Origin of the sequence: Paenibacillus tianmuensis (genome assembly GCF_900100345.1) — a bacterium.
In the GTDB taxonomy this organism is placed as follows: Bacteria; Bacillota; Bacilli; order Paenibacillales; family NBRC-103111; genus Paenibacillus_G; species Paenibacillus_G tianmuensis.
This window is the reverse complement of the sequence record NZ_FMTT01000015.1, coordinates 1-57,671: the sequence shown is the minus strand read 5'-3', so window position 1 is coordinate 57,671 and position 57,671 is coordinate 1. Positions and strand designations below refer to the sequence as shown.

Here is a 57,671-nt window from a genome sequence, read left to right as displayed (position 1 = left end):
CGAGGATTTATCGAACGAGGACAACTTGAGACAGGCTGTGCAGCCGGATTCCGCGTTCTATAAGCTGCTCAAGGAACAGCTTCGGATCACGGAGAAATATTTGTACTTCTACATTTGGCCCGAATCCGATCTGGACGGCGCATCAGGGGCAGAGGCAGGGGGGACAGAGGCTTATCTGGCCTACGATTACACCGCTTATATCTCGTCCAATAATACCGCTTATGTGCAAGGGAGAGAACTCGGGGAAGGGCTAGGCTATAAGGTGGTATGGGATGCCGGGACGAAAACGATGACTATCGCCAGCTCCCAGACGGAGATCGTATTGAAAGCGGGCAGCGCGACGGCCCGGGTGAACGGCACAGACAAAAGCATGGGCGAACCTGCCGCGATGAAACACGGCGCGCTCTACGTTCCGGTCCGCTTCGTGGCCGAGCAATTGGGCGCAAAGGTGAAAACCGAGGGAGAGGAAAGCGTGTACTCCATCGAAATATATAAACCGTAGTACAGGACTCAAAGAGAAAAAAACAAAACGCCTGATTCTTCATCCTTCGCGGAAAAAGAATCAGGCGTTTGTCGTTTTTTTATGAAGCGGGTCATGATTTTGGCTTCGTAACAGGCACGGCGTTCTTAACGTATTCTTCCAGCGTCACGCCTTGCTTGGCGATCGTTTTGGCGGTGTCTACGCCGACATAGCGGAGGTGCCAAGGCTCGTATTGGTAACCGGTAATGTTTTCTTTACCTTCCGGATACCGGATGATGAACCCGTAGTCAGCCGCATGCTCGGCAAGCCACTTGGCTTCCTTGGTCGCGCCGAAGCAATCCTGCGCCGCGCATTTGCCCGAGCTGCCGGCCACGTCGATGGCCAGCCCTGTCTCATGCTCGCTGTGTCCCGGTTTGGCGCTGTATTTGTTCGCCGCGGCTTCGCCGTCTTTTTGCACGTAACGGTTATACACCGTTTTCTGCGTTTCATGGGAGCGGTAAGCGGAGACGCCGGCCAGCGGAAGGTTGTCCTTTTTGGCCGCTTGAAACAGCTTTTCGAGCGCCGCGGCCGCTTCCTTGCGTATTTTGCGCTTTTCAAGCTTTTCTTTGAACGTAAAAGGAACATTCGGGTCAACCAAGTCCTGCGGCTTGTAATTGTCCGGCAGCTTGTATGTTTTGTTGACGAGAACCGCAATGTCCGCCGGGCTTGCGACAACCTGAACATCACCTGTTTTCTTACCGGATTTGGTATCCGTTTGAGCCGTCTGCTTTACCCCCGGGGTATCAGAAGCTTGAACCTGTCCGTTCGTCGAAGCAGCAGGTATCTCGGACGGTTTTGACTTGGATGCATCTGCGCTAGTGCCAGTCGAGCCGGTATTCGATGAGGCGGGAGCCGCCGAGGTTCCGGCTGCGGTGTCGGCCTGCGTTTTGCCGCCGCCGTCTCCGCATGCGGCGGATACGAGCATGATGGCGGCCAGCAGCAGTGCTGCGGCGGTCGTTCGACGAGAGTTCAATAGAGCCAAATCCTTTCTGTACTTAAATGCACACGCGTTATAGCGGTCTTATTACATAGACGACGTACGGATACGAAAAGTTCCGTATTTTTCTCCCTAAGGTGAGAGATTGGATTCCGGTTCGTCGTCTATACAGTATAGAGCGCTAGGAGGACCGAGTGGTGGAAGAACGCGAGATTCGGCAGGAGTCGGAACGAGAGCTTATTCATCGGATTGTGGCAGGGAGCAAGCAAGAATTTTGCTTTTTGGTCGATCGCTATAAACAGAAAGTTTACGGCCTCCTTCGGGGAATGGGGGCGAGTCCTATGGATGCTGCGGCTTGTTACAGCCGGTAGTGATCCGCCCGCCAAGTCCGGATCGCTTTCTTGATGTCATCCGGCCGCATGTTTTCTTCCGCCGCTTTACGGCACAGCTCCGGGTATTCCAGATCGTCAGCGAACCGCAAAGCGACGATTTGCCGCAGCGATAGTCGGGAATCCATAGGCTTTCCGGTCAGGATAAAGTGCCGAAGCTGCTCTTCCGCCCGGATGGCCCGATCTTGAGCCTTAAGCGCGTACGTCCGCACCAGCATGACCAAGATGGCAGCGATGACGCTCAGCCCGAGCAGAAGCAGCGCAACGGAAACGCCTTCTCCAGCTATCAGGGAACGGACGGCATAAACCAATGCGCCGACGAGAACGATCAAAGTCAGCCAAAGAAGCACGAAATGGAACAGCGGATCAAATTTACGATGGTTGGCGTACTGTTGGGTTTCCAAACGATTTTCCTCCCATAGTCAGGTTAGTTTTATTCGGCTGGGCGCTCCGGGAATATTCCAAGACAGACGAAGCGGCGGTCCGCAGGTTCGTCTCCGAAACCGCGCTATCGCCGCTCAGTATCCGTGAAGCGCTCAAATATGTGGATCGACGGAAGCCGCAATAGCGCTATTCCAGCTTAAAGCCCCGGGCTTCCAAGAAGCTGCGCATATGTGCACGTACCGGCTGCCGGAATTTGTCCGCCATCCCTCTGGACCACGCGGTCACCGTTTTGCCTCCGGTTCTCTCCCGGTAATACTCCTGCATTGTCTCGTCGTACGTTTCGATCTGCTGCCGTACATCGTCTACTTGATAGCTGTTATAGTGCAGGACGGCCTGCTGCGGCAGCCGCGGCCGGGACGAGGGCTCTTGATCAGGCACACCGATACACATGCCGAACACCGGATAGACGAGCTCGGGCAGTTGGAGCAGCCGGCTGACGTCCTCTGGCGCGTTGCGGATTCCGCCAATGTACACGATGCCGAATCCGAGCGATTCGGCGGCCACGGCGGCATTTTGCGCGGCAAGCGTCGCATCGACGGTGGCGACGATGAAGCTTTCCGTATTTTGATGGAACGTTTCACCGTTCAGCTCAGTCGCTTCGTGGAGCCGGTACAAATCTGCACAAAATACCAGGAACAGACCGGAATGCTCGACATAGGCCTGTTTCCCGGCGAGCCGGGCCAGCTCCTGCTTTTTCTCCGGGTCGGTCACGGCTATGATGCTGTAGGCTTGGACGCTGCTTGAAGTCGAGGCCATTTGAGCGGAAGCGACGATGGCGTTGATGTGCTCCGGCTGCAGCGGAACGTCCTTGAATTTGCGGATGGAGCGGTGGCTTTGGAGCAGATCAATTACGGCGTTCATGAAATGGTTACACCTCCGAATGGAATGGAATGCGAATAGGAAAGACCCCCTGTCGGGGGCCTCCAGTAGACTGGTTGACATGCCTACCTTAAATTGTAAATGTTTAGATTCATATCGTCAAACCGGGCGGGAAAATGTGCGACTATTCTCGCGCTGACGCTTAGTTTCAGAGACAAGCGGACGAATTTTTCGCGCTATCAATGCCGGATCTGATTGACGATCACATCATACATGCTGCCTTGAATTTTGACCGGCACATCGTCGGTCTGAACCAATCCGTTGCTCCAATACACGCGGAAACGGAACGTGTAGGTTTGGCCGCTGCGCAGCGATTGGGCATGATCCGGATTGACCAGTTGCCCGCTGAATCGAATGCGGTCGGAAGAGTCAAGCTCGACCTGTTCTCCGGTATCCAAGAGCGTCGCGTCGACCGACTGCGGCTTGGTTGCGCTGGTGCCGGTATCGGTCACCGTCGCCGATAGCTCGAACGCTTCCCCGGCCCAAAAGACGTCGGCTTCCCGAGGCGCACCCGGGTGCTTCTCGTTCCACAGCAGCCGGTAGCTTTCCCACTCCGGCGTATGCGTGACATAGCCCTTAATCGACAAAGGCAGTACGACGAACGAATAGGTCTGGTTAAACGTTCCGCCCTTGCCGTCGCTGAGGGATAGCCGCAAGGTGTAATTTCCTTGAGGCAGCGGCCCGTAGGTGAACGCCTTGCTTTGGCCGGACGGAACGCCGCTCCATTGCTGAATGATTCCGAACGCGCCACCGTTCAAGCTGCTTTCCACCATGACGTCGATCGCATCGCCATCCGGATCGGAGACAGATACGGTGAATACGGGCGTGTCATGCTCGTAAATCGGCGTGACAAACGTAATATTTCCCGTCGGAGGGCGGTTGGTCAGCAGCCAAGTTGGAGCAGACCATGTCGACCATACGAAACCGTCAAAAGCACGCGCCCGAACCTGAACTTTGGCTCCTGCAGGAAGTGGACGGTCCTTAGGAACGGAGACGCTTTGTACGGACACTTGCCCTTGAAGGTGCTGCCCTTGTTCTCCCGTATCATAGAGCACGGTATTTCCCGCTTCATTGATGAATTGGACCTGATATTTTGTGAACGTCGTATTCGGGTCAGGGTCACTTTGCGTGAACGAAACGGTCGGCGTCGGGCTCATCGGCGTCGGATTCGCTTGCGTTCCGGAAGGAACGTTCATCGTCACGGTCGGCGTCATGTTGATGTAGAACCATACAGTGTTGCTCCATGCGGACCATAGGTTCGGATCGTCGTCGGTGACCTTCATCCGCGCCTGTAAAGGAACGCCTGTCGGCAGGTCTGTCGGTACTTGGAAGCTGTTTGTTGTTGCCGTGGTGTTCTGATACGCATTCCATCCGGTGTTATAGACCATGCCGCCGGTCTCGTTCAAAATTTCGATGTACATTTTCGCGTAATAGTTCTTCTGGCCGTCTGATTGAACCCAAGCAATCGACGGTCGCTTGTTATCCAGAATAAGCGTTGGATTATAGGCGTCGGGTCCACTCGGATTCGTAATGATAACCTTTGGCGCCGAATTGATGACCATCCACCCGATATTGGACCATTCCGTCCAATAGTACGGATTCTGCGCGCGTACCCGTACTTGATACAGCTCGCCGCGGATCAAATCCGTCGTTACCTGCCATGAAGCTGTGCTATGGGGCGGCGCATTCTGGTTTGCTTCCCCGCTGCTGATGACGAGACTTCCGCGCGAATCCATGATTTGAACCTCGTACCCTGTAAACGTATGGCCCGCCGGGTCCTCTTGCCTCCAATGGATCGTCGGTCTTGTTCCGTGTTCCAGTGTCGGATTGTCCCGCGTTCCGGTCGGATACGTTAGCTGGATCGTCGGTTTTGGAATTTCAGGGACGTTGCCTTTGAGCTGGATCGAAGCGTTGGCGGGGTAAGACCTCGCTCCGTACTCGTCAATAACCTGCAAATACACGGTATATGTCCCCGCCTTTTTCGGCCTGGTCAGCTTCTCCCCGATAAACGTACCGTCCGGATCGACATAGCCGTACTCCCGGGAGACGATCCCGCGCATGCTGCAATAATCGTAGCCCGTCACATCGGGCGGACTGCAGCGTGCCGGGTCCCCTGCCGCCCGGTTCGGATCGAACCGGTCCGGATCGAAGGACGTATCGTTCCAAGCGACCGTGCCGTCCCCGTTCTCCGTGAGCGTGAACTGCGCGATCGGCCTGCGGTGAACCGTCAATTTTTTCTGGAACGTATTGGACCATTTGCGGTATTGATCAAACACCATGCTCGCCCATAAGTAGTTCCGGTTCGGATCGTCTTGTGCCCGCAGCGTGAGCAGATAGACGCCGACCGCGTCAAAGGTTTGCTGTGGAGAATCGAACGTCTTCCCGTTCAGCGCCGACAGCCCCTGATTATTTAGGAACTTCGGCGTGTGCGTTACTCCCCAGCGGAAGTTGCCGGCCATCGGGTCGTTTTCCGGATCTTCGAACAAAATATTTTTATACCGGACGTTGGCCGATGCCGATCCATTTTCCCAAATCGCGTAGTCAGACATCCAATCCCGGCTGTCCTGGTTCTGCTTGACGGAAATGCCCGTGAACGTGACAAACGATTTGTCGGTGAACGGCCCCATTTTTCCATCGGTGAACGTGGTGTCCTGTACTTCAAAGACCGGAACACCGTTCATAAACACTTGAATCGTATCGCCCGACAGGCTGATCTTGAATAAATTATCCGTGTTATCGAACGGCCACGCCTGGCTGCGCAGCACGGTTCGGCTGCCGCCGACGTAACGGCTTAGATAGAGCGTGGAGCCGTCCGTTTCCAGACTGTACCGGTTCGTCGGGTCGAGCATCCGGAACGAAAAGCCGCTTAGGCTTGTATCCTCGTTCGGGCTTGTCATCTTCATTCGGAACGTAATGTCCGTGTCGCGATAGCGGTCAGGAGAAACGAACTGGCCGAGAACAAACCCTTTCCGTAGCTCCGGATCTTGATCTAAAGGACCGCTTTCGAGATACATGTACATATCCGTTTGCGTGAAGTAATAGCCATTGCCAGATTGTCTTTTCACCGTATTGTACATGCCTAAAAACAGGCCGTCCCCTACATAAAATCCGGATAGGTAGTTATCTCCCCGTTCTTGCTCTCCTGGCGATTCGAGCAATAATTCGTTCACATGCACATTGAAGCTGCTGCATTTTCCATCCGTTGACCAGGAGCAGCCTCCCATCCCATCGAATCCGCCACCAGGAGTTACGCCAACGGTGTATGGATGGTTGGACGGATAAGGTCCTTCTGATACCGCGCCGGTGTCCATATTGACGTATTGTCCATATTCATGATGCTCGCCATTGCCGTTCATAAGATCCTTATTGGTATGGCTCCGGGTCAACAAGGTCCGGTTGTATGGATTCACGACCAGCGCCGTAAAATTGTTGTATTGCATATCTCCACCCATCATCATGCTAGAAGGGTACCACCAATCCATACCCGCCAATCTGGCGGTCCACCCCATGCTCAAGTCGTTATTGATCCGCAGCAGATAAACGCCGATCGGGGCATCTTCGTTGTACCTTCTGTCGATTTTAATGTACCCGTCGTCCCGGTCGCAGGAACGCTTGATGTAGGTGTAAAACTCCCCGTCAGGCCCTTTCCATAACCCGTTTAGATCGCTGTATCTACATTGGTAATCTTCGACATACTGCTCCGGAACCGCGCGCCCCTCCATCGTATTATAATATTTTCTTTGATATTTAATCGTGCTGTCCGGGAACGATTGTCCGCCTCTTCTGACTTCCTGGAGCTGCGGATTCATCTCGATGAATCCAATTTCACGCGGCCGATTAGGGTCTCTTTGGTATACAATAACCAGGCTTTCGCCTTTGGTTAACAGCGAGAATGTTTTCCGCCCTGCTGCATACTCCTTTTCATCAACTGATATCCCGAGCTCTTCCCAGCCGGTCTTGAGCGGATTGTCCTTATTGCTTGAAATCAGCTTACCGGTATACGCGTCGTATGCCTCGATCACAAAGGAGTTATTCCTCTTGCCGACGCCGCACGTCGTTTGGCCTTCGCACTTGGTGAAGTAATCGTACATCATGTAGTTGGAAACTCGGTAGATTATTCCGCCTGCGACCTCATACTTTTGAGAACCTTGGTACTCGCTGGGTAAGTAAACTTCTTTGGTATAGGTTGGGCCGTTCTTCGAATCACGGAACGGGACGGGAACGCTATACGTGTCTGGCGTAAGGGTAAAATCATACGGGTCCCGATCCCAAACATGCGTCAAGTTGTTAGATGCATTGTTCCATTTTCTGCTGTACTGCGGCAGCTTCTTTTTATTCAAGGCATACAGCTTGGAACCCTCGTCAAAATATAGATACGTTTTGTTCGTGCGGACGAGCGAATTGAATTTCGCCGGAGCATACCCGGTTATATATGTCCTCGTATCTGGATCCCACAGGTTAGAAGGGACTAAGATAGGCGTACTGGTGAGCGAGGAACTGCCGTTCATCCACTTGTATACGGTCCCTTTGTACGAGCTGATAAAATTCGCTCCGAACCCGAGATCCGGCCATAGGAACGTGCCGAAGACGCTGGTGGGTCCCTGCATTGGATTATCTCGCTTGATGATGCTTTCCTGGCGCTCCATTTCTCTTCCCAAGCCAGCCCGCAGGACAGCGTTGCCTTGGGCCGCCCACTGATAAACATAGTTGTTGAGCCGGTTATTCGTGTTCGTATCGAACAGAGCCCACGAATTTACGATCGAATTGGCATTAAACATAATTGGCGGGTTCATGCCCGGCTGATCGTTCTGCCCTTCGATGGCAAAGGAAACGTGCGGCGCATTATTGACAATATCCAGCGTTCGCGGCGCTTCCGGCTGCGTATCGGATGCCATGGCGCTTTTCCCGTAGTCCTCCGTCACTTGGACATCGAACAGATACTTACCGATCATGTCGGCCTTAAATACAAGCGTGTTGTTATCAAAGGATACGACTCTGCCGTCTGTCCCAAGAACATCTAGCCACGGATCGTCCTGAAAACCGTTGTTAGCCGCGTCGTATTTAAGCCGCCATTTGACGGAGACGATCTGATCGCCGTCCGGCGAGTACGATTGGTTCCGGATGGTGACCTGCTGATTCCGGATACCGAGCGGCGGTACGACGATTTTGCCGATGGGAGGCAAGTCCGGATGCACGGTAATGTCGCAGGTGCTGGGGCTGGTCGATTCCAAGCCAGAGTAATCTACGACTTTGGCGAGCGTAACAGTCGCTGTAACGTCCTGCAGGGTGCCGTTATAGTACTTATTGAGCTTGTTAAACCATAAGTCCTTTGAGTGGTCGATAGACTTCCTTGCTGGGCTCCAGCTCTTATCTGCGTGAATCGCTCCAGGAGGGACGGGACGATTTTCTTTAATCTCCTTGGGTGCTGTGCAGACCGCAATAGGGTTTGGCTCCATCACAGTCAAGTAAGCGTTTTCCGTTCGCGTCCCGCCGCGCCCGTCATCCGCCGTAACTTTCACGGAGAAGGTTCCCGGCGTATCCGCTTTGATATGATAATAGCCTTCCGCGTCGAGCGTCTTGCCCCAATCTTCGTGCAGTTGCTTCGCTATCTTTTGAACCCAAGGGTGTATACCTGAATCGAAGTCCCATTTCCACTGGATCGGATCGTTGTCCGGGTCCGAAGGCGATTTCGGGTCTGTGTACTGGTTATGAATAACACGGACATTCACCATGTCGCCTACCAAAAAGTATTCCGGCGGATAGATCCCGTTCCGATCTTGATCGTAAAACCAGCCTGCCTGAAAATAAGGTGGTTTATTGTTCGGATCGGGGAGAACCGTTAACGGTTTTTCCTTAATCCAGTCCGTTTCGCCACAAGAAGTTTGAATTTTCAGACTTATGTAGTTGCTGCCTTCTCCAAAATAAAACGGTCTCCCGTTCGGATAGGGGAATGCGCTGTTCTGCGATTGCCCTTTCACCCGATTCGTCGACCATGTCTGGCCGTTATAGTTGAACCGATATTGATGACCGAAATAGGTACAGCCTTTCGGAATTTTAAAATCAACAGGCTCCAGCTCGAAATTGTCCCGGATTTTGATCGTCGGTCCGGGCCTAATTCGAAAATCGCCGTCGATGCCGATATCGACTGGAAAATCAAACGGCTTATAGTTGTTGTCTTCCCCGCCTGTCGTACCTTCATCGATCGTATTGTCCGAATCGACATAAAATCCGGTCAATAGCTTCCCGGGGTCCATCACCGTATACTGAAACGTACCCGTAATATCCACGTTCTGCTCGGCGTTTGTAAACGATGCCTTGTGAATCGTTTTGCCGTTGGAACGGTTTTGGATCAAGATCGCGAAGGTTTTGTTTTTGATCGGCTCTCCGACGTTACGGAACGTGTAAGTGAACGTCGTTGGTTCGCCGATTTTGACTGGCCCGTTCGATTTGAGATCGACAGGGATCAGGTCGGGAAAGGTCGGTGCTTTGTAGAACACTTCAACGCGGCCTTCGAACTTGTACGTTGTTGCGGTCCAGTACGTGTCCGCATCCATAACATAATTTCGACCTTGTTGGTGGGGTTTGATGTATTCTGGATCTTCAACATCCGGCCAAAGGAGATAGTCCGTAACCTCTTTATTATATGATGATGTAAGAGGCTTCGAGACTTTAAGGTATCCATAACCGTCTACTTTCCTACCAAAATCCTCAACCTTTAATCCATTATCAGGTACAGCAGCAATAGCATCTATGATCGTAATACTTTTAGGATCAATACGACTAGGATCGATACTCTCACCTTTCCGATCTTCATCAAAAAAGAATTTTGTTGGGGTTTCAATTTTATAGGCTGTCGTTACGGCTGAGCCGTCCCATTTCCGTAAATCCGGTTCGTTAAAAGGAACATAGTTGCTCGATGGATAGATCATCGCATCGCTTGGGAACAACCCCGGACATGGGGAAGGAACCTGATCGACGCTACCGCTGCAATGTCCGGGAAACTGGTAATGCTTCGTCCTTTCGCCCTGCGTATCCCAGTACCTGCCGCTCGGATCACGCCAAATAATGTGGCCCGGATTGGTATACTTGTAACCATATAACTTAACCGGTACGCCGTCCGTTAGGTTTTTGAACACGATCCGTTCATTTGACACTTCATACCTTCTTGCATCGATCTTTCTTTCTGCACCACTGGCATCTCGCATATACACATCGACTCGATCAATAATTTGAGTGCCTGAATTTAGAGGAACGGAATAGTTGGTCAAGGTTGACGTGGATTCGAACGTCTTAAAATTGGTGGCAGCCATGATGAAGTCTGGTCGTAGAAATGCGAACACGGAGAACCCTAAAATAAAAATTACGGCTGCTACAATGATTTTCTTCCATTTATTTTTATTACCCATAGCAGCCTCCCAGCATATTATCCTTTTTTGCCCAGCTCAATCATAGCTCCATTGTTTTCATTGAGTCTAAGATATACAAAACCAAATTTTTTCAAATCACTCTCTACTGCTTCTTTATTAAGTACAAAAAGGAACCACCCTGCAGAAGAATCCAATCTCGGCATTAAAAATTTTTTATCCACTTCGCGATTTGTACCCAGTATATTTACACGCTTAGCTCCTAAATCCGGTGAAAGCTGTCCCCACAATGAGTATTCCAGTGGGTTACCAGTTTCGTTTTTCATGTCAATTTTCAATGCGACTAAATAGTCATCGCCAATCGGTTTACGGTCAACTCTCTCCACTTGACCATCGAACATCGACCTAAAGGCCCCATCCTTTTCCTTTAAATCCATAATCAAAATCTGATGTATTTTCACCGTTGCTTTTGTATTCAGCAAAGGCATCTTATATGGCAGCTCAACCACACGGCTCCCCCACATGGTTTGCACGTTGCTGCCGGTCAGCTCCACTTCCGCATAGCTTGCCGCACGCTTGTCCACTTCGAGCTTCTTACCTTGGCTCACGTCCAAAATCCGCTGAATGATCTTCACAGATTGCGCCCTCGTGGCCGATTCTTCTTTACCCAGTTCGCCGCCGGCCAGCCCCGTAATCAATCCCTTCTGCGTCGCCAAAAACATAAACTTCTTCGCATCGGTGCTATCCTCAGTAGTCTGCAGCGATTTATCCGATGCCCGGACGGCGAGGCGGGCCATTTCCATCCGGGTAATCGGCGTATTCCAGTCACCGGAAGAAAAGTCCTTGTATTGGTGGATTCCGGTTTGCACAAGCGCTGCGACGTAAGGAGCATACCACTCCTTGTTATCGTTACCTGGTACCGGCTTCAAACCGGCTGCTTTTGCCGTCATGGTGATAAATTCCGCTCTCGTAACGGTGTGGTCCGGTTTGAACGATCCGTCGGGATAACCGTCGACGTACCCTGCTGCCACGATAGCCTTAATATCGGATTCCGCCCAATGCCCGGAAATATCGTTCAAAGACACATCTGCTTTTGGCTCCGCAGCCGCTTTCGGCTGCTCTGCGGCAACCAGCATATTGGCATTGGGGCTGCAGGCACTCATTAACATCATGGATACGACTAAAGGGACAACTCGCTTCATCAAAAATCTTCCTTTCGAGTGAATTCAAAGTTATGTATTTCCAGATCCAAAAGAACTAGGTCTATTGTACCATGACTGTGCTTTGTTTACAGATTTTTCTTCCGCCAAAACACAAAAACCGCCCTACCCACTAAAGCATGGATAAGGCGGTTCTTCCGCTCATCATTCGTTGTTATATTACCATCTTATGCCGAAACCTTCAAGAGGTTTTGCAATTTTTGTCGTAATTTCTATCTTGCGAAAACGGTGATTATACTTCCTTTTTTTTACAAAATTTTACCTTTTGCCCTTGGATCGGCTATAATAATAGTTAGGAAAAGAAAGGAGCCAAGCACACCATGGCAGGAAGAAAAGAAGGCGAGCTCGACTTGACGCTGCTCGGCAACCAGCAAACGAAATATCCGATGAACTATGCGCCGGAGATGCTCGAATCGTTCGATAACAAGCATCCGTACCGCGATTATTTTGTCAAATTTAATTGCCCGGAATTTACCAGCCTGTGCCCGATTACCGGCCAGCCGGACTTCGCGACGATTTATATCAGCTACATTCCGGACCTCAAAATGGTCGAGAGCAAGTCGCTCAAGCTGTATTTGTTCAGCTTTCGCAATCATGGCGATTTCCACGAGGATTGCATGAACATCATCATGAACGATTTGATAAAGCTAATGGACCCCAAGTACATTGAAGTGTGGGGGAAGTTTACCCCGCGCGGAGGCATTTCCATCGATCCTTACTGCAACTACGGACGTCCAGGGACGAAATACGAACAGATGGCCGAGCACCGGCTCTTGAATCATGATCTATACCCGGAGAAGGTCGACAATCGTTAAGTCGAGTGCCTTAAAACCCGGCATCATCTAACAGCAAAAACGAAGCCGCACCCCCTGGCAGCAGGGGAGATGCGGCTTTTTGGCATCCGACGGCGCCGAAACGCCTATACATCTCGTTCTTGTTCGTCGCTCTTCACCGTCAATTCCAGTCCGTAGAACGCTCCACTGGCAGAAGCGCGGGCGTCAGCAGCTATTTTTGTGAAAGCTACGTTGAGTGTCTTTTTCTGCCTGGGAGGCATGGTCAAGGTTTGATCCCCAAGGATGTCAAGGGATTCCAGAAACGAGCCGATGTGTAAGTCGCGATTGCGGATAGAAGAGGTGAACAAGATGTCTTGACCGCTATGATTAACGAAGGTCAGCGAGCATGTCCCTGTGACCCGATCCTCTTCTTTTTTGTAGTTGCAACGGCTTCCTTCCTTGACGTATTCCAAGGCATAGATTCCTTTAGCCCACACGCTTTGGTAGGCTACGATCAGTTGGGAGGGCAGCCAGAAGGACAATATTAAAGCGAGCAGGGTGATCTTTCTTGCGTGGCGCTGCAGCGCGGTTCTGAGGGTGAACAGACCGGCTAACAGCAGCAGTATCGAGGTGATGCCGACGTAGTTCAAGCCGCTGGAGCCTTGTGACCACACGGGCAGCCCTATCCATTGAAAAAGCCGCACGCCGAGCGCTTTGGCATCCGGATAGGACCAATTTAAAATAATGGTGCTTGTGATGAGCATAAAAGCGATAGCAAACCGTTGGCGCCTGCTCATTTCGCGTTCCCTCCTTCGATCGAGCATAGAAACCTTCCGACCGCTTTTGATATTAAATTAGACGAAAAATCTATGGGAAATGTTTCTTCCTGCAACCCATTTATGGCTTAGATCGTGAAGGAGGAGGGCAGCAACAGCAGTAACAGCAGCAACAAAAAAGGACCCCTCTAAAACGAAGGAGTCCTGAAAAATCTTATATGTAGCAAACGGCGGTTCCCCGTTCTACTTGGCAGCCGCAACAAGCTCCCGCGCTTCGGAGCGTCTGGCGACAGGGGAGGCGGTAGCGACCTGAACCGGCCGGCTGTGGCCCGCCAACTCGTACGGAATGCACAACGGAACGCCAGTGCGGGGGTCTGGCACAATATCCGCTTCGATGCCGAAGACGTTTTGCAGCATCTCCGGTGTCATCACTTCCGCCGGACTGCCTACCGCCGCTACCGTTCCGCGTTTAATCGCCACCATATTATGCGCATAGCGGGTCGCATGGTTCAAATCGTGGACGACCATCACGATGGTGCGCCGCTCTTCGAGGTTCAGCTTTTCCAGCAGCTTAAGCACTTCAAGCTGGTGAGCCATGTCGAGGAACGTTGTCGGCTCGTCAAGGAATAGAATGTCGGTTCCTTGCGCAAGCGCCATGGCAATCCATGCGCGCTGACGCTGTCCGCCGGATAATTGATCGACGGGACGGTCGTAAAATTCCTCCATTCCGGTCATGTCAATCGACCAGCGTACGATCTCGCGATCCTCTTTGGTCATCGAGCCGAATCCTTTCTGATGGGGGAAGCGGCCGTAGGTGACGAGTTCGGAGACGGTCAAGCCGTCCGGGGCCGTCGGGTTTTGCGGCAAAATGGCGAGCTGCTTGGCTACTTCCTTGGTCGATTGCTGATGAATCGACTTACCGTCCAGGAAGACGCTGCCCTGCTTCGGCTTCATCATGCGGGCCATCGCTTTCAGGATCGTCGATTTACCCGATCCGTTCGCGCCGACCAGCGCCGTAATTTTTCCCGAGGGAATGCTGATATTCAAATTTTGTACAATGGACCGTTCCCCGTAGGCAATATCCAACCGTTCCGTATATAACCGTTCCAATCCAACCACTCCCTTAAAATTTAGCTGAACTCCGAGGCAGGAGATCTTATTCAACAAGTGCCAGCAAGAGCACAATGACAATAACGATGATAATGAGAATCTTTATCAATTGAATTGTATAACAGAACATGCTGGGATTTCAACCCTTTTTGGGAATTTTCCTTGTCCGTTTTCCTACAAGTTGCGGATACCAGATCGAAAGAGGGAAGCGTGGAACGGTAAAAGTGCGCAACCGGGCTTCTAGGCGTATAATGAACGGAGAAACAAGTGGCATCCTCCGGCTTCATGAACGCGTCCGAACGTCATAAGAGGAGGGGAATGGAGGATTCGAATGTTAAAGCTGGGCGTATTGGATCAATCGCCGATTATTCCGGGAGAAACGGCGCCAGACGCGATGAGGCGCACGTTAGAGCTGGCCAAGACGGTTGAACGGCTCGGTTATACGCGATATTGGGTATCGGAGCATCATGACACGCCGGGTCTCGCCGGCTCTTCTCCGGAGATTCTAATTGCAGCCATTGCCGCGCATACGTCGCGGATTCGGGTCGGTTCGGCCGGCGTGCTGCTGCCTCACTACAGCCCGTATAAAGTCGCGGAAAATTTCCGGGTGCTCGAAGCTCTGTATCCAGGAAGAATCGATCTTGGCATCGGAAGGGCGCCCGGCGGCATGCCGATCGCTTCGGAGGCGCTGCGGTACGGCCGGCCGAAGGACAGGGAAGAGCATTTCGCCGTGATGCTCCGCGATCTCGGAGGCTTTCTATCCGACTGGATGGAGCCGGGACACCGCTTCGAAGGCGTGCGGGCGACGCCACTCGTCGATACGGCACCGGAGCTTTGGCTGCTCGGGTCCAGCGGCTTCAGCGCGGATCGGGCCTCGGAGCTGGGCGGGGCGTTCTCGTTCGCGCATTTCATTAATGGGGACGGCGGACACGAAGCGGTTCGGCGGTATTTTGCCAATTACCGGCCCGGCCCGCTCGGCGCGTCTCCTCAGGCGAACGTATGCGTGATCGTCATCTGCGCTGACACGGACGAGGAAGCGGAACGGCTGGCGGCATCGACCGATTTGCGCCTGTTGCTGCTGGAGCAGGGGCAGTTCCGCTGGCCCTTCCCGACGCCGGAGGAAGCGGCCAATTACCCGTATACCGACTGGGATCGCATGCGGGTTCGGGCGAACCGGAGACGGATGATCGTCGGCGGCCCGGAGAAAGTGAGAACGCAGATGCTCGAGTTCAGCAAGAGCTACGGGGTGGAAGAACTGATCGTGCTAACCTACACGTACGACTTCCAAGCCCGGCTGCGCTCGTACGAACTGCTTGCAGATGTATTCGGGCTCGGCCGATAACACGAAAACGGGACTCCGTTCAGACCTGACAGGTCTTCAAGGAGTCCCGTATCGCGTAATGGCGAGCTCTTAGGGAAAAGGCTTGACGCTTTGGACGCGCAGCATGATCTGCTTGTCCAGCAGCTCGGGCCGGATCGCCGGATTGCCTGCGTTGACTCGCGGAATTTCCAGCTTCGGATTGGCGCGGGTCGCCATCTCGTTCACAATGGTAAAGGCGTACCGAAAGCCCGCTTGCGTAAGAAGGTCTTGCGCCGTCTTGGAATGAATGCCGAACGGGTAAGCGAAGCTGTCTGCCGCATGATCGCTGCCGTACAGCTCATTTAGCTGCTGCGCGCAGGCTTTGGTGTCCGCCGCCACCCGGGCGACGGCCTGCTCGGGCGTTTCCAGCGCGCCATCGTCCCGAGTAAGCGGTCCGGTAATCGCCGCCGTCTTCCCTTGTTTGAAATGCAGATTGTTTGAGTGGCATTGAAAATCGTAACGTCCGGGGCGCTCGCTCAGCATTTGCCGGATCTGGTCGCGGGACAGCGTCGGAATCGACGGGGCGAGCGGGTCGTCCAAATCTTTGGTGATGACAAAATTGACGGCCGGCACGTCAAGCTCTTTCAAGACCGGATACGCGTAATCGTAGAAGCTTTTGTAGCCGTCGTCAAAGGTCACGAGCACCGCTTTGTCCGGTACGGCTCCGCCGTCGTAAAATTGCTTGAATTCGCCCAGCGAAATGAAATGATAGCCTTTCGATTTCAAATAATTGAGCTGATCGCGAAACAAAGCGGTGGAGACGGTGCTTGAGCTTTGGTCCGTATCATGGACATGATGGTACATCAGGACGGCTACTTGGTTGCGGTAGCGTAGCGCGTCTTTATACGACCAAGCGTCAAGCGCGCCGATCAAGACAACGGCAAGCAGCAGAGCAGCCAACACTTTTTTGATCATATCAGGGTCTCCCTCGGGTAAAGCTGAAACAGCTTTCGGATAAAAACGTCTATAGTCAGTTATATCGGTTCCGGGGCCGAATTTCAAGTTTATTCCTACCGTCCCGGCACACCACAACCGGGCAAGAGAAGGGGAAGTCGTCGGCATGAAACTGGGGAAGCGCATTGGACAAGGATATACGGCGGAAGTATTCGAGTGGGGAAGCGATAAAATCATCAAAGTGTTCCGGCCCCACACCGCAGACTTGATGGAATACGAATGGCGGATCAGCCGCCAAGTGGCCGGGCTTGGACTGCCGATGCCCGGCTTGTGGAGAGCATAACGGAGGAGGAGCGGGGCAAGCTCATCGCGTTGGTCGACCGGCAGCTTAACGGGTAAGGCCAAGCAATAAAACAAGCACCTCTAGCACGGGAATCTGCGATTCTAATGCCGGAGGTGCTTCTAAATGTAAGCCGACCGTCGTCTTCGATTCGCGCTTAGTCGCGGATTTCCACAATCAGCTCGATTTCTACCGGCGTGTGGAACGGAAGGTCGCTCGTGCCGATTGCGGAGCGGGCGTGCTTGCCGTTCTCGCCGAAGACGGCGACGAGCAGGTCGGATGCGCCGTTCATGACATACGGCTGGTCGCCGAAGCCCGGTGTGCTGTTGACGAAGCCGAGCAGCTTGACGATTTTGACTACGCGGTCGAGGTCGTCCAGGTAGCCTTTCAGCACGGCCAGGCAGTTGATGATCGTTTGGCGGGCCGCTTCCTGGCCTTGCTCGATCGTTACGTCCTTGCCCAGCTTGCCTTCGTACATCAACTCACCGTTAATGCGGCAATCTTGACCGGATAAGTAGAGCAGATTGCCCGTCCGGTTGCACGGAATGTACGTAAAGCGCGGCTCCGGGGACGGGGGCAAAGTAATGCCGAGTTCTTGTAAACGTTGTTCGATTTGGGACATAAGTAGGATACCTCCGATAGTTTCGTTAAATTAATGGGCGCAGCACGACGCTGCGCGAATAAGTCCGCCTTCGCGGGCATGCGTGTGTTGGTCGCCGGTGAGCGTGGTTTTGCCCGCCACAATGACGTGCGAGATGCCGTTCGGATACTGTCTCGGCTCTTCGAACGTGGCCAGATCCTGGATCGTATCCGGGTTGAAGACGGTCAGATCGGCGGCATAGCCGGGAACGATCAGTCCGCGCTTGCCGAGCTTGAAGCGCTGCGCCGGGAATGACGTCAGCTTGCGGACCGCCTCCTCCAGCGACAGTCCGCGCTGGTCGCGCACGTACTTGGCGAAGACGCGGGGGAACGTGCCGTACAGCCGGGGATGCGGCTTGCCGGTTTCGCAGGTCAGGCTGTCGGAAGCGATCAGCGACTTTTCGTAGCGGACCACCTGCGAGACGTCGTCGTCCGACATGTGGAAGTACACGATCGAGATGCGGCCTTCTTCTTCCAGCAGCAGGTCCATCATGCAATCCGCCGGATGCTGGCCGCGCTCCTCGCTGATTTGCGCGATATGCTTGCCTTCCAGATGCCGGTTTTTCTCCGTATGCACCGCCGAGATAACGACGCTCTGCCAGCCGGTGGAGCAGACGAGGTTGTCCCAATCGTCCTGCTCGCGGCCGAGCTCCTCGCGGATGCGAGCGCGCAGCGAAGGATCGCGGAACGCTTCCAGCGTGCCTTCGATACCGCCTTCGAGCACCCACGCCGGCTTTCTCCGCAATCCAGAGCACTTCCTTGACGGAAGGAATCAGATTGTTGCCTTCGCCGCGGATGTGCGTGGAGAACAGCCCATCGTACTTCGGCAGGATGGAGCACAGCTCCGCGAGTTCTTCCTTGGCCGTGTAGCTGCCGGGGGCGTATAACAGGCCGATGGACAGCCCGATGGCGCCGGAGCGGGCCAGATGCTCCATGTACTGCTCGACGGTTTCCCACGGCCAAACCCAGTCCGTCTTGCCCAGCACCGGCTGGACGTAGCTCTACAGCAGCTCGGCGCGCTCCTTCACGAAGGGAGCCGGCGCGAGTCCGCAGTTGCCGACGACTTCCGTCGTCACGCCCTGCCGGATTTTGATCTCGCTGTGCGGATGATCGAAAATCATCAGGTCGGAATGGCAATGCCCGTCGATAAACCCGGGAGCGATGACTTGGCGGTGCGCGTCGATGACGCTTCTCGCTTCCTGCTCCACCCGGCCGACGGCTGCAATCCGCCCATCTTTGACCCCGACGTCGCCGAAAAACCAAGGGTTTCCGGTGCCGTCCGCAATATGTCCGTTACGAATGATAAGATCCAGCATGTTTACGAGCCCTCCCCGCTTACTGCAGCTTGCCGCGCGCCAGAACGGCCCGCTCCTCATAGTTGTCGCCGCTCTTGAAATACACTTTGTCATGCAGATTGACCGTGCTGCAAATATGATTCGGGATGATGTGCAGCACATCGCCGGCCTTCAGGCCGGAAGCTTGGGCAGCTGGACCGAGGCGCAGCATGCCGTGCTCCTCCGACATCCGCTCCAGCACCGCGTCCTCCAACTCGACGACGTGCCCGAAGCCTTGCAGCTGCATCGGGTCCGTGTTCGGCTGCACGTCGGTGGCGAACGTCTTGCTTCCTCCGTCGATGACGGCGAGATCAGCGGACGGCCGGCTGACGACCGTCACGCGGACGCTGCCGGCGCAATCACCGAGCGAACAGACGCCGAGTCGGGCCTGCATTCGGTCCTGGAACACGTAAGTACCCGGCCGGGTTTCGGTCACGCCTTTGGCTACCGCGGCCTGAAGACCTGTCGGCGTGGAGCCGACGCTGACGTCCGCGATCGGCACGCCCTGCGCGCGAATGCGGTCCGCGAGCTCGGCCATCAGCCGGCCTTCTTCAGCGCCGGCCGCTTGCAGATCGAGCGTCGGCTTGCCGCCGAGCAGCGCGCCGCGGAACGTGTAGATACCCGTCAGGCGCAGGCCTTCCATCGCATGGATGGCGGATGCCAGCGCTTCCGCTTGGTCGTATGGTACGCCTGTCCGGCGCAGACCGGTATCGATCTCCAGGCGGACTTGCAGCTCGCGTCCGGCTTCAAGGGCGGCTTGAGACAGCAGCTTGGCCCCGTACAGACTGTCGACGCCGACGATCAGCTCGATTTGCCCGCTGAGCCGTACCGCCCGTGCGATTTTGGCTGGGGTGACGAGCGGGTAGGCGACGAAAATGTTCTTGATGCCGTGCTCCGCCATCACTTCCGCCTCGGACACCTTCGCGACGGTGATGCCTACCGCGCCAGCGTCCAACTGCTTCTGCGCGACCCATGGCATTTTGTGCGTTTTGGCATGGGGCCGCAGCGCGATGCCGAGCCTTTTGGCCGAGTCGGCCATGGAACGGATGTTACGCTCCATGATGTCCGTGTCGATGATTACGCTGGGAGTATCCAGTCGGTCGTTCATCGTCTCACTCACTCCCATAATATTTTGAATATTCTGATAAAAATAAGAGCGCCGCCCTGATTCGAGCCGATTTCCCCTCTTCAGACCGGTCGTTTCCGGGGGCTGGATGGTCCCCGTGTCATTCTGAAAAAGATACTAACATAATCCAGCCCGAAATCAAACAAAAAGTTTTTTTGGTTGAAAAAAAGTATGTTAGCTTCTCCCTGGAAATATGCTAGTATTAAGGCATCGCAACGCTTACAATTCCATTTTTAGACTAAACGGGGGAACGACACAATGAAAAGGTGGCTGTCGAAGTCGCTCAAACACAAGCTGTCCCTGCTGCTGCTGATTGCGATTGTCCTGCCGCTGCTCGCCACGGGAGCGGTTTCGTACAATATAGCGACCTCCGCCACGGAGGAGAAGGCGAAGCAATCGGGCATGAACACGCTGCGTCAAATTGCGGACAAGCTGGAGTTCGTTATACAGGACGTCGAGAACATGTCCCTGTTCATTATCGGCCAGCGGGAGGTTCAGGCGTATCTGGACAACGACCGGGAGGACGTGGCCCGCTATACGCTCAACGTCGGCTTTTTGACCAATCTGGCCTTTTCCAAAAAGTATATTTCCAACATCACCATCAATTCGGCCAACGGCTATCCGCCGCTGTCGAGCACGACAGTGCTTTATTCCGGCCTTCCGGACGTGCTGCGGAAAAACGAGGAGGTTTACCGCAACAGCACCAAATGGTGGACCCCGCTGTACGAGAATCAGACGACGGAAGGGCTGAAGAAAGTCGTCTCCCTTGTCCGTCCGATCCGCAACGTGAACAACTTCAAGCCGCTCGGCGAGCTGTCCATCAGCTTGGACGAAGCCGAGATTGCCCGCTACTTGAAGGAGTCCGGCTGGGAAGCTAAAGGCTTCGTTCTGCTGCTGGACGCGAACAACCGGATTTTATCCGGCGGCGAGTCCGCGTGGCTGAACCGTCCGGTCAGCGAGCCGTTCCCGGATATCGGGCTGATGGCGGAGGCGAGCGGCGTGCTCAATTACGGTCAAGGGGACGAGCAGAAAACGATTTTGTACCACACGATCCCGAGCCTGAACTGGAAGCTGGTCGGCTTTATCCCGACCCAAATCTATACGGCGCAGAACGTCTATGTGCTGACGGTTACCGCGGTAGCGGTCGGCATCTCCCTGCTGCTGGCCGCCGGACTGGTGCTTTATTTCATCCAGTGGGTGACGCGGCCGCTGACCCGGATGACGCAGACCATGAAGGACATTAACCCGGACGAGCCGATCCCGACGTACGAGGTGAAAAGCAGCGACGAGGTCGGCCTGCTGCTGCACAGCTACAACAAGCTCAGCGACCGGATTCAGCGGCTGAAGGAGCAGGTGCAGCTGAACGAGGCGAAGAAAAAGGAAGCCGACATCCTCGCGCTTCAGGCGCAGATCAATCCTCATTTTTTGTACAATACGCTATCCTCGATCCATTGGATGGCCTTGATGAACCAAGACCGGCAGATCGCCGAGATGATCGGGGCGCTCAGCGATTTTCTTCGGTTCAGCCTGAATAAGGGCGAGGAGTTTTGCCCCGTGCAGCAGGAGATCGCGCATGCGCAGAATTATGCGTACGTGCAATCGATCCGCTTTCCCGGCCAATTTGAGATGGAGGTTTATATCGACCCGGCCATGCTCCAGACGCCGATGCTTAAGCTGCTGCTCCAGCCGCTGATCGAGAACAGTCTGATTCACGGTATTCAGAAAAAGCAGGAGCCCGGCTTCGTGTATGTTCACGGCGAGCTGAGCGGCGCGCGGATGAAGTTTGTCGTAGAGGATACGGGCGTCGGCATCGAAGCGGACAAGCTGCGCGAACTTCGCCGGCAGCTCGCTTGGACGGGGAACGGCGGGCCGACGGCCAAAACGAGCTACGGCTTGCGCAACGTGCATCAGCGCCTGCTGCTGCATTACGGCAGCGAAGCGGGGCTGACGATCGACAGCGAGCCGGGCAAAGGCACCCGCGTTTCTTTTAGCATTCCGGTATTGGAGGAGCCCGCATGAAAATTTTAATCGTAGACGACGAAGTGATCATAAGGAACGGACTGTGTACCGTTATCGACTGGAAGGAGCTTGGCTTGACGCTGCTTCCCCCGGCTTCATCCGCCGAGGAAGCGTTGGCGCGCATCCCAGTGGAGAAGCCGAATATTTTGCTCACGGACATCCGCATGCAGGGAATGGACGGCATCCAGCTCGCGCGCGAGGTGAAGCGGCTGCTCCCGGATACGGAAACCGTCATTCTCACGGGCTACGACGATTTTGCGTATGCCCAACAGGCGCTGCGCGAAGGAGTAACCGATTATTTGCTCAAGACAAGCCGGCCCGAGGAAATTATTAAAGCGGCGATGAAAGCGAAGCAGCGTATCATGGACAAATGGGAGAACGCCAAGCAGGAAACGATGCAAAAGGCGGCTCTGCGCAGCCAATTGCTTGATCGGCTGCTGATCCAGGGCGACGAATCGTCATTGGCACCGGTTCAAGCCTGGTTCCGCAAAAACGGCGTGCAGCCGAACGACTCGACGCTGGCGCCGATGCGGGTACTGCTGCTCGCGGCAACAGGCTGGGGGGACGGAGCGCTCGCCGGTCTTTTGCTCGGAGCAGCCGAAAATATGCTCTACGAGCTGCTTCCGGCGGTGACGATGCTGAAGGCCGACCGAATCGTGCTCGTCGTGCGAGAGGAAGTCCGCGTGTCGGACCGCAGCAGCTTGGAGCGGGCGATCAACCGGGTGCGGCAGACGCTGAAGTGTACGGTTTTCGCGGCGCTTGGTCGTTCCGTGGCTTCGTACGGCGAGTTGCAGGCCTCTTATCGGGAAGCCGGGACGGTGTTTGCGTACCGCGGACTGCTCGGGGCCGAGGGGCTGTACACGTCCGAGGACATCACGGACCGCTGCGGCGGCCGGACCGTCTGTTCCCAGAAGGAGGAGTCGGAGCTGGCCGCTATTCTGATGAGCAACAACAGGGCCAACCTGCGGCATTGGGTGAACCGGAAGGTGCGGGAGCAGCTTGAAGATCCGGCGGCTACGCCATCTTCGGTGCAGGCGTTTCTGCAATCGATGGTCATTGCCGGCCACCGCTGGCTGGAGCGGTCGCAGGGCGGCGGGAAGCCGGAGGCGGCACCGGCCGCCCTCCATACGTTCGAGGTCGATTCGCGGGCCGAGGACGAGGTGTTCAAGCTGCTGTCCTCAGTGATGACGGCGTTTCACGAGGCGATTGCCGACAAGCCCTTTGCGTATATTCAAAAATCGATCGCCTACATCAAGGAGCATTTGGACCAAAACTTGTCGCTGCAGCAGGTGGCCAAATTCGTTCACTTGAACCCGAACCACTTCAGCGAAGTGTTCAAGCGGGAGACGGGGCTGAACTATATCGAATTCGTCACGCAGGAGCGGATGCGGCTGGCCGCGGAAATTTTGCAGGAGTCGCAGGCGAAAATCAGCGAAGTGGCTGGCCGGGTCGGCTACGAGGACATCAAATATTTTAGCCAGCAGTTCAAAAAGCATACCGGACAGACGCCGACGGAATTCAGGCAGTCGGTCAAGGCCTGAATTTTTTCCACCCTAGGGCCGAAATCTCTCCCGTTACGTATCCCGGGGATTGTCCTCTATACTGAAGCAGTACACACATATACAAGGAGGGTTCGGAAGATGAACAAAGCGGCTACAACGGGAGTCCTGTTGACCCTCTCGCTTTCGCTCCTCGCCGGCTGCGGCTCGGGTGGAGACCAAGCGGGTACAGGCGGCAGCGCGGGCGGAGACAAAGGAAAAGCGTCCGATAAAGTAAAGCTTTCGCTATGGCATAACTTCACCGGCGACGATCTGCGCGCCAAAGCGATGCGGGGGATCATGGAGCAATACAAGAAAGATCACCCGAACGTGGAATTGGATATTCAGGGCATTCCGCCCGATGGTTACAGAGCCCGTTTGAAAACGGTTGCGGCGGCGAACGAAATGCCCGACCTGTTTGTGATGTGGCCTGGCGTCATGACCAAGGAATTCGCCGGAGGCGATCTGCTTCAGCCGATCAACCCGCTGCTGGATAGCAAGGCGGATTGGAAGAACGGCTTCCTGCCGAACTCCTTCGACGACTTCACGCTGAACGGCAACATTTATGCCGCTCCGATGGGGCTGTCCCCGACGTCGATTTTATATTACAACAAAGCGATGTTCGATAAACATAATGTCAAGCCGCCGAAAACGTGGGACGACATGATGAGCTTGGTCGAAACGTTCAAGAAAGAAAAAATAACGCCGATCGCGCTCGGCAACAAAGCGGCATGGCTGGCGCAATCCAGTATTTTGAGCTCCTTGGCCGACCGGGTGACGGGGACGGAATGGTTCCTGAACGCAGCCGAGCAAAAAGGCGCGAAGTTCACCGATCCGGAATTCGTGCAAGCGCTGACATATATGCAGCAGCTTGGCAAAGCCGGCGCATTCCAGGATGGCTTCAACAGCATCGATAACACGCAAATGGAGCAAATGTTCGCGCAAGGCAAAGCGGCGATGATGATCGACGGCGGCTGGGCGCTGACGAACCTTGCGGCCAATGCGACCAAAGAAGTACTGGACGGGATTGACGTGACGGTGCTGCCTTCCGTTCCGAACGGCAAAGGCGATCCGAACTCGCTTGCCGGTGTCGTCGGAACCGGTCTTGGCATGAGCAAGAAAACGTCCGGCGCAAGTAAAGAAGCGGCGTATGAGCTGATCTACGCGATGTCCGGTCCGGCGGCGCAAAAAGCGACGCTGGAAAGCAACCAGCTCGTCAGCTACAAGGTCGATCTGGACACAACCAAAGTTTCCTCGCTGTTCGCCAAAGTCCACAACATGGCAGGCACCGTGAAGCGGACGCCGGTCTATGACGGACGGTTGAGCTCCGCCGCAGCCGATGTGGTGAACAACGGATTGCAGGAGCTGCTCATGGGTGCGAAGCCCGAAGACGTAGCGAAGAAAATTCAAGACGCGCAAGCCAAGTCGGTCGGCGCAAAATAAGATGGGCCGCGCGATTCCAGCTCTTCACCGGGGCTGGAATCGCCAGTTCCGGAAGAAGGAGGGGATTCCATGACGGCAGCGGCACGTATTAGAGGGTTTATTGCGATAGGTCTTCTCCCGGCCACGCTGATTTTCGTATTTTTCGCGATTATTCCGATTTTCTGGTCTGCATATTACGGCTTTTTCGATTGGAAAGGCATCGGGGCTGCGAAGTTCATTGGCTTCGACAACTACTTGGAAGTGATCCGCGACCCGATTTTCTGGCTTTCGTTTAAAAACAACATGCTGATTGTCGTCGCGTCGGTGTTCGGCCAAATTCCGATCGCGCTTATTTTGGCCCTTGTACTCACAAGAAGCTCGCTCTTTCAACGGATGATCCGCGCTTCGGTGTTTATGCCGATGGTGCTTTCCTCGGTTGTCGTGGGGATCATTTGGAGCTACATTTACCACCCGCAAATCGGCATTTTGAACTTCCTGCTCGACGGCCTCGGCCTCGAATCCTGGAAGATGCAGTGGTTGTCCGATCCGAAAATATCCATGTATATGCTCATGATTCCGATCATTTGGAACTACATCGGGCCGTACATGATTATGTTTATCGCCGCGCTGCAAAATATTTCCCCGGAAATTGATGACGCTTCGCGAATCGACGGTGTCGGGCCGGTGCGGAAATTGTTCTCGATCACCCTGCCGATGATTTGGGACACGATCAAGGTCGCCGTCGTACTTTGCATCTCGGGCAGCTTGAAGGCATTCGACCTGATTTACGTCATGACAAACGGAGGACCGGCGCACTCGACCGAACTGCTCGCTTCGTATATGTACAACAACACGTTCAACGTCTTCCGCTTCGGCTACGGCAGCGCCGTCTCGACCGCGATCATTATTCTCAGCCTGCTGCTGATCCTCGGAAGCCAATTCCTCATGAAACGCAACTACCGATAACCGAAAGGAGGGACCCGTCATGGAACAAGCTTTGTCAGTTAAAACGGGAAGCGCCGCAGGCAAAGCCGGGGCAAAATGGAGCCGCGGGCTGATTAACGTCCTGCTCACCGCTTACGCCCTCGTTACGCTTTATCCTCTGTTCTGGCTGTTCGTCAGCGCTTTTAAAACGAACGAAGAGTTTCATTCCAAGCCGTTCTCCTTGCCGGAGGTATGGCAGTGGGACAACTTCGCCCGGGCTTGGGAAGTTTCGGCGATGGGTACGTCGATTGTCAATTCGACCATCGTTACCGTTTTGTCGCTGGTTTTGACGCTGGTGCTCGGCGCGCTGGCGGCTTATGTGCTGGCACGCTTTGATTTTAAACTGAAGCCTTTGTTCATGGGCTTGTTTTTGCTCGGCATGCTCATTCCGGTTCACAGCACGCTTGTGCCGCTCTTCGTCCTGATGAAAAAAGTTGGGTTGCTCGATACGTACGCGGCGCTCGTGTTCCCTTATACGGCGTTTGAGCTGCCGCTGGCGATCTTCGTCGTCGCGGCCTACCTGACTGCGATTCCGAAAGAGATCGAAGAAGCCGCGCTGATCGATGGCACGGGGTATTGGGGCATCTTCTTCCGCATGATGCTGCCGCTCAGCCTGCCGGCCTTGTCGACCATAGCGATTCTTGGCTTTTTACGGTTCTGGAACGACTTCGCGTTCGCGCTCGTCTTTATCAGCAAGCCCGCTTTAAAAACGATTCCGCTCAGCTTGTCCGTCTTTGCAACCGGGTATTCTACCGATTACAAGCTGACGATGGCTGCGATGTCGATCGCGGTGCTACCGACCATTATCGTCTACCTGCTGTTCCAGGAGCAGATTATGAAAGGGATGACGGCCGGGGCGGTCAAGGGATAAATTGATCTCAGGCGGGGAGAAAAAATTGCAATTCACAGACTTGGACAAATGTGGTAGTATCCGGGTGGAGAGAGGGGGATCAGCATGGCTGGTTTGAAAGTAGCTGTGATTGGCGCAGGCTCGATTTCGGAAATGCATTTAACTTCGTACCAAAATCATCCCGAGGTAGAGCTCGTCGCCGTTTGCGACTTGGTGGAAGAACGGGCGCGGCAGGCAGCCGACAAGTTCGGCGCGAAAAAGGTGTATACCGATTACCGCGAGCTTCTGGCGGACCCGGAAGTGGAAGCGGTCAGCATCTGCACATGGAACAATTCTCATGGCGAGATCAGCATCGCGGCGCTCGAAGCGGGCAAGCATGTACTGTGCGAAAAGCCGCTGTGCACGACCGTCGATAAGGCGCTTGAGGTGGAAGCGGCGGTCCGCCGGAGCGGCAAGCTGCTGCAGGTCGGCTTCGTGCGCCGGTACGGGACGAATACCAAGGTGCTGAAAAAGTTCGTCGACGCGGGCGAACTCGGTGAGATCTATTATGCGAAAGCATCTTACCTGCGACGCCTCGGCAATCCGGGCGGCTGGTTCTCGGACATTGAGCGTTCGGGCGGCGGACCGCTGCTCGACATCGGCGTGCATGTGATCGATTTGTGCTGGTACTTGATGGGCCGTCCGAAAGTGAAATCGGTGACGGGCAACACGTACAAGAAGCTCGGCAACCGCTCGAACGTGCAAAATTTGAGCTATTATCAGGCGGCGGACTTCGACGCTTCCAAAAACTCCGTTGAGGATATGGCCAACGCCTTGATCCGTTTCGAGAACGGCGCTTCGCTGATGGTGGACGTCAGCTTTACACTGCATGCGAAAAGCAACGAGGTGGCCGTGAAAATATTCGGCGACCGGGGCGGCGCGGAGGTCGAGCCGGACTTTACGATCGTTACGGAAAAGCACGATACGATTTTGAACGTGACGCCGCAGATCGACAATTCGACCTTTGATTTTGTAGCGGGCTTCCAGAACGAAATCAATACGTTCGTCGACTGCTGTCTCGGACGGGCCGAACTGATCAGTCCGGTCGAAGACGGCGTAGAGCTGACCAAGATCATCTCCGGCATTTACGAGTCGAGCGAAAAAGGTATCGAAATTCAATTCTAAACCAAGTCCGGTGAATGGCGCGCTGCGCGGGTAGAAGAAAGTTCCGCCTGTTCCGCTTTGTTCGTCGGACTTCTGAATATGGAGGAGAGCGGAGATGAAATTGACGAACAAAATCGGCGTCATCGTCGACAGCTTCGGTGTCGGGGTTCGCGAAGGGCTGCGTAAGGCGAAGGAGGTCGGCGCCGACGGCGTGCAGATTTATGCGGTCAGCGGCGAGATGGACCCGGCCGGGCTAACGGCAGAGGCAAGACGTGAGCTGAAAGCGTACATCGCTTCGCTGGGGCTTGAAATTTCCGCGCTCTGCGGCGATCTGGGCGGGCACGGCTTTCAGGATGGCGCGGCCAACGCGGCGAAGGTCGAGAAGTCGAAGCGCATTCTCGATCTGGCGCTTGATCTTGGCACCAACATCGTAACGACCCATATCGGCATCGTGCCCGAGGATACGAGCGGCGAAGTATACCACAATATGCAGACGGCCTGCGAGGAGCTCGGACAGTACGCGAAGAAATGCGGCGCTTATTTCGCCATCGAGACCGGTCCGGAGCGGTCCGCTCATCTGAAAAGCTTCTTGGATACGCTCAGTACGAACGGTGTCTCGGTGAACTTCGATCCGGCGAACATGGTCATGGTCACGGGAGACGACCCGGTGGAGGGCGTGCGGCTGCTGAAGGATTATATCGTCCATACGCATGTGAAGGACGGAATCCGGTTCCGCGAGGTGGACCCGCGCGAGGTATACGGCGAGCTCGGCTTCGAGCCGATGGATCATGGCAAAATTGCGCAAATGGTCACGTCCGGCGAGTTGTTCAAGGAAGTGCCGCTCGGCGAAGGGCGGGTGCCGTTCAACGAATATTTTGCCGCGCTGCAGGAGATCGGTTATCAAGGCTATCTGACAATCGAGCGCGAAGTCGGTGTGCAGCCGGAAGTCGACATCCGGCTCGCGGTTGATTTTATTCGTCGCTATAAATAACGAACGCGAGCAATGGAAGCTCGGTGAACAACAGTGGAGGAGCGACGAGCATGAAAATTGCGCTGAGCGTATGGAGCGTTCATGCAGCCGGTTCAATCGCAAACCTGGACCGAATTTTATCTACTATTATATAGGCGCAAAAAAAGAGGGCATCCAAGCCCGATTTTTTGCGTTCACTCCGCAAATCGGTCCGCCACCGAGCTGGCGCCGAACGACATCGGTTTAATCCGCGCTTCGTAGCCGACGGACGTGACCCAGCCGCAAATTTCCTGAATCAGCACCTTCGTCTCGCCCTGCTGGCCGATGTCGATGTGAATTTCCAGCGGCCACTGGGAAGTCAGGTCGCTCATTCCGCTGCGGTTCAACAGCTCGACCAGTTCCAGGCTGAGCTCGGTTTCGCGGTAAATTCTCGTGCGCAGGTCGAAGAGCGGACGGCTGCTCCGTTTGCGGTAAAAAAAGCGGGCTCCCTTGCCGATCCGGTGAATGATAACGGCCGTGACGAGCGTCGTGCTGCGCCGGGTCGTATGGGAATCCGTTCCGATAACCAATGTATAGCTTGCTTCCTGCTCTTCTTGGACAAAGTCGTGCAGGATTTTAACCATTTCCTCCAATGCAACGGAACCACTAGTCGGGCTAAGGAACATCATCTGTTATCCAACTCCCTCCAAGATTGAAAATGACCCCATAGCTATAGTTTACACCAAAAATCGTTAAAATAGTTTAAATTTGCAGCGGATCGACTGGAATCGGAACTTGGAACGCAACAAATAATCAACGGAAAAGCAAAGAACAAAGCGAGGTTCAAAAGGAGTTCGGTGGTAAGAGAGTAGAGTGTGTTAAACGATAGTCGCTTGTATAAAGGAGCCGGGCCCCTGTAAGAAAGAGCCTAAGCCTTGCGGCTTAGGCCAATGAAAAAAACATCCTCTTTTATTGTAAAGTAACGGGAGATCAAATTCAAATCGTTAAACATCAGTAAATTTTAATAAAAATGTGAAAAATCATACAAAATAGAGCGCTTTCATCATATAATAGAATTAACCTGTCAGCGGTATCGCTGTACAAAGGAGGCTTGGCGCCATGGAGGGAAGATTTTCCGTCGGATTTGTTGTCGGAACGATGCTCAGTATACCGCTATGGATATCCGCCATCGGCTGGATGAAGCTCGTAGGCTTCGTTGTAAAATATGTATTCCGCCTTCATATTATTTAATGATCGGCCAAAGTGCTGCGAAGATGGCCTGAGGACCCGTCCCGGACGTCTCGCTCCTTTGCTTGTCTATCGTCATAAGATCGCACTTTCCGCAGGCGAAAGCTTTCGGAAAAACGCGGTCTTTTCTTTGTCTTCCGCATAGGGGGAGCATGTTCCTTTTTGTCGAAAAAACAGGTAAAATAAAGGAAATACGCTTGGTATTCGTACGAATAGGAAGGGGGTAGCACGTATGAAAACGATGCCGCGTCCGTTCAAAAAAGCGGGATGGGGAATCCAGATCAAAGCGGGGACGGCCTGCCTTTTTTTGCTGCTGACGCTTCCTTGGCCTGTCGCGCAAGCAGGCTTTTTGGACCGGGTGAAAGACATTTACGACATGCCGGAGCAGATCGGACAGCTCCAGAATCAATATAACGAGACAAAGCAGGAGCTGGAGCGGAACCGGGAGAAGCTTGAGACGACGCTTAAGCGCTCGGAGGAAGCCGCGGAGCAATACAAGGCGACGGAGCAGCGGCTGATGGAAGAAAATCGCGAGCTTCGCAGCCGCAACGAGCAATTGGAGCAATTGATCCGGCGGTTGGAAGAGGCCGAGCAGGCGAGTGCGCAGCGCACGAGACAAATCGTTCGGACGGCGTTGGCGGGAGTGCTGCTCGTTGTGCTCTATTTTGTTCTGATGCGCGTGATCCGGCTGGTCGTATGGCGCCGGAACCGCGGCGCAAGCCATCGGGGAGGGAACAGATGAAGATTCATGTAGAAGAAGGAGCTGGGAGCGACGGAAAAGCGGCAGCCGTGGAACTTGCCGCCGGTGAAGCCGCCTTGGTGCTGCATCCGAAGCAAATCATCGCTTTTCAGGGCCGTTCAGGAAGCCGGGAAGATCGACTGCTGAATGTGGCCGGGGTTTATCGGAAGAAGCGTTGGATCGAGTCGCGTCTGACCGGACCTGCGCGCTTTGTGCTGGGCGTTCCGGCAGGCTTCAGCTTCCGGGCGATGGAGCTGCCGGAGGATAGCAGCCTGCTGTTCGACATCCGGTATGTGCTGTTGTACAGCGAAGGGATGAAGCTGCAAAGCCGCTTTCAAAAAATCAAGCAAGCTGTTGTAACGCAGGACTGGATTCGGATGAAATTTTCCGGCGGCGGCACGCTCGGTCTGCTTAGCTGCGGCCCTTTGTGCGAGCTGACGATCGATCCGTCGGAGCCGGTCTATGTCGATATCGGCTGTCTCGTCGCTTATCCGGAGGAAGCCAAGCTGCAGCTGTGTGTCTACGGCAATCCGCTTGCAAGTCAGCGCATGAACTACCATTGGGAAATTACCGGCTCGGGCAAGGTGCTTTTACAGCCTTCCAGACCGAGATTCGGGCTGGCCGATCCTTTGCAGGGCGATTCCTTGTTCAAACGGATTTTGAGAGAAGCGCTTCCGTTCGGCGGAGTCATTATAAAGTAAAATGGTTGAAAAAACGCCTCGTTTTCCAGCGATGAATCGCCGGGAACGAGGCGTTTGCTATCGAGCGGAATATCGATTGCCGAGTCATAATTTACGGCGATCTCGCATACTTAATCTGAGACCGTAGGACAAAAAAGCGTCATCCTTCAAAGCCGAATTGCACAAAGGGGGTTGCGTCTTGATTCAATTCCGGGATGTGAACAAGCACTATGGTCATTTTCACGCATTGAAAAACATCAATTTGACGATTGAACCGGGCGAAGTCGTCGTCGTGATCGGACCGTCCGGTTCGGGAAAAAGCACACTGCTCCGCTGCATCAACCGGCTGGAGACGATATCTGGAGGGGAGCTGACGGTGGACCATATCAAGGTTCACGACAAGAAAACCGACATCAACAGCCTGCGACGCAACATCGGCATGGTCTTCCAGCATTTTAACTTATACCCGCACCGCACGGTGCTGGATAACATCACGCTGGCCCCGATGAAGGTGCTCGGTCTCTCGCGTCAGGAGGCCGAGGAAACGGCCATGACTTATTTGAATAAAGTCGGCATTCCCGATAAGGCGAAATCCTATCCGTCGCAGCTGTCGGGTGGGCAGCAGCAGCGCGTGGCGATAGCGCGCGGGCTTGCCATGAAGCCAAAGATCATGCTGTTCGACGAGCCTACGTCGGCGCTCGATCCGGAGATGATCGGAGAAGTGCTCGACGTCATGCGCGACTTGGCCCAAGAAGGCATGACGATGGTTGTCGTCACTCACGAGATGGGCTTTGCCCGTGAAGTGGCCGACCGGATCGTCTTTATGGATCAAGGGCAAATTCTCGAGACGACGCCTCCGGCCGAATTTTTCCAGAGTCCGCGCGAGGAGCGGGCGCGTACGTTTCTTAGCCGGGTGTTAAATCACTGATCTGATTTTCAAATTCCAATTTCGAGAGGAGATAGGATGGTGAAAATGCTCAAAGTGAAAAAGCTGTTTTCCTTAACACTCGCTTCGATGCTCATGCTGACGATGATGGCAGGCTGCGGGGCCAAACCGGCGGAGCAGGCGGGAGCCGGGGGCGGAACGCCCGCGAAGCCGGAAGCGGCCGCTTCCACGATGGAAGCCATTAAGAAACGAGGCAAGCTTATAGCCGGGGTCAAATATGATACAAAGCTGTTCGGGCTGAAGGATCCGGGCACCGGCAAGGTCGAAGGCTTCGATATCGATATCGCCAAGCGGCTGGCGAAAAGCATTTTGGGCGACGAAACGAAGGTTGAGCTGAAGGAGGTTACCTCCAAAACGCGTATTCCGATGCTGCAAAACGGTGAAATCGATATCATTATCGCCACGATGACGATCAACGAAGAGCGCAAGCAGCAGGTTGATTTCACGGACGTGTATTTCAAAGCGGGCCAGTCGCTGCTTGTGAAGAAAGGCAGCGCGATTCAATCGATCGCCGATCTGAAGAAAAGCACGAAGGTAATGGCGGTCAAAGGCTCCACGTCGGCGATCAACATTCGGGCCAAAGCGCCGGAGGCGACCGTGCTGGAGTTCGACAATTACCAGGACGCGTTCACCGCGCTTAAGGCCGGTCAAGGAGATGCGCTGACGACGGACAATGCGATTTTGCTCGGGATGGTAAAGCAGGACCCGAACTTCCAACTGGCCGGGGGTAACTTCACCGACGAGCCGTACGGGATGGCGATCCGGAAGGGCGACAGTGAATTTGTCGCTTACATCAACAAGTTCCTGAAGGAGTTGAACGCGAACGGCGAATACGACAAACTCTATGAGCAATGGTTCGGAGAAAAGCCGGCGAAATAACAAGCTAAGCTTACATCCTTGTTGCCCGAAGGGAGGCTGAACCGGACATGAACGACCAGCTCTTGCGGTTCGATATTTTGATCAAGCATTGGGATACCTACATGCTCGGCTTCGGCAATACGGTCAAAGCGAGCGTGATTGCGCTGCTGGCTAGCTTTGTTTTGGGAACGGTCATCGCCGTATTTCGGATCGCTCCGCTGAAGCCGCTTAACTGGTTAGGCACGGCCTACGTGGAATTTATCCGCAACATTCCTCTGCTGCTGATCGTTCTGTTGATTTATTTGGCGGCCCCGACGCTCGGTCTGCCGTTTGACGGATTTACGTCGGGGACGATCGCACTATCGATCTACACGGCGGCCTTCATTGCGGAGGCGATCCGGGCGGGCATCCTGGCCGTTCCGCAGGGGCAGACGGAGGCGGCTCGTTCGTCAGGACTCACGTACCTGCAATCCATGCGTCACGTGGTGCTCCCCCAAGCGATCAAGATCGTCGTTCCGCCGCTCGGCAACCAATTTTTGAATCTGGTCAAAAATACGTCCGTGCTTGGGGTCGTCGCCGGTCTCGACCTGATGTACTTCGGCGATATCGTCTCAACGCAGACGTTCGTCACGTTCAGCGTCTATATTTTTATCGCACTGTTCTATCTTGCGCTGACGGTTCCATTAAGCTTCGGCGTTCGGTATTTGGAGAAACGGATGGCGTTCTAACAACTGGCGCAGGAGGAGGGAGAAGCGACATGGACTTCGCTGGAGCTTATGCCCCGGAAAATCTCAAGTTTCTGATGCAGGGGCTTTATGTGACGTTAAAAGTGGCCTTTTTCTCGATCGTTTTCAGCTTTATCCTTGGCGCTCTCGTCGGCACGCTCAGATATGCGCGCGTTCCCGTGCTTTCTCAGGCGCTGGCGGTGGCCGTGGAGATGATCCGCAATTTGCCGCTGCTGCTCATTATCTTTTTCACGCGCTTTGCGCTGCCCGAGGTCGGCCTGAAAATGTTTCAAAATGCCGAGTACGCGGCCATCGCTGCGCTTACCGTGTTCGAAGCGGCGATGATTGCCGAGATTGTCCGCAGCGGCCTGCTGTCGATCGAGAAGGGGCAGATGGAAGCGGCCCGTTCGTCGGGGCTCACTTACGTTCAGGCTTTGTGGCATATTATTTTGCCGCAGGCGCTGCGCCGGATGGTGCCGCCGCTCGTCAGCCAATTCATCTCGCTGCTCAAGGATACGTCGCTGGCGACGGTCATCGTGCTTGCGGAGCTCATGCACAATATGCAGATCGTAGCCGCCAAAAACTCAAACTGGGTCATCCCGGTTTTTATAGCCGGAGCGCTGATCTATTTTGTGGTCAACTATGTGTTGTCGCTGCTGGCCAAGCGGCTGGAAGTCCGGCAAGCGTAGAACCGAGGCAGGGTGTGATGCTATCGAGGAAAATGCATGAACGGGAATTGAAAACGAGGAACCAAGAGATCGCGTGGTTCCTCGTTTTTTCGTTAAAAAATAGCTTTTGTAAAAAATAGATTGACAAAAACGGGACACATCGTTTATTTTTGTTGTATTAGGGAAACTTTTTTAACTCGGTGCACATTATTTAGACTGAACAAATTATTTTGTGGATATTTAAAAAACTTGATATATCGCGCAATGGTGTTCAGCACTATAATCTGGGAATCTTCGAGAGGTGAGACAAAATGGAAAAAGCTATTACAGTGAGAGATCTTCATGTCTCTTATCACGGCAATGAAGCTGTACGGGATGTAACGTTTTCGATCGAACAAGGAAGCATGGTGGGAATCATTGGTCCCAATGGTGCTGGAAAATCTACTTTGATTAAGGCTCTTCTCGGGTTGCTCCCAAAAGACAACGGGACGATTCGTTTTTTTGGAAAAGAGCCCGAGGACATGAGAAAGAAGATTGCCTATGTTCCGCAGCGAAGCAACATCGATTGGACATTTCCGATCACGGTGATGGATACCGTCCTGATCGGGACTTATCCAAGCCTCGGGCTGTTCAAGAGGCCCAAGAAAAGGGAAAAAACATTGGCGCTGGAATGTCTGAAAAAGGTCGGGTTGGAACCCTACCGGGAACGCCAGATCGGGGAATTATCGGGCGGGCAGCAGCAGCGCGTGTTTCTGGCGCGGGCGTTGGTTCAGCAGCCCGAGCTGCTGCTGCTAGACGAGCCTTTTGTCGGGATTGACGTGGCCAGCGAAGAAACGATCATTCACATCTTGAAGGAGCTGCAGCAGGAAGGCAAAACCATCGTTGTTGTGCATCACGATTTGAGTAAAGCGAGCTCCTACTTCGATCATCTTCTTTTGTTGAACAAAGAGTTAATCAAGTATGGCGATGTCGAGACGGTTCTCAATCGAGAGGTTATGTCCAGAGCTTACGCTCATCAACTACGCATTTTAGAAGAGGTTGGATAGTTATGATGCAATTTATAGAAGCCATTCAACAATACGAGTTTTTGCAAAAAGCTTTGTTTACCTCGGTTGTGGTCGGAATCATATGCGGAGTCATCGGAAGCTTTATTATTTTGCGGGGAATGTCCCTGATGGGGGACGCCATTTCTCACGCGGTGTTGCCCGGAGTCGCACTCTCTTACGCGTTTGGGTTTAATTTCTTCGTCGGTGCGGTTGCCACCGGTGTGCTCACGGCGATTGGCATTGGCTTTGTCAGCCAGAACAGCAGAATCAAAAACGACACGGCCATCGGGATTTTGTTCACCTCGGCTTTTGCATTAGGCATTATTTTGATCACGATGCTGAAAAGCAGCACCGACCTTTATCATATTTTGTTCGGTAACGTGCTGGCGGTCCGGCCAACGGATATGTGGGTGACGGTCGGCATCGGGGTGTTTGTTGTTCTGGCTGTGTATGCTTTCTTTAAAGAGCTGCTGCTGACATCGTTTGACCCGACGATGGCCGCCGCCTACGGTTTGCCGAACAAGCTCATTCACTATCTGCTCATGACCTTGCTGACCTTGGTTACTGTCGCTTCCCTGCAAACGGTAGGCATTGTTTTGGTCGTCGCCATGCTGATTACCCCTGCGGCTACGGCCTATCTATTAACGGACCGACTGTGGGTCATGATTTATCTGGCTGCCGGCTTCGGCACGCTATCTTCGATTGTCGGCTTGTACTTCAGTTTTTCTTATAATCTGGCGTCCGGCGCCACCATTGTTATGGTTGCAACTGCGTTCTTTTTGCTGGCTTTTCTTTTCTCCCGCAAGCACGGGATTGTCTGGAAGTCAATAAGGGCGCGGCAAAAGCGGGCCCAACATTCAAATTAAAGGAGATCGTCATGAAAAGGTGGAATCTGGCTCTCGTCTTAGTTTTAGCCATTGTCGTCTTGGCTGCCTGCGCTGCTCCGCAAAAAAACACGGCTTCCCCGGAAAAAACGGGCAATGATAAGCTGCAAGTCATTACGACCTACTCGATTTTATACGACATCGTCAAAAATGTAGGGGGCGACCGTGTGGAGATCCATAGTCTGGCTCCTATTGGCTCCAATCCCCATGAATATGATCCATTGCCTGTCGATGTAAAAAAAACAACCGATGCCGACGCTGTTTTCTATAACGGGCTAAATTTGGAAGCCGGAAACTCGTGGTTTCCAAACTTGATGCGGACGGCAGGTAAGTCGGGGAAGGATGCTCCGGTATTCTGCCTTAGTGTTGGGGTAGCTGCCAAGCATTTGACCACGAAAGGGAAAGAAAGCGAAGAAGACCCCCATGCTTGGCTTGATGTCCGAAACGGAATCAAGTACGTCGAAAACGCACGGGATGCCTTGATCAAGATCGACCCGGCTCACAAGGAAACCTATGAGAAGAACGCCAAAACGTATATCGAGAAGCTGAACACGCTTCATGAAAATGCCGTAAAGCAATTAAAAATGATTCCGAAAGAGCAAAGGGTTCTGGTTACAAGTGAAGGAGCGTTTAAATACTTCAGCGAAGCTTACGATTTCCAGGCGGGATATATTTGGGAGATCAACTCGGAAAATCAAGGGACCCCGGACCAAGTCAGCGCCATTGTTGACCTGATCCGAGCGCAAAAAATTCCTGCTCTTTTTCTGGAGACAAGCATCGATCCTCGCAGTATGGAAATGGTTTCACGGGAAACCGGCGTGCCGATTGTCGGAAAAGTGTTTACCGATTCGCTCGGAAAGCCTGGCGAAGACGGCGATACGTATATCCAGATGATGGAATGGAATATTAAAACGATTTACGAAGGATTAATGAAGAAGAAATAAGTGAAAAGTGACCTCTAGCAAGCAGCTTTGTTGCTGCTGAGAAGTTTAGAATGAATGATGTCCGAGGGGCGCCTAAGGGTGCCCCTCTTCATTATGGCGCGGAACCAAGCTTTAGGTGCGTCGCCGGTTCAAATGAATGAACGTAATGGAAAGAGCCAAGACAAGCACCGATCCTTTGATGATGTCAAAGGCGTAGTAAGGCAGGTTGAGCATCGTCAGCCCGTTCAGCAGCACGCCGATCAGGACGGCGCCGAAAAACGTGCCGATCACGTTCGGCTTGCCTGCGCCGAGCACGGAGAAGCCGACGAACACGGCGGCGACCGACTCCATCAGCAGCGGCGCCCCGGCATCGATCTGGCCGGAGCCGACGCGGGCGGCGAACAGAATGCCGCCAATGGCAGCGAAGATGCCGGACAGCACGTAAGCGAACGTGCGCACGCGATTGACGGCGATGCCGGACAGGCGCGCGGCCTCTTGGTTGCCGCCGGTCACGTACATTTGGCGGCCCCAGCGGGTATACGTTAGAAACACGTGGACGAGGACGACGGCGATAATCATCAGCACGACAGGCACCGGGATACCGAGCAGCTTGCCTTGGCCGATCCAGAGGAACGTCTCGGTGAATTTGCCCGGCGCTTTCGTTCCGTCGGTCATTTGCATGTTGTTATAGATCGAGAAGCCTTGGGTATACGTTTTGTGCACGCCGCCGATGATGTACATGACGGCCAACGTCGCCAGCAGGTCCGGGATGCGAACTTTGACGATCAAGAGCGCATTCAGCAGTCCGATGACGATGCCGATCAGCAGCGGGACAATGAGTACGACGATAAGCGGGAACTGGAACCAGACCATCATCGTTGCCGTGACGACCGTCGTCAGCGAAACGGTAGAGCCGACCGAGAGATCGAACCCGTCGACGATCTGCGAAAAGGTCACGCCGATCGCAATAAATGTCACAATCGAGATGGAGCGGAGAATGTCCGCCATGTTGTCGTAGGATAAGAAATTTTCGTTGACGAAAGAAAAAATTGCAATGACGGCGGCGATAATGAACAAGGCCCCGTATTTATAAGAAACATCCAGCCATTTGCCTTTCACTTGTTTATGCCTCCCCGCTGCTTGCATAGTACAATATTTTCTCCTGCGTCGCTTCGTCACGGGACAGCTCTTTCACGATTCGTCCGTAGCTCATGACGAGAATCCGGTCGGCAATGCCGAGAATTTCTGCGATTTCGCACGATAAGTACACGATGCCTTTTCCTTCTTGAGCGAGTCGTCCGATCAAGCGGAAAATATCGCTTTTGGCGCCGACGTCGACGCCCTTGGTCGGTTCGTCGAACAAATATACCTCGGCATCCGTCGGCAGCCATTTGCCGACCGCCACCTTCTGCTGGTTGCCGCCGCTCAAATATTTGACCTGCTGCTCCCGGTTTGGCGGCTGAATCCCGAGCTCGGAGATGCGGGCGTCCGCATTCTCCGTTTCCTTGCGGCGATTGACGAAGCCGAGCCGGCTGAGCCGTTCGAGGAGCGTCAATGCAAGATTCGCCTTGACCGACAGCTCAACGAGCACGCCTTGCTTACGCCGCTCCTCCGGGATGAGCGCAAGTCCCGCGCGGACGGCGTCGGCCGGGGCGCGGAGCTTCAGCGCGCGGCCGCGCAGCCAGAGCTCGCCCGCGTCCAGTGGGTCGGCGCCGAACAGAAGGCGCGACAGCTCCGTTTTGCCCGCGCCGACCAGTCCGACGACGCCGACGATTTCGCCGCGGCGCACCGTCAGATCGACGCCGCGTACCTTGGTGCCGCTGGTCAGGCCGCGCACTTCGAGCAGCGGCTCGCCGATGGCGGCCTCCGCCTTCGGGAACTCCTCCTCGAACGGCTTGCCGAGCATCTCTTCGATGACGGCTTGCGCGTCCGTGCTCGCCACCGCTTTCGTCGAGATGCGCTGCCCGTCCCGCATGACGGTAACCCGGTCGCTGATGCGGAACACTTCGCCGAGCCGGTGCGAGATGAAAATGCAGCCGACGCCGTCGGCCTTCAGCCGGTTCATGATGCGGAAGAGCTGCTCCGCCTCTTCACCGGAGAGCGGGGCGGTCGGCTCGTCGAAAATGATAAACTTCGCCTTTTGCGCCAGCGCCCGGCCGATCAGCACCAGCTGCTTTTGCGCGATGGACAGCTCTCCAGCCTGCTGCCGGACGTCCAGGCCGGTCAAGCCGATGTCGGCCAGCACGCGGGAAGCTTCCTGCTGCAGACCGCTCCAATCGATCCAGCCGCGCCCGGCGGTGAGCCGGTCCAGCATGATGTTTTCCGCTACGGTCAGTCTGGGAACAAGCGCCGTATCGACCTCTTGATATACGCACTGGATGCCGCTGCGGATGGCGTCGAGCGGACCGCCGATCGACAGCGCGGCCCCGTCGATCTGGATGCTGCCCTCATCAGGCCTGTACGCGCCGGACAGCACCTTCATCAGCGTACTTTTTCCGGCTCCGTTCGCGCCGAGCAGCGCATGAATTTCGCCGCCGTGCACCTCGAAATCGACTTGATGCAGCGCCCGGACGCCGGGGAACGATTTGGATATGCCTTTCATTTCTAATCGAGCTGCGGAAGTGGTCATCGGGACAGTCTCACGCTCCTTCAACGGAAAATCCCACCGGCTCTGCAGCAGGTGGGATTGGGATATTCAGATGGTTACTTGGCCGCCGGTTTCTCGGCTTTCTTCAGCCAATCGGTGTAGCCTTGCTGGCTATTGCCCCAACCTTTTACGTGCTCGCTCAGCTGAGCGGTTGAGATCTGCTGCTGCGGCAGCTGCTCGCGGGAGACGAACATCGGGTCGAGAATGACTTTATCCGGCGTTTGGTCGCCGTGAAGCTTTTGGTACAGGTAACGAACCTGAATGCGGCCGATATCTTTCGGATCGACGGCGGCGGAAGCGACCCAAGGGCTCTTTTGATCCTGAATCATTTGCAGGTCCTCGTCGCTCATATCGATGCCGTAGACTTTAATTTCCGTGCGGCCCGCTTGCTGAATGGCCCGCGAGGCGCCTTTGGCAAACTCGTCCCAAGCAGTCCATACGGCGGCGATGTCGCCTTTGTTCGGGTATTTCTTCAGAATCGCTTCCATTTGCGCTTGCGTGTCCAGAGCGGTGTTCTGCGAAGCGGCGCCGAAAGCGGCGATTTCCTTAATGTCCTTGTTTTTGTCCTGGAACTCCTTATAAACGACTTGACGGCGTTCCATCGGGGCGAAGCCCGCAACCCAGATTTTCACAATATTGCCTTTGCCGCCGATGTCTTTCGCCAGCTTGTCCAGCGTCATTTCGGCCATCTTGGCGTCGCCCTGCTCCAGCACGGATACGCCCGGAACCTTCAGATCGGTGTCGAAGGCGACGACCGGGATTTTCTTCTCCAGCGCCCGCTTCACGCCTGCTTCAAGCGCTGCCGCGGTACCGTGGTCAATCAAGATGCCGTCGACCTTCTGGTTGATAGCGGCGTCGAGGTTCGAAGCCATCTTGGCAAGGTCGCCGTCGGCCGGAGTGACGGTTACTTTGCCGCCGAGCTTCTCGACCTGCTCCTTCACGCCTTCAATATACTGCGCGGAGAAGGTGCCGAGGTTGATTTGCATAATAAGCGCGATCTTTTTATTCGCGAGCGGGTTGTCCGCGCTGCTTTGGGCGTTCGCGCCATCCGCTGGCTTGCTGCCTTGCTCGGCAGCCTGCGGTTTCGCGCCGCAAGCGATCATGCCGATCGAAAGCACGAAGATGAGTACCAGCAGAACGCTTTTTCTCCAATGAGACATGATGATGAGTTCCTCCCCCGAATCATTATAATTATATAATTCCAATGGAATTAGTAGGCGATTAATACTTTACCATTCTTTTTCATAAACGGTCAATATGCAGGGGAATATTTTTAGAGACGATTCTTCAAAAAAATACAAAATACGACAATTTTCCAGCCGGCATACCCCTCATAGTAGCACAGTCCTCTCCGGATGGGAACGGGGAAAAGGGTGTTTTCCGAATATTTATTCGTCAACAGCGGTCATTGTACGGATTCGTACCGGGGACGGGCAGATAAAGCGGCGCGGTATCTATCACAGCTTATGCGTCATTTTTCGGAACATGCCTCGAAATGGGCGCTGCTGAATCGGCTTTCCTGCAACCTTGGACAGGCTCCGTCCGTCTAGTAAATAACTTTGGAATAACCAGCGAAAGGTGGTTCTTGATTATGATGAAAAAAACAGTGGCATTCCTGTCGGCGGCGGCGCTGTTCGGCAGCTTGGCAGCCGGTTCGGCCTTGGCATTTAACGATCTGAGCGCCGATCAGAAGGAGCCGATCATGGCATTGAAGCAGCGCGGAATCGTCAGCGGAGTGGACGGCGAGCATTTTGTCCCGATGGGAAAAGCCAGCTATGCGCAAACCGTTCATATGATGGTCAAAGGGTTGAATTTGAATATCGATGAGATGCGCTTCATCAAGAAGCCCGAAGCTTCGGACTACTATACGAACGTTCCGGATGACGCGTGGTACGCCGAGTCTTTCGTAATCGCCCAATTGAACGGCCTGCCGATTCCGAAGGATGTCGACCCGAACGGCACGATTACCCGCGAGCAGTACGCGGATCTGCTGATCCATGCGATCGATACGAAAGGGATGTATCCTGTCGTCAACATGGCCGTCGTCTTCGCCGATCAGGACGAGATCGATCCGAAGGTGAGCGGCAGCGTGCAGCGGATGGTGCTGCACAAGCTGATCAAATTGGGAGAGGATGCGAAGTTTTATCCAAGGCGGGAGTTGACCCGCGGCGAGGCGGCCGTCTGGCTGCATAGCGCGATCAAGTTCGTCGAATCGCACGCGAATGCGCCAAAGCCGGCACCGCAGGAAGACGTTCAAGTAACGGTAGAAAAAGTGAACGACGGCGTGAACAAAGTCATACTGTCCCGCGGCGAGAAGCCGACCGGCGGCTACGGTATCGCGATTAGCGGCATCCGGTTCGAAGCGGACGGCAGGGCAGTGATTACGTACACCTTAAGCGATCCGAAGCCGGGCAGCATGAACACCCAGGCGATTACCGAGCCGACAGCGGAAACGTACGTATCGTCCAAATATAAACCGGTAGCCGAGCCTGCTGCTTCGACGAGCGTCAGCCCGGCCAATCCGCAATCCTAAGCGGCCTGAGCGCCGCCAGGAACCGGATGTCCGCCAATCCCCGTCGGGGGAGCGGACATCCGGTTCTTTTTCGTGCTGCCGCTTCTCTTGGCGCCGCTTCAGATTCAAGGCGGAAATTCCCGGGTAAAAACGGGTATAATACCCTTAAAAGCTATCTATCGATAGCGTGCGAAAAAAGAGGAGTGGTTCACCATGGACAAGCGGTATGCGGACGTAAACGGCGCGAGGCTGGCCTACATCGATCGGGGACAAGGAACGCCTGTCATTTTGCTTCACGGCTTTTGCGGGAGCTCGGCCTATTATGACGAAGTCGCGCCGCTGCTCGAAGGCCGCTGCCGGTTGATTATACCGGATCTGCGCGGGCACGGCGCATCCGACGCCCCCGAAGGGACGTATACGATGGAGGCGATGGCCGACGATATCGCCGCGTTAATCGACCGATTGAATATCGGCCGTTCGGTCGTGCTCGGCCATTCGCTGGGTGGGTACGTGACGCTCGCGCTGGCTGAGAAGCATGAGGGCAAGCTTCTCGCGTTCGGCTTGCTTCATTCGACCGCGTTTCCGGACGACGAGAAGGGCAAGGAAGGCCGGCTGAAGGCAATGGAGACGATCCGGGAGCAAGGGCTGCCGGCGTTTATCGAAGGATTGATCCCGAAGCTGTTTGCTCCGGCCCATTGGGAGACGATGCCGGAGGCGGTGCGCAAAGCGAAGGAGATCGGGCTGGGCACCAGCGCGGAAGGCGCGGTCCGTACGCTGGAAGGGATGCGGCAGCGGCCGGACCGCAATGCCGTATTGTCCGCAGCGCAGGTGCCGGTGCTGCTTGTCGCCGGAACGGGCGATCAGATCATTCCGCCGCAGCGTACGTTCTCCGTCGACAAGGAGACTTTTCAGCGCCGCCAGATTGACGGGGCCGGCCATATGAGTATGATGGAAGCTCCGGGCGAGCTGGCGCAGGCGGTCCTTGCGTTTACGGCGAAGCTTTAGTCATTCGATGAAGCAAAAGCAAGATCCCGCTTGAGCGAGCGGATCGGTTTAAAAAAAGGGATGACGGCGACCGTCGGCAGGCTGAGCCTCGACACGCGGACGCTTGTCATCCCTTGGCGTTTATTTTAATTCATCAAATCGGACACATGCTGGATCTTGATGAGGTTGGTCGTGCCCGTGCTTCCGAGAGGTACCCCGGCCGTTATAACGACCAGATCGTCGGCTTCCAGCAAGCCTTCTTTTACTCCGCGGCTGACGACAGAGGAGAACAGCTCGTCCGTCGAGCTGACCGGTTCGCCCAGGATCGGGACGACGCCCCAAACCAAATTCAAATTCCGCATGACCGTCTCGTTCGGCGTGATCGCTACGATCGGAGCGTCAGGACGATATTTGGAAACCATGCGAGCGGTGAAGCCGGTCGCGGTGGAGGTCAGAATCGCCTTGGCGTTCAGATCGTCGGCCGAACCGACGACAGCCTGGCTGATCGCCTCGGTCACGCTGCTGCGGACCAGCACGTGGCCCAGCTTGAACTTGCCGTAATCCGGCGACGATTCGGTCTGCTCGGCAATGCGCGCCATCGTGGCGACCGATTCCACCGGATATTTGCCCGAGGCCGTTTCCCCGGACAGCATCACGGCGTCGGAGCCGTCGAGCACGGCGTTGGCGACGTCGCTTGCTTCCGCCCGGGTCGGACGCGGATTGTTTTGCATCGAGTCGAGCATATGCGTCGCCGTAATGACCGGCTTGCCGGCCCGGTTGCACTTTTGGATCATCTGCTTTTGAATGATAGGCACGTCTTCGACTGGAATTTCCACACCCAAATCCCCGCGTGCTACCATCAAGCCGTCCGAAGCTTCCAGAATTTCATCCAGATTGTCGACGCCTTCCAGATTTTCGATTTTCGAAATAATTTGAATGTCGGGCGCTCCGTATTGCTCCAGAAGATGCCGCACTTCCAGCACGTCAGCCGCTTTGCGGACGAACGACATCGCGATCATGTCGATGCCTTCCCGCACCCCGAAACGGATGTGCTCAATATCCCGCTCCGTCACGCCGGGAAGCGAGGTGCTCACGCCGGGAAGGTTGACGCCTTTGCGCGCCTTCAGGACACCGCCGTTCAAGATCCGGCAGCGGATTTCCGTGCCAGCGATTTCTTCCACCTTCAGCTCGATCAGCCCGTCGTCGATCAGGATGGACGTACCGACGGACACATCCTTCGGGAGGTCCGGATACGATACGGGAATGCGCTGCCCGTCCCCGAGAATCGGCTCGGTCGTCAGCACGACCTGCTCGTTTTGCTTCAGCGTGCACGAGGCTTCAAGCAGCTTGCCGGTGCGGATTTCGGGGCCTTTGATATCGATCATAATGGCAATGGGCCGGTTCAGCTCTTTCCCGGCTTGCCGGATATTTGCAATGCGGCTGCTGTGCTCGGCCGGCTCGCCATGGGCAAAGTTCAGCCGGGCGACATTCATCCCCGCCTCAATCAGCTTTTTCAACTGCTCCACCGTCTCGCAGGACGGGCCAATCGTACATACAATTTTCGTTTTTCGCATGGGTCTCATTCTCCTTCGGCTTGTCCGGACATCCGGGATTCCGTCATCTCCGAATTTCCGGGCAGGTGCATGATGTCTGTAATGAATGTATTGTAACGAAAAAATTGCCGTTGGACTATGAAATATAGTACACTTTTTGTAAAATAGTTTGATCATCTTGTGAAGGAGGCGCGGAAAAATGATTCGGCTCATGGCTTCGGCGCACGATTTGGGGCACGGGTGGAACATCGACTGCGAGGACAACCCCGCAACCTATTCGCTTCATGCCGTGGCCTACGGGAAATGCTGCTACTGGGTCCGCCACGAGAAGATTGTAATGGAAAAAGGCGACGTGCTGTTTGTGCCGCGCGACGTGCCGTTTTACGCCAAGAGCATTCCGACCGTCGCTCACGAGAAATACCGCGTCGAGTTCACCGCAGAGCCGGAAGCGGGCTGGCTGCCGGTGCTGGACGAAGCCGGGCCGATTGTGTTTAAGCCGAGAAATATGGACCTGCTGCTGCGGTTGATGAAGAAGCTGCATGCGCAATGGACGGACCGGCCCGATTATTACCAGGTGAAGTGTCTTAGCCTTCTGCTCGATCTGCTGGCCGAGTTCAATCGGGACTATGACGCCTTCCGCAGACCGGATGCCAAGAGCACGCAGACCGCCCAGATGAAAAAGTATGTACAAGAGCATTACCGGGAAAAAGTAACGAAGGAAGAGCTCGGCCGGTTCATCGGCAAAAGTCCCGCTTATGCGGCAACGATCTTCAAAGAAACGACTGGGCAAACGATCGGGGAATACGTTCATGCGCTGCGGATCGAAGCGTCCAAGTATTTGCTCCGGCATTCGGAGCTGACGATCGGCGATATCGCCGACCATCTGGGCTACTGCGACCAGTCGTATTTTCAGCGCATCTTCAAACGGATCACGGGCGAGAAGCCTTCCCTCTACATGGACGAACGGGAAAAGAAACGGTAGGCGACAGCTCTCGATTGACGCAAGGTCAGAGGGCGGAGTATACTGAAATCACAAAAATGAGTGATCACTCATTTTTGGTTGAAGTCACGATCTTCGCACAAACGGAGGCGATAACGATGGTTCATCGCGTGATGGAAAAAGACGTTTGTATTGCGGGAGGCGGCCCGGCCGGACTCATTCTCGGCATGCTGTTGGCCAAAGCGGGCGTCGATGTCGTTGTGCTTGAAAGTCATGACAACTTTGACCGCGAATATCGCGGGGAGGTGCTTCAGCCGCGTTTTCTGCAGCTGCTGGAGCAGGTGAATTTGCGGAGCTACATCGAATCGTTCCCCTCGTCGAAGGTGCGCAAAGGCGCTCTTTATTACAAAAACAAGCGGCTCGGTGAGTTCAGCTTCGACAACATCTCCGAGGAAATCCCGTATGCGCTCTGGATGCCGCAGCCTATTCTGCTGCAAGCGCTTTACGACAAAGCGAAGGCCTTGCCTTCCTTCGAGCTGCTGTTTCATGCCGCAGTGAAGGAGCTGCGCTACGAGGGAGAGCGGGTCACCGGAGCAGTTGCCCAGACACCCGAAGGGACGCTGGAGGTACGCGCCCGCGTCACGGTCGGAGCGGACGGCCGCTTCTCGGCGGTCAGCCGGCTTGGCGGGTTTGAGATGGAATACGAGCACCTCGCGGGCGACCTCGTCTGGTTCACCGTCCCGAAGCCTGCTGATTGGGGCGACGAGTTGAGGATGAAGATTACCGACGGTTACAGCTATATCATATTGCCGAAATACCCAAATTACCTTCAGGTCGGCGTTGCCGTGCCGTCAGGCGAATGGAAGGCGATCCGGCAGCACGGCATTGAGCCGTTCCGTCAAGAGCTGCTTGCCGCGCATCCGGCATTTCGCGAGTTTGCCGAAGCGCTGACCGATTTCAAGCCGTTTGTGCTGCTGCAGGTCAAGGATTTTTACGTCAAGCAGTGGGCCAAGGACGGCTGTCTGCTCATCGGAGACGCGGCGCACTGCGCTTCTCCCGTCGGTGCGGTCGGCGTATCCTTATCCGTCACTACGGCCGTCATTGCGGCGGACGTCATTTACGATGCGCTCCAGGACGGCGACGTGTCCGCGGATCGTCTCAGGCGCGTTCAAGCGCTGCGGGACGGCGAAATTCGTTCGGTGCACAAAATGCAAGCGCGCGCGGCGAGAATGTTTTTTGCCTCGACCCCGTTCATTCGAACGCTTGCGCCGGTAGTTATCTCCCTGGTTACGCGGACTAAGCTGCTGGCGGCGGTTCAGCGCAGGATGCTGAGTCTGTCCGGCAAGGTGCCGATTCATGAGCGGTTTACTTTTCAAGACTGAAATGTGAGATGGGGGTTTTACCACCCACCACCGGTCCCGGAGGCGCAGAAGTCGTCTACCGGAACCGGTCTTTTTTTAGAAGCGCCAAAAGAACACGTATGGTGTACAATAGAATAAAGTAAGGCTTGCCGAAGGAGGCTGGACGGCGATGGAGAACAGCTCGCGCAAGGATGCGGAAGCGGAGCGGCATCCGCTTGTGTTTTACGACGGGGTATGCGGATTTTGCCAACGGGTCGTGCAGTTCATTGTTCCCCGTGATCGAAGTGCCGCCTTCCGGTTCGTCGCCATCCAATCCGAGACTGGAAGTCGCCTGCTGCGGCGGCACGGGATCGATCCCGCCGAATTGAATACGTTCGTGCTGCTTGAGCAGGGCCGGGTGTACACGCGCTCGACCGCCGGTCTTCGGGTGCTTCGCAGGCTGGATGGGGCGTGGCCTTTGCTTTATGCATTTATCGTCGTTCCACGGCCGCTGCGGGATTTGGTTTATCGTTGGATCGCCACGAACCGGTACCGTTTTTTCGGAAAAAGCGATTCCTGCTTGCTGCCGCCCTCCGAAGTGCGGGAACGGTTTCTTGATACGTGAGGGGATGCTGCGCATCGTGTTTTTTCCGCTTCGTTTTATCGGTTGCGGTACTGCTCGGGGGAAACCCGACAAGCCGCTTGAACATGAGATACTCTACCACTGATGAAACTAGGTGAACCTTGTGAAACGTTTAGGTACGGCTCTGATCGGCTGCGGCGCGATTGCCGGCGTTCATTTGCAAGCGATTGCCAAGCTCGGCTTGGCCGATTTGAAGGCGGTTGTCGATACGAACGAAACGGTCGGGCGGCAAACGGCGCAGCGGTACGGCTGCGATTATTACGCGGATTACCGCGACATGCTGAAGCGCAGCGATATCGACGTCATCCACATATGCACAGGCCATGATCTGCATGCTCCCATGACGGTCGATGCACTGGCGGCAGACAAGCATGTGCTGACGGAGAAGCCGATGGCCGAGAACAAAGCGTCGGCGCGCACGATGCTGGAGGCGGCAGCGAAGCATACGAACGTGCAGCTCGGCGTCATTTTCCAGAACCGGTACAATCCCGCTTCCGTCCGTATGAAGCAAGCGATCGAGTCGGGGGAGCTCGGCAAGCTGCTCTGCATGAAAGGCATCGTGACCTGGCACCGTAGTCCGCAGTATTACGAAACCGCATGGAAGGGGCGCTGGGCGACGGAGGGCGGCGGCGTGCTCATTAACCAAGCGATTCATACGCTCGATTTACTGCAATGGTTCGGCGGCGAGGTAGAGAGCATCAAGGGCTCGATTTCGACCGATGCGCTCGAAGGCGTCATCGAAGTCGAAGATTCCGCGCATGCCCATTTGGTATTTGCCAGCGGCGCGACGGCGGTGTTTTATGCGACGAATGCGTACGGCGTCAACTCCCCGGTGGAGGTGGAGCTGGTGTTCGAGCAAGGACGGCTGCATTTGCTGGGCGATACGTTGTTTTTGCATCAAAACGGCACTTCGGCGGTTCTGAGCGAGCCGGTGCCGAACGATCTTGGGGAAAAATCGTACTGGGGCGTCAGCCACGGCTACCAAATCCGCGATTTTTACGAGCATGTACTGGAGGGAAGGCCTTACCCGCTGAACGGGCCCGAGGGCTACAAAGCGCTCCGGCTCGTGACGGACATTTACGAATCGTCCCGCAGCGGGCAGCGGATTCGCTATCCTTCACTTCTGAACGCATCGACTTAAGTCACACCAAAAAACGAGCCTGCAGCGCACAAGGCGCCGAGGCTCGTTTTTCTGAATTTTACAATTTTTCCAAGAAAGCCGTCACTTTCTGCACATACTCTGCTTTGAGCGGCGGATAGTTTCGGGCATGCCCTTCCGTCGCAGTCGTCCACAGCTCGAATTTGTCCTTGTGCTTCTCCCACAACGACTCGCTGTTGCTGTAGGGAATCGAGGGGTCGTTCGTGCTGTGAATGAACAGCACCGGCCGCGGGTAAATGCGGTCGACCGCCGCCAGCCCGTTGACCTGATCCGTATCGACTCCGGTCAGCGGAGGCAAAATGTGCAAGATCAGCGGCGTAAAAGGGAAGTTGGGCAGTTTCGACCAAACGGACAAATTGTTCTTCAAATAGCGGGTCAAATGATGAAACGGACTGTCCGCTACCACGCCGAGAACGGACGGCTCTTCCGCCGCGGCAAGCAGCGAAGTGCTGGCTCCCATCGAGAAGCCGAGCAGCGCCAGCTTGCCCGGATGATTCTTGTTCATCCAATCGATGGCGCCAAGCAGGTCGTGCTTTTCATAGTAGCCGATCGATGTCACGCTGCCTTCGGATTCCCCGGCGTTGCGAAAATCGAACATCAGCACGCTGTAGCCCCGGTCCGTCAGTTCTTTGGCTAACGACAACGCTTCGGCGCTTTTTTGCAATCGGTTATTCTTGTACCCGTGGGCCATAATGATGTTCGGTTTGATGGCTGCGCCTTCTCCCTCCGCCACTTTGCCCGGCAAGTACCATCCTTTCAGGGTTAGTCCGCCTTCGCGGCTTGGAAATTGTACGTTTTCATAGGCGAGCTCGAGGCGTTCCGGGGAATCATCCAGAGCCTTCGGCACAGGGTGAGACAGCTGCCATCCTACATAGACCGAGATTCCTACGCAAGCGATCACCGCTACAGCCAGCAGTCCGACGACGATCCGCAGCCATAACGGGCTCTTCGACATTCTCCTTCGCCTTCGCGGCACTCTCGAAATCGCAGGGGTTGGTTTCATATGTCACGCGTTCCTTTCTTTATCCAAAAACGGTCTGATTCTCAAGGCAAACCCCATTATACGACAAGATCAGAGAAGGGGGACAGACTCTATTTCTTTTTTGCGGCTTTCTTCGCACGCATGGTCCATCTGGTGTACCCGTAAGACAATACCAGCCCGGCGCACAGCGTCACTAGAGCGTATCCGGGATGGGACATCGCCCACAGCAGAGGCACGCCAAGCAGAAGCAGGCAAGCGACATGAATGCGGAAGCGGACGGCTGCGGCCGAGCGCATATGCAATTCCGGCGGAAGCGGGTAGATGTACGACCAATCGGAGTGACGGTACACTTTTTGCAGCTCTTTAAGCTGGAGCATCGTTAGTCCCGCAAACAGGGCGAACAAGAAGGCGGCAAGCGCATCGCTGCGGGTCCAAGCAATCAGTAAGAAGCCGAGCGCCGTCAGCCGCATCGTAATTCCACCCAGCTCGGAGCGAAGCCATACCAACGTGAACAAGTAACGGTAAGTATGAGCCGAATCGTACCCGAAGCCTCCCAGCCCCCGGAGAAGCTTCATCGGCGCGCGAATCGGCGTCGGACGGTTCGGGATATCCGCCACATCGATAAAATAGTTCAGAAGCCTGAAAATCCGCGCACGCTGTCTTTGCTCCGTTTCGGCGAGCCTTAGCCAGTTTAAGATTCGTTTGCCGCCCATGAACCGCAGCGCCCCGAGGTAAACCAGCAGCACGGCGGAGACGGCCAATGTCCCCGTCCATAGCGGCAGGCGGAGCAGAAGCAGCGCCGCTGCGGCGGAAACGATCCAACGAAGCACCGACCATAGAGCGATCGGCAGACGATCCGTCAGCTTGAGTTCCAGCCATGCGCCGTGGATCAGTACGCGTTTCGCGAAAATCGCCATGATCAGCACGTGAGCGAATTGAACCAGGCTTCCACCGGCCGCCATAGCATACATCGGCCAGACCGCCATCCACACGGCAAGCACCAGGAACGATTGCATCCAAAATGACCGCATCACCGCCCGATGCATATAAACCGACAGCTTCGTTTCCATCGGAAGCAAATAGATGAAGTCCGCTTTCCTTATGTAGGTCCGAACCGGGGATAAAGCCAAGAAGGGCAGGAGCACGAGCGCTGCGGTCTCGCGAAACGGAAAATCCGGCGGCGGCTCGTTCAGAAGACGGGTATAAAAATACATTCCCGCCAGCATAATCAAAATAGCCGCGTAAGAGAAGCTTTGCAGCGCATACCCGGCATAGGGGCGTACTTCCCGCCAAAACTCCGAAGTTCGTTTGCTCCACAGTCCTGAAATATCGGAAGGCAGCTCGTGTTTCTTCATCGCAGCGTCACGTCCCGGGTAACCAGGCTGCAGAACAAGTCGTCGAGCGAAGCGCCGGGCATATCCGCCTGCTCCCGCAGCGCTTCCACATTCCCTTCAGCCGTCAGACGGCCTTGATGGAGCAGAAGGAAACGGTCCCCGTACCGTTCGATCGTGGACAAAATATGCGAGCTGATCAGAATGGCTCCGCCGCTTTCTTTGACACGGACCATCAGCTCCAGCAGCGCCCGGATGCCGAGCGGGTCCAGACCGAGAAAAGGCTCGTCGATAATATATAGGGCAGGCCGCACGAGAAAAGCGCTCATGATCATGACCTTTTGCTTCATCCCTTTGGACAAATGAGCCGATAAACGGTTCCAGTTGGCGGTCATTTGGAATTCGTCCAGCAGGGCGGCGGCTCGCTCTTCGAAGGCGTCTTTCGGGATGCCGTAGGCCATCGCCGCCATTTCGAGATGCTCTTTCACCGTCAATTCTTCGTACAAAAGCGGGTTTTCCGGTACGTAGGCATACGTCTGCCGATAGGCTGTCGGGTCTTGCTCCACTGACCTGCCGTTGAGCAGGATTTGACCGCTGTGCGGCTGCATCAGGCCGAGAATATGCTTGATCGTCGTGCTTTTGCCGGCCCCGTTCAATCCGATCAGGCCGACCATCTCTCCCGGACGAACCGAGAACGACAGCTCGTGCAGTACCGGTTTTTTGCGGCTGTAACCGCCGGTCAGTTTTTCCACCTTCAATAAAGGTTGCATGTCCATTCACCTCATCGCTATTGTACCTTGTTTTTCCCGGAAAAGAAAAAATGCCGCAGTCGCGGCAAAGTTTTCTTGTCTTCATTTAAAGTTTGCTTCGCACGGGAGAGATGAACCAGTAAGCCAACCCGACGAAAAGTCCTCCGCCGACGATGTTGCCGAGCGTGACCGGAATCATATTGTTAAGCCAGCCGCCAACCGAGATCGTTTCGGGATGCTGCGGCAGCAAATAGGCCAAACTAAGGAGTGTCATATTGGCAACGCTATGCTCGTAGCCGCTGGCGATAAAGGCATACAGGCACCACCAGATGAGCACCAGCTTGGCGATGTCTTCCTTGGCCCTTCCGGCCATCCATAAAGCCAGGCAAACAAGCCAGTTACACAGAATACCGCGGAAAAACGATTCCCAGAACGGAAGCGCCATTTTTTTGGCGGCAGCGGCGAAGATCAGATGCTCCGGCCCTGCCGTTTTGAAAAGACCGGTACCGACGATCAGCAAGGAAAGCGCTACGGCTCCGGCCAAGTTCCCAAGGAACACGATGCCCCAGTTTTTCAGCGTATCGTTTACTGTCGTTCGGCGGGCAAGCGTGCTCATTGTAAAAAACATATTATTTCCTGTAAACAGCTCCGAGCCTGCGAAGACGACGAGAGTGAGCGCCAAACCGAAGGACATCCCCATCACCATGGGCTGGAAAGGGGACTTCGCAGCCGCAAGCGGCGCTCCGACGGAGAAAATCAATATAATGCCGAGCCCGACGTACGCTCCGGCCAGCAAAGCCGACACCGCATAGCGGGCGAGGTTCTCGTTCATTTTTTCTTTCTTTTTTACAGCCGCTTCTACGATCGCTTCTACGCTTGATGTAAACATACGGTGGTCCTCCCCGGTTGCTCTTCTGTGTTGCAAGTCGGTCAAGCTTTTCAGCTTTATGCGGTTTGGACTGCGGGCGCAGCGATGTGAACCTGACCGTCTTCCACTTTTGCCGGAAATGTCAGAACCTGTCCTTGATCAGGCTGCTGTACGAGTCCTGTGGTCAAATCGATTTTCCAGTCATGAAGAGGGTCATACAGGTAATGCCCCGATACGATCCCTTCTGCGAGCGGTCCGCCTTTCGGATGCGGACTGCGATTTTCCAGTGCATAGACTCCTCCGTCGGAAGTTCGGAAAACGGCGATTTCCCATTCGCGCCATTTCACGGTACGGCCGATTTGCGGCAAAAACTGATCAAGCGTTCCGATCGGATAAAAAGTTTCCTGCTCTTTCATATATTCCATACTCCTTCCCGTATACAAAGTTAAGTTTATTGGGCTGTCGGTTCCAAGTCTTGGAACAAAGCCGTGCGCGTATCCGTATCGTTCAGCATTTTGGTCCAAGGATCTTTAACCTGCGTCAATGCGAATTCGATCCGTTCCACCAACGCTTTGCGGTTTTCCATATCGTCAACGACCGCCTTGCGGATCGTTTCCAGGCCCATGCGTTCCACCCATTCCGAAGTTCGCTCCAAATATTTTCCGGTCTCCCGGTAATATTGAATGATGGCCGCGCACAGCTCGATCAGCTCCTGATCCGTTTTTACTTTGCAGAGCGAATCCGCTAAGCGCGCTTTAATTCCTCCGTTGCCACCGATGAACAGCTCCCATCCGCCGTCATTGCCAACAATGCCGATATCTTTGGTGCATGCTTCGGCACAGTTTCGAGGGCATCCGTTAACGGCTATTTTGAATTTGGCCGGCAGGTCCAGGCGCTCGAATTTGCGTTCGAGAAATGCGCCCATGCTCATCGAATCCTGGGTGCCAAAGCGGCAAAATTGCGAGCCGACGCAGGTCTTGACTGTCCGCAGCGATTTGGCGTAGGCATAACCCGAAGGCATCCCCAACTCTTCCCAAACTTTGGGTACATCCTCTTTTTTCACACCGATCAGATCCAGCCGCTGTCCGCCGGTTACTTTGACGACCTTCACATCGTATTTCAGTGAAACGTCGGCGATTTTCTTCAAATCCTCCGGCGTCGTGACACCGCCGTACATCCGCGGAACGACGGTAAAGGTGCCGTCTTTCTGAATATTGGCGCTCATTCGCTCGTTTACGAATCGCGATTCCTTCTCGTCTTGGTACGTATCGGGATAAATCATCCCCAAATAGTAGTTCAGCGCAGGGCGGCACTTGGAGCAGCCTTCCGGCTGGTTCCAGTCCAGCACATGCATAATTTCTTTCGTTGAGGTCAGCCCTTTAGCTTTGATCTCTGCGACAATCTCGTCGCGGCCGAGAGTTGTGCAGCCGCAGATACCTTGCTTGACGGAAGTCTTGAAGCCGTCGCCAAGGACATGCTGCAGAATTTGCTCAACGACCGGCTTACAACCGCCGCAGGACCGCGTTGCGCCCGTGCAGGCTTTAATTTCGTCGACCGTCGTCAATCCTTTTTCCGTAATGACGTCGACAATCGTTTTTTTGGTTACGCCGTTGCAGCCGCACACGATTTCTTCGTCGGCCATAGCTTCCACGGAAGCCGCGCTTTTCGCTCCGCTGCCGCAGCTGCCGGTACCCATAAGAGAGTCGTAAATTTCGTCGGTCATTACGGTTTTTTGCTTGATCAGCTTTTGCAGATTGGCCGAATCTGTAATGTCGCCGAAGAGCACCGCGCCCACCATCACATTTTGATTCAGCAATATTTTTTTGTACGTTTGCTTCCATTCATCCTTGTGGGCAATAACGACATGCTCCGGACCTTCGATAAATTCGCCTGTGGAGAACACGTCCACACCCGATATTTTTAGCTTCGTCGATACGACAGAGCCTTCATAAGGGAGCGTATCTACGCCGCATAGATGCTTGGCAAGCACTAGACCCTGTTCAAAAAGCGGGGCAACCAGTCCGTAGCAGACGCCGCGGTGTTCATTGCATTCGCCAACCGCATAAACGTCCGGCATGGAAGTTTGCATATAGTCGTCTACCACAATACCGCGCTTCGTCCAGATTCCGCTTGCTTGCGCCACGGTCATATTCGGCTTGATGCCTACGGCCATGACGACGAACTCCGCCTCCAGCACCGTATTGTCGGCAAACCGCAGCCCGGCGACACGTTCGTCTCCCAACAGTTCTACGGTCTTTGCGCCCATCGCGAATTTGATGCCTTGACGTTCAAGCTCCGCTTTCAGCATCGATGCCGCCTGATGATCCAACTGGCGTTCCATCAAATCGTCCATCAGATGAACGACGGTCACGTCCATCCCGAGATGAACAAGCCCTTTGGCGGCTTCCAGCCCAAGCAGCCCTCCGCCGATTACGGCCGCCTTCTTGTAAGACTTGGCTACCTCCAGCATCTGCTGGCAGTCCGAAATATCCCGGAAGCCGATCACGCCTTGCTTGTTGGTACCGGGGATGGGCAGAATGAACGGATTCGAGCCCGTCGCGATAATGACTTTATCGTAAGGTACGCGATCTCCATTTTCCGCTACGACTTCACGAGCTGCTTCATCGATATGGGAAACCGTTGTTCCGGTATGGAGCGTAATGCCGTTTTCTTTATACCAATCCCATCCGTTTAATACAATATCGTCAAATGTTTTGCTGCCTTCCAGCACATAGGAGAGCAGAATACGATTATAGTTCGGATGCGGTTCACTGCCAAAAACAGTAATATCGAAGCGCGTTGTCAATTTCAAAATTTGTTCCACGGTACTGATGCCAGCCATTCCATTTCCGATGATGACAAGTTTCTCTTTATTGTGGGTCATTGTCCGGCCTCCTCGAAAGCTCTGATTTTCTTGTGTATAGAGAAAGTATACAGGGAATCCAACGAAAAATTAGTGATTTTTTTCACAACTATGCGATATTTATCACAGAGGAGCGTCAAATGTGACAAATCTAAGTACGACTGCAAGCCTTGCCTTATGTTTTCCGTTACCAAAACGCGAAAAAGACCGCTTAATTATCTGGCTGATCTAGCCGAAGGGCGATCTTTTTTCATATCTTCATGGCGAATTCACGGTCGAAACTTTACGGCGACACGCACGCTTGCCCGATCCCAGGTAATCCGTGAGGAGCGAAAGGGCGGAAGTGGAGCGCATCAATGGCCAGAAGGCCGAAGGTGATCGTCAGCACCAACAGGACGAGCACAATCCAATCCCAGCGACACGAGCCCGCTGATGCGCATCCCGAGCAGTTGGGCAGCGAGCGCCGCTACCAGAAACAGAAAGGCGAAGCCATAGAGCCATTCGCCTGCCAAACCGAAAACCGTAACAATATAAGAAGAAGAACAAGTCGATGACAGCACCGGACTTTTCTCCGAACGTCTGCTGCACGATCGTTACGATCCCGCCGTAGTTTTCGTATTTCAGCGCAAGTCTGGCAAACGTGTAGGCAATCGGAACGCTCAATAAGGAAGCAGGAGCCAAGAGATAACCCCCGCTGGCCCGGCGGCGTCCCCCGCTTCGTATCTTTTTTAATAGATTAAACATGAAAGAAGATATTTTTGAGAGCTCTTGCGCATAAGACAGCAATTGTGTTATAGTGTCATTCCGGCCGTTTGAGTCGGTCAAAATTTTTCACGCAGGAGTAGTGCAAAGGCTGAAAAAATTTGGACTTGCATCTTCTCTGTGAAATGTGGTAAAGTTACTTTCGCTGTCTCATGCAGCACTTGATTACAACTTCTACGCTTGCGGGTTCATCCCCTAGAATGGAAAAATAAAGTGCTTGCCAAACAGACAGCAAATGTGATAAAGTAATAATCGTTGTCTTGAAAGCCTCGCTTAATTGAAACGGCCGAATGGCCTGAAATTAACACTTGCAATCGGACAAGCGATGTGGTAAGTTAGTATTCCGGCTGTTTGGAACAAACGGTTCGGAGGCATACTAAAACTAAATTGCCCTTTGAAAACTGAACATCGAGTGAGTGTTATATAAGAGAATGAAAATTCTCGTCAGTAGTAACTTTTGAGCTTTATCAGCTTTTCTTTAATGGAGAGTTTGATCCTGGCTCAGGACGAACGCTGGCGGCGTGCCTAATACATGCAAGTCGAGCGGGCTTTGCCTTCGGGTAAAGCTAGCGGCGGACGGGTGAGTAACACGTAGGCAACCTGCCTGTAAG

General features: G+C 54.6%; 52 protein-coding genes, 1 rRNA gene and 1 pseudogene (1 of these 54 running past the window's edge). 30 read left to right on the top strand and 24 right to left on the bottom strand.

What is annotated here, in order from left to right:
* Positions 1-502 carry the final stretch of a copper amine oxidase N-terminal domain-containing protein gene (locus BLO51_RS12090; protein ID WP_090671682.1) on the top strand. It extends 1,070 nt beyond the left edge of the window, so 502 of the gene's 1,572 nt are visible here — the last part of the coding sequence; the start codon falls outside the window, past its left edge; its stop codon occupies positions 500-502.
* A gap of 91 nt (positions 503-593) precedes the next feature.
* Here BLO51_RS12090 and BLO51_RS12085 read toward each other — a convergent pair whose 3' ends face one another.
* Entirely contained in the window at positions 594-1,493 is a 900-nt protein-coding gene (locus tag BLO51_RS12085) for a M15 family metallopeptidase (protein WP_425415805.1), read from the bottom strand.
* A 161-nt stretch (positions 1,494-1,654) separates the two neighbouring features.
* On the opposite strand from BLO51_RS12085, the gene BLO51_RS29195 reads away from it, so the two are divergent.
* A complete protein-coding gene (locus BLO51_RS29195; protein WP_167670184.1) occupies positions 1,655-1,828 on the top strand; it encodes a hypothetical protein in 174 nt (57 codons plus the stop codon).
* On the opposite strand, the gene BLO51_RS12080 is transcribed toward BLO51_RS29195, so the two are convergent.
* Positions 1,816-2,250: a DUF6526 family protein gene (locus tag BLO51_RS12080; RefSeq protein ID WP_090671677.1), complete on the bottom strand. Its 435-nt coding sequence runs from the start codon at positions 2,248-2,250 to the stop codon at positions 1,816-1,818. The genes BLO51_RS29195 and BLO51_RS12080 overlap by 13 nt on opposite strands.
* Positions 2,251-2,285: 35 nt before the next feature.
* Here BLO51_RS12080 and BLO51_RS31005 point away from each other — a divergent pair.
* A pseudogene (locus BLO51_RS31005) lies at positions 2,286-2,414 on the top strand (DNA alkylation repair protein); the annotation flags it as partial.
* A gap of 2 nt (positions 2,415-2,416) precedes the next feature.
* Here BLO51_RS31005 and nfsA read toward each other — a convergent pair.
* The 3 genes from nfsA to BLO51_RS12060 all read right to left on the bottom strand — a co-directional run bounded on the left by nfsA (position 2,417) and on the right by BLO51_RS12060 (position 11,735).
* The gene (gene nfsA / locus BLO51_RS12070; RefSeq protein WP_090671675.1) at positions 2,417-3,151 is read right to left on the bottom strand and encodes an oxygen-insensitive NADPH nitroreductase; all 735 of its coding nucleotides are present in this window, start codon (positions 3,149-3,151) and stop codon (positions 2,417-2,419) included.
* A 197-nt stretch (positions 3,152-3,348) separates the two neighbouring features.
* Positions 3,349-9,723, bottom strand: coding sequence for a fibronectin type III domain-containing protein (locus tag BLO51_RS12065; RefSeq protein ID WP_090671673.1), 6,375 nt, complete (start codon positions 9,721-9,723; stop codon positions 3,349-3,351).
* Positions 9,724-10,592: 869 nt separating this feature from the next.
* A complete protein-coding gene (locus BLO51_RS12060) occupies positions 10,593-11,735 on the bottom strand; it encodes an S-layer homology domain-containing protein (protein WP_090671671.1) in 1,143 nt (380 codons plus the stop codon).
* Between the two features lie 338 nt (positions 11,736-12,073).
* Between BLO51_RS12060 and queF the strand changes: the two genes are divergently transcribed.
* Positions 12,074-12,568, top strand: a complete 495-nt coding sequence (gene queF, locus BLO51_RS12055) for a preQ(1) synthase (RefSeq protein WP_054973159.1) — start codon at positions 12,074-12,076, stop codon at positions 12,566-12,568.
* Positions 12,569-12,672: 104 nt separating this feature from the next.
* On the opposite strand, the gene BLO51_RS12050 is transcribed toward queF, so the two are convergent.
* Together BLO51_RS12050 and BLO51_RS12045 are read right to left on the bottom strand one after the other, a co-directional pair.
* On the bottom strand, positions 12,673-13,323 hold the full coding sequence (locus tag BLO51_RS12050; RefSeq protein WP_090671668.1) for a hypothetical protein: 651 nt from the start codon (positions 13,321-13,323) through the stop codon (positions 12,673-12,675).
* A gap of 222 nt (positions 13,324-13,545) precedes the next feature.
* Entirely contained in the window at positions 13,546-14,412 is an 867-nt protein-coding gene (locus BLO51_RS12045; protein ID WP_090671665.1) for an ABC transporter ATP-binding protein, read from the bottom strand.
* A 331-nt stretch (positions 14,413-14,743) separates the two neighbouring features.
* Here BLO51_RS12045 and BLO51_RS12040 point away from each other — a divergent pair, with 331 nt between their 5' ends.
* A complete protein-coding gene (locus BLO51_RS12040) occupies positions 14,744-15,754 on the top strand; it encodes an LLM class flavin-dependent oxidoreductase (RefSeq protein WP_090671662.1) in 1,011 nt (336 codons plus the stop codon).
* A gap of 69 nt (positions 15,755-15,823) precedes the next feature.
* On the opposite strand, the gene BLO51_RS12035 is transcribed toward BLO51_RS12040, so the two are convergent.
* The gene (locus BLO51_RS12035) at positions 15,824-16,687 is read right to left on the bottom strand and encodes a polysaccharide deacetylase family protein (RefSeq protein ID WP_090671659.1); all 864 of its coding nucleotides are present in this window, start codon (positions 16,685-16,687) and stop codon (positions 15,824-15,826) included.
* A gap of 145 nt (positions 16,688-16,832) precedes the next feature.
* On the opposite strand from BLO51_RS12035, the gene BLO51_RS29190 reads away from it, so the two are divergent.
* Positions 16,833-17,009 (top strand): hypothetical protein, encoded by a 177-nt coding sequence (locus tag BLO51_RS29190; protein ID WP_167670183.1) that lies wholly within the window; start codon positions 16,833-16,835, stop codon positions 17,007-17,009.
* Positions 17,010-17,163: 154 nt separating this feature from the next.
* On the opposite strand, the gene BLO51_RS12030 is transcribed toward BLO51_RS29190, so the two are convergent.
* From BLO51_RS12030 to BLO51_RS12020, 4 genes are all read right to left on the bottom strand, one after another.
* Positions 17,164-17,628: a RidA family protein gene (locus tag BLO51_RS12030; protein WP_090671656.1), complete on the bottom strand. Its 465-nt coding sequence runs from the start codon at positions 17,626-17,628 to the stop codon at positions 17,164-17,166.
* 30 nt (positions 17,629-17,658) lie between these two features.
* Entirely contained in the window at positions 17,659-18,390 is a 732-nt protein-coding gene (locus tag BLO51_RS30280) for an amidohydrolase family protein (RefSeq protein ID WP_245719637.1), read from the bottom strand.
* Between the two features lie 256 nt (positions 18,391-18,646).
* Positions 18,647-18,961, bottom strand: coding sequence for an amidohydrolase family protein (locus BLO51_RS30275; RefSeq protein WP_245719636.1), 315 nt, complete (start codon positions 18,959-18,961; stop codon positions 18,647-18,649).
* A gap of 19 nt (positions 18,962-18,980) precedes the next feature.
* Complete coding sequence (locus BLO51_RS12020; protein ID WP_090671652.1) at positions 18,981-20,087, bottom strand: alanine racemase; 1,107 nt, start codon at positions 20,085-20,087, stop codon at positions 18,981-18,983.
* A 276-nt stretch (positions 20,088-20,363) separates the two neighbouring features.
* Here BLO51_RS12020 and BLO51_RS12015 point away from each other — a divergent pair, with 276 nt between their 5' ends.
* From BLO51_RS12015 to BLO51_RS11985, 7 genes are all read left to right on the top strand, one after another.
* Positions 20,364-22,124, top strand: a complete 1,761-nt coding sequence (locus BLO51_RS12015; protein WP_090671650.1) for a cache domain-containing sensor histidine kinase — start codon at positions 20,364-20,366, stop codon at positions 22,122-22,124.
* A complete protein-coding gene (locus tag BLO51_RS12010) occupies positions 22,121-23,665 on the top strand; it encodes a response regulator (RefSeq protein WP_090671646.1) in 1,545 nt (514 codons plus the stop codon). Before BLO51_RS12015 ends, BLO51_RS12010 begins: the two co-directional genes overlap by 4 nt.
* Positions 23,666-23,764: 99 nt before the next feature.
* The gene (locus tag BLO51_RS12005) at positions 23,765-25,105 is read left to right on the top strand and encodes an extracellular solute-binding protein (protein WP_090671643.1); all 1,341 of its coding nucleotides are present in this window, start codon (positions 23,765-23,767) and stop codon (positions 25,103-25,105) included.
* Positions 25,106-25,174: 69 nt separating this feature from the next.
* Complete coding sequence (locus tag BLO51_RS12000) at positions 25,175-26,050, top strand: carbohydrate ABC transporter permease (RefSeq protein WP_090671640.1); 876 nt, start codon at positions 25,175-25,177, stop codon at positions 26,048-26,050.
* 19 nt (positions 26,051-26,069) lie between these two features.
* On the top strand, positions 26,070-26,939 hold the full coding sequence (locus tag BLO51_RS11995; RefSeq protein WP_090671637.1) for a carbohydrate ABC transporter permease: 870 nt from the start codon (positions 26,070-26,072) through the stop codon (positions 26,937-26,939).
* Positions 26,940-27,023: 84 nt separating this feature from the next.
* A complete protein-coding gene (locus tag BLO51_RS11990; RefSeq protein ID WP_090671634.1) occupies positions 27,024-28,082 on the top strand; it encodes a Gfo/Idh/MocA family protein in 1,059 nt (352 codons plus the stop codon).
* A gap of 94 nt (positions 28,083-28,176) precedes the next feature.
* Entirely contained in the window at positions 28,177-29,052 is an 876-nt protein-coding gene (locus BLO51_RS11985) for a sugar phosphate isomerase/epimerase family protein (RefSeq protein WP_090671631.1), read from the top strand.
* Between the two features lie 173 nt (positions 29,053-29,225).
* Here BLO51_RS11985 and BLO51_RS11980 read toward each other — a convergent pair whose 3' ends face one another.
* Entirely contained in the window at positions 29,226-29,699 is a 474-nt protein-coding gene (locus BLO51_RS11980) for a ribonuclease H-like YkuK family protein (RefSeq protein WP_090671628.1), read from the bottom strand.
* A 430-nt stretch (positions 29,700-30,129) separates the two neighbouring features.
* Between BLO51_RS11980 and BLO51_RS30800 the strand changes: the two genes are divergently transcribed.
* From BLO51_RS30800 to BLO51_RS11935, 10 genes are all read left to right on the top strand, one after another.
* A complete protein-coding gene (locus BLO51_RS30800) occupies positions 30,130-30,261 on the top strand; it encodes a hypothetical protein (RefSeq protein ID WP_281180352.1) in 132 nt (43 codons plus the stop codon).
* Between the two features lie 229 nt (positions 30,262-30,490).
* Positions 30,491-31,000, top strand: a complete 510-nt coding sequence (locus BLO51_RS11975; RefSeq protein ID WP_090671626.1) for a coiled-coil domain-containing protein — start codon at positions 30,491-30,493, stop codon at positions 30,998-31,000.
* Positions 30,997-31,698 carry an AIM24 family protein gene (locus BLO51_RS11970; protein ID WP_174551238.1) on the top strand — a complete coding sequence of 234 codons (702 nt, stop codon included), beginning with the start codon at positions 30,997-30,999 and terminating at the stop codon, positions 31,696-31,698. The genes BLO51_RS11975 and BLO51_RS11970 overlap by 4 nt, the downstream gene beginning before the upstream one ends.
* Positions 31,699-31,876: 178 nt before the next feature.
* Positions 31,877-32,605: an amino acid ABC transporter ATP-binding protein gene (locus tag BLO51_RS11965; RefSeq protein WP_090671625.1), complete on the top strand. Its 729-nt coding sequence runs from the start codon at positions 31,877-31,879 to the stop codon at positions 32,603-32,605.
* Between the two features lie 45 nt (positions 32,606-32,650).
* Complete coding sequence (locus tag BLO51_RS11960; protein ID WP_090671837.1) at positions 32,651-33,502, top strand: glutamate ABC transporter substrate-binding protein; 852 nt, start codon at positions 32,651-32,653, stop codon at positions 33,500-33,502.
* Between the two features lie 47 nt (positions 33,503-33,549).
* Complete coding sequence (locus BLO51_RS11955) at positions 33,550-34,209, top strand: amino acid ABC transporter permease (protein ID WP_090671624.1); 660 nt, start codon at positions 33,550-33,552, stop codon at positions 34,207-34,209.
* A 29-nt stretch (positions 34,210-34,238) separates the two neighbouring features.
* Positions 34,239-34,895 (top strand): amino acid ABC transporter permease, encoded by a 657-nt coding sequence (locus tag BLO51_RS11950; RefSeq protein ID WP_090671623.1) that lies wholly within the window; start codon positions 34,239-34,241, stop codon positions 34,893-34,895.
* A gap of 290 nt (positions 34,896-35,185) precedes the next feature.
* A complete protein-coding gene (locus tag BLO51_RS11945; RefSeq protein WP_090671622.1) occupies positions 35,186-35,920 on the top strand; it encodes a metal ABC transporter ATP-binding protein in 735 nt (244 codons plus the stop codon).
* Positions 35,921-35,925: 5 nt separating this feature from the next.
* Positions 35,926-36,786: a metal ABC transporter permease gene (locus tag BLO51_RS11940; RefSeq protein WP_090671834.1), complete on the top strand. Its 861-nt coding sequence runs from the start codon at positions 35,926-35,928 to the stop codon at positions 36,784-36,786.
* Between the two features lie 11 nt (positions 36,787-36,797).
* On the top strand, positions 36,798-37,748 hold the full coding sequence (locus tag BLO51_RS11935; RefSeq protein ID WP_090671621.1) for a metal ABC transporter substrate-binding protein: 951 nt from the start codon (positions 36,798-36,800) through the stop codon (positions 37,746-37,748).
* A 111-nt stretch (positions 37,749-37,859) separates the two neighbouring features.
* Here BLO51_RS11935 and BLO51_RS11930 read toward each other — a convergent pair whose 3' ends face one another.
* From BLO51_RS11930 to BLO51_RS11920, 3 genes are all read right to left on the bottom strand, one after another.
* On the bottom strand, positions 37,860-38,846 hold the full coding sequence (locus BLO51_RS11930) for an ABC transporter permease (RefSeq protein ID WP_174551237.1): 987 nt from the start codon (positions 38,844-38,846) through the stop codon (positions 37,860-37,862).
* A 4-nt stretch (positions 38,847-38,850) separates the two neighbouring features.
* Positions 38,851-40,356 (bottom strand): sugar ABC transporter ATP-binding protein, encoded by a 1,506-nt coding sequence (locus BLO51_RS11925; protein WP_090671615.1) that lies wholly within the window; start codon positions 40,354-40,356, stop codon positions 38,851-38,853.
* A 74-nt stretch (positions 40,357-40,430) separates the two neighbouring features.
* Positions 40,431-41,534, bottom strand: a complete 1,104-nt coding sequence (locus tag BLO51_RS11920; RefSeq protein ID WP_090671612.1) for a sugar ABC transporter substrate-binding protein — start codon at positions 41,532-41,534, stop codon at positions 40,431-40,433.
* 431 nt (positions 41,535-41,965) lie between these two features.
* Here BLO51_RS11920 and BLO51_RS11915 point away from each other — a divergent pair, with 431 nt between their 5' ends.
* Both BLO51_RS11915 and BLO51_RS11910 read left to right on the top strand, forming a co-directional pair.
* The gene (locus BLO51_RS11915) at positions 41,966-42,907 is read left to right on the top strand and encodes a protease complex subunit PrcB family protein (protein WP_090671609.1); all 942 of its coding nucleotides are present in this window, start codon (positions 41,966-41,968) and stop codon (positions 42,905-42,907) included.
* Between the two features lie 192 nt (positions 42,908-43,099).
* On the top strand, positions 43,100-43,891 hold the full coding sequence (locus BLO51_RS11910; protein ID WP_090671606.1) for an alpha/beta fold hydrolase: 792 nt from the start codon (positions 43,100-43,102) through the stop codon (positions 43,889-43,891).
* Positions 43,892-44,016: 125 nt separating this feature from the next.
* Here the strand turns inward: BLO51_RS11910 and pyk are convergent, their stop codons facing one another.
* Positions 44,017-45,444: a pyruvate kinase gene (pyk, locus tag BLO51_RS11905; RefSeq protein WP_090671603.1), complete on the bottom strand. Its 1,428-nt coding sequence runs from the start codon at positions 45,442-45,444 to the stop codon at positions 44,017-44,019.
* Positions 45,445-45,622: 178 nt separating this feature from the next.
* Between pyk and BLO51_RS11900 the strand changes: the two genes are divergently transcribed.
* The 4 genes from BLO51_RS11900 to BLO51_RS11885 all read left to right on the top strand — a co-directional run bounded on the left by BLO51_RS11900 (position 45,623) and on the right by BLO51_RS11885 (position 49,487).
* On the top strand, positions 45,623-46,405 hold the full coding sequence (locus BLO51_RS11900) for a helix-turn-helix transcriptional regulator (protein ID WP_090671600.1): 783 nt from the start codon (positions 45,623-45,625) through the stop codon (positions 46,403-46,405).
* A gap of 116 nt (positions 46,406-46,521) precedes the next feature.
* Positions 46,522-47,745: an FAD-dependent monooxygenase gene (locus BLO51_RS11895; protein WP_090671597.1), complete on the top strand. Its 1,224-nt coding sequence runs from the start codon at positions 46,522-46,524 to the stop codon at positions 47,743-47,745.
* A gap of 148 nt (positions 47,746-47,893) precedes the next feature.
* Positions 47,894-48,328 carry a thiol-disulfide oxidoreductase DCC family protein gene (locus tag BLO51_RS11890; RefSeq protein ID WP_090671594.1) on the top strand — a complete coding sequence of 145 codons (435 nt, stop codon included), beginning with the start codon at positions 47,894-47,896 and terminating at the stop codon, positions 48,326-48,328.
* A gap of 121 nt (positions 48,329-48,449) precedes the next feature.
* Positions 48,450-49,487 carry a Gfo/Idh/MocA family protein gene (locus BLO51_RS11885; RefSeq protein ID WP_090671591.1) on the top strand — a complete coding sequence of 346 codons (1,038 nt, stop codon included), beginning with the start codon at positions 48,450-48,452 and terminating at the stop codon, positions 49,485-49,487.
* Between the two features lie 58 nt (positions 49,488-49,545).
* Here BLO51_RS11885 and BLO51_RS11880 read toward each other — a convergent pair whose 3' ends face one another.
* The 7 genes from BLO51_RS11880 to BLO51_RS29765 form a co-directional block, all read right to left on the bottom strand.
* A complete protein-coding gene (locus BLO51_RS11880; RefSeq protein ID WP_090671588.1) occupies positions 49,546-50,460 on the bottom strand; it encodes an alpha/beta hydrolase in 915 nt (304 codons plus the stop codon).
* A 137-nt stretch (positions 50,461-50,597) separates the two neighbouring features.
* Entirely contained in the window at positions 50,598-51,842 is a 1,245-nt protein-coding gene (locus BLO51_RS11875; protein ID WP_090671585.1) for an ABC transporter permease, read from the bottom strand.
* Positions 51,839-52,588 carry an ABC transporter ATP-binding protein gene (locus tag BLO51_RS11870; protein ID WP_090671582.1) on the bottom strand — a complete coding sequence of 250 codons (750 nt, stop codon included), beginning with the start codon at positions 52,586-52,588 and terminating at the stop codon, positions 51,839-51,841. The genes BLO51_RS11875 and BLO51_RS11870 overlap by 4 nt, the downstream gene beginning before the upstream one ends.
* A gap of 85 nt (positions 52,589-52,673) precedes the next feature.
* Positions 52,674-53,456 (bottom strand): formate/nitrite transporter family protein, encoded by a 783-nt coding sequence (locus BLO51_RS11865; protein WP_090671579.1) that lies wholly within the window; start codon positions 53,454-53,456, stop codon positions 52,674-52,676.
* A gap of 56 nt (positions 53,457-53,512) precedes the next feature.
* A complete protein-coding gene (gene nirD, locus BLO51_RS11860; RefSeq protein ID WP_090671575.1) occupies positions 53,513-53,851 on the bottom strand; it encodes a nitrite reductase small subunit NirD in 339 nt (112 codons plus the stop codon).
* Between the two features lie 35 nt (positions 53,852-53,886).
* Positions 53,887-56,319: a nitrite reductase large subunit NirB gene (gene nirB, locus BLO51_RS11855; RefSeq protein WP_090671573.1), complete on the bottom strand. Its 2,433-nt coding sequence runs from the start codon at positions 56,317-56,319 to the stop codon at positions 53,887-53,889.
* 360 nt (positions 56,320-56,679) lie between these two features.
* Positions 56,680-57,042: a hypothetical protein gene (locus BLO51_RS29765; protein ID WP_217266732.1), complete on the bottom strand. Its 363-nt coding sequence runs from the start codon at positions 57,040-57,042 to the stop codon at positions 56,680-56,682.
* A 496-nt stretch (positions 57,043-57,538) separates the two neighbouring features.
* Here BLO51_RS29765 and BLO51_RS11850 point away from each other — a divergent pair.
* Positions 57,539-57,671: ribosomal RNA gene (locus BLO51_RS11850) — 16S ribosomal RNA — on the top strand; the annotation flags it as partial.

Coding starts and splice junctions, on each gene's coding strand:
- BLO51_RS12035 (WP_090671659.1), bottom strand. CDS start 16,687: ATGATCAAAAAAGTGTTGGCTGCTCTGCTGCTTGCCGTTGTCTTGATC.
- BLO51_RS30800 (WP_281180352.1), top strand. CDS start 30,130: ATGGAGGGAAGATTTTCCGTCGGATTTGTTGTCGGAACGATGCTCAGT.
- BLO51_RS11995 (WP_090671637.1), top strand. CDS start 26,070: ATGGAACAAGCTTTGTCAGTTAAAACGGGAAGCGCCGCAGGCAAAGCC.
- BLO51_RS11980 (WP_090671628.1), bottom strand. CDS start 29,699: ATGATGTTCCTTAGCCCGACTAGTGGTTCCGTTGCATTGGAGGAAATG.
- BLO51_RS30275 (WP_245719636.1), bottom strand. CDS start 18,961: ATGCTGGATCTTATCATTCGTAACGGACATATTGCGGACGGCACCGGA.
- BLO51_RS29765 (WP_217266732.1), bottom strand. CDS start 57,042: ATGTTTAATCTATTAAAAAAGATACGAAGCGGGGGACGCCGCCGGGCC.
- BLO51_RS12050 (WP_090671668.1), bottom strand. CDS start 13,323: ATGAGCAGGCGCCAACGGTTTGCTATCGCTTTTATGCTCATCACAAGC.
- nfsA (WP_090671675.1), bottom strand. CDS start 3,151: ATGAACGCCGTAATTGATCTGCTCCAAAGCCACCGCTCCATCCGCAAA.
- BLO51_RS11890 (WP_090671594.1), top strand. CDS start 47,894: ATGGAGAACAGCTCGCGCAAGGATGCGGAAGCGGAGCGGCATCCGCTT.
- BLO51_RS11940 (WP_090671834.1), top strand. CDS start 35,926: ATGCAATTTATAGAAGCCATTCAACAATACGAGTTTTTGCAAAAAGCT.
- BLO51_RS12005 (WP_090671643.1), top strand. CDS start 23,765: ATGAACAAAGCGGCTACAACGGGAGTCCTGTTGACCCTCTCGCTTTCG.
- BLO51_RS11975 (WP_090671626.1), top strand. CDS start 30,491: ATGAAAACGATGCCGCGTCCGTTCAAAAAAGCGGGATGGGGAATCCAG.
- BLO51_RS11900 (WP_090671600.1), top strand. CDS start 45,623: ATGATTCGGCTCATGGCTTCGGCGCACGATTTGGGGCACGGGTGGAAC.
- BLO51_RS11865 (WP_090671579.1), bottom strand. CDS start 53,456: ATGTTTACATCAAGCGTAGAAGCGATCGTAGAAGCGGCTGTAAAAAAG.
- BLO51_RS12020 (WP_090671652.1), bottom strand. CDS start 20,087: ATGAACGACCGACTGGATACTCCCAGCGTAATCATCGACACGGACATC.
- BLO51_RS12010 (WP_090671646.1), top strand. CDS start 22,121: ATGAAAATTTTAATCGTAGACGACGAAGTGATCATAAGGAACGGACTG.
- BLO51_RS11960 (WP_090671837.1), top strand. CDS start 32,651: ATGCTCAAAGTGAAAAAGCTGTTTTCCTTAACACTCGCTTCGATGCTC.
- BLO51_RS12030 (WP_090671656.1), bottom strand. CDS start 17,628: ATGTCCCAAATCGAACAACGTTTACAAGAACTCGGCATTACTTTGCCC.
- BLO51_RS12015 (WP_090671650.1), top strand. CDS start 20,364: ATGAAAAGGTGGCTGTCGAAGTCGCTCAAACACAAGCTGTCCCTGCTG.
- BLO51_RS11985 (WP_090671631.1), top strand. CDS start 28,177: ATGAAATTGACGAACAAAATCGGCGTCATCGTCGACAGCTTCGGTGTC.
- BLO51_RS11935 (WP_090671621.1), top strand. CDS start 36,798: ATGAAAAGGTGGAATCTGGCTCTCGTCTTAGTTTTAGCCATTGTCGTC.
- BLO51_RS11880 (WP_090671588.1), bottom strand. CDS start 50,460: ATGTCGAAGAGCCCGTTATGGCTGCGGATCGTCGTCGGACTGCTGGCT.
- nirD (WP_090671575.1), bottom strand. CDS start 53,851: ATGAAAGAGCAGGAAACTTTTTATCCGATCGGAACGCTTGATCAGTTT.
- queF (WP_054973159.1), top strand. CDS start 12,074: ATGGCAGGAAGAAAAGAAGGCGAGCTCGACTTGACGCTGCTCGGCAAC.
- BLO51_RS11870 (WP_090671582.1), bottom strand. CDS start 52,588: ATGCAACCTTTATTGAAGGTGGAAAAACTGACCGGCGGTTACAGCCGC.
- BLO51_RS11955 (WP_090671624.1), top strand. CDS start 33,550: ATGAACGACCAGCTCTTGCGGTTCGATATTTTGATCAAGCATTGGGAT.
- BLO51_RS11915 (WP_090671609.1), top strand. CDS start 41,966: ATGATGAAAAAAACAGTGGCATTCCTGTCGGCGGCGGCGCTGTTCGGC.
- BLO51_RS11950 (WP_090671623.1), top strand. CDS start 34,239: ATGGACTTCGCTGGAGCTTATGCCCCGGAAAATCTCAAGTTTCTGATG.
- BLO51_RS11920 (WP_090671612.1), bottom strand. CDS start 41,534: ATGTCTCATTGGAGAAAAAGCGTTCTGCTGGTACTCATCTTCGTGCTT.
- BLO51_RS11970 (WP_174551238.1), top strand. CDS start 30,997: ATGAAGATTCATGTAGAAGAAGGAGCTGGGAGCGACGGAAAAGCGGCA.
- pyk (WP_090671603.1), bottom strand. CDS start 45,444: ATGCGAAAAACGAAAATTGTATGTACGATTGGCCCGTCCTGCGAGACG.
- BLO51_RS11945 (WP_090671622.1), top strand. CDS start 35,186: ATGGAAAAAGCTATTACAGTGAGAGATCTTCATGTCTCTTATCACGGC.
- BLO51_RS12060 (WP_090671671.1), bottom strand. CDS start 11,735: ATGAAGCGAGTTGTCCCTTTAGTCGTATCCATGATGTTAATGAGTGCC.
- BLO51_RS11895 (WP_090671597.1), top strand. CDS start 46,522: ATGGTTCATCGCGTGATGGAAAAAGACGTTTGTATTGCGGGAGGCGGC.
- BLO51_RS12000 (WP_090671640.1), top strand. CDS start 25,175: ATGACGGCAGCGGCACGTATTAGAGGGTTTATTGCGATAGGTCTTCTC.
- BLO51_RS11990 (WP_090671634.1), top strand. CDS start 27,024: ATGGCTGGTTTGAAAGTAGCTGTGATTGGCGCAGGCTCGATTTCGGAA.
- BLO51_RS11910 (WP_090671606.1), top strand. CDS start 43,100: ATGGACAAGCGGTATGCGGACGTAAACGGCGCGAGGCTGGCCTACATC.
- BLO51_RS12040 (WP_090671662.1), top strand. CDS start 14,744: ATGTTAAAGCTGGGCGTATTGGATCAATCGCCGATTATTCCGGGAGAA.
- BLO51_RS29190 (WP_167670183.1), top strand. CDS start 16,833: ATGAAACTGGGGAAGCGCATTGGACAAGGATATACGGCGGAAGTATTC.
- nirB (WP_090671573.1), bottom strand. CDS start 56,319: ATGACCCACAATAAAGAGAAACTTGTCATCATCGGAAATGGAATGGCT.
- BLO51_RS12065 (WP_090671673.1), bottom strand. CDS start 9,723: ATGGATGCGGACACGTACTGGACCGCAACAACGTACAAGTTCGAAGGC.
- BLO51_RS11875 (WP_090671585.1), bottom strand. CDS start 51,842: ATGAAGAAACACGAGCTGCCTTCCGATATTTCAGGACTGTGGAGCAAA.
- BLO51_RS11925 (WP_090671615.1), bottom strand. CDS start 40,356: ATGACCACTTCCGCAGCTCGATTAGAAATGAAAGGCATATCCAAATCG.